Below are 57,671 nucleotides of genomic sequence, written 5' to 3'. Positions count from 1 at the left end.
TAATGCTTTTATACTTCATCCAGACTTGTGGAGAGCTTTGTTTATCTCCAATCGGATTATCATTGGTTGGTAAGCTGGCTCCAAAAAGATTTGCCTCATTACTATATGGTGTTTTCTTTATTTCTAATGCTGCAGGATATGCATTAGCAGGGACATTAGGTTCTATCCTACCTGCAACTGGTGATAAATTTATGACTGCTAAAAAACAAGGTATTGATTTACAGGCTGTCTTAGATAAAAAACATGATGCTTCTCCTAAGGAATTATTTGTTTTGGCACAATATAATCTTGCTAAAGTAGACAAAGAAGCTTTAGATAATGCAGGGATTAAACTTGATAAAGTTATTGAAGCAAACAACAAAACAATCAATGATATCAAGAAAGCAGATAAAAATGCAGAAATAAAGCCTGAACAGCTTTCTTATCCATCAGATACGGAATTAGCAAAGTTAAAATCAGACAATATAATCAAAGTGGAGTACAACAAATTTGCAGGATTTGAAATCCATAACTTATTTGAATTCTTCATGGTGTTCGTTATACTTTGTGGTATTGCTTCTGTAATCCTAGGTTTACTTTCACCTGTCTTAAAGAAAATGATGCATGGTGTAAACTAATTGCATTAACAAAATATGAATAAAACCTCTGCTAAGTCAGAGGTTTTTTTTATTTTCGTATGATGGAAATTTCCGAAGATTCTTTATTCCAATCCGTAAAGGAAATCATTAGACAGTCGCGCGAAAAGATTTTTCGAATAGCGAATTCTACACTACTGCTTAGCTATTGGCAGATTGGAAAACTTATTGTTGAAGATGAACAACAAGGAAAAGAACGTGCTGAATATGGAAAATACACCCTAAAAAATCTTTCTCAGAAACTGACTTTAGAGTTTGGAAAAGGATTTGATGAAAGTAATTTGAGAAATATGCGTTCTTTTTATCAAACTTTTCCAATATGTGACGCGCTGCGTCACGAATTGAGCTGGACCCATTACAGACTATTATTCAAAATAGATAATACTAAGAAAATCAATTATTATATAGATGAAGCCATTCAAAATAACTGGAGCTCAAGAGATTTAAAAAGACAAATCAATTCCCTGGCTTACGAAAGAGTTTTAGAACACAAAAAATTTTCTACTGAGAGTATTCATAGTGTTTTAAAGGATCCTTATATTTTTGAATTTTTGGGGTTAAAAACTGATGAACAGTTTTCAGAAAAAGAAATTGAAACGGCTATCATAGATCATATTCAAAAATTCTTACTGGAATTTGGAAAAGGATTCGCTTTTGTAGCAAGACAGCAACATATCTCTACAGATACCTCTGATTTCTATATTGACCTGGTTTTTTACAATTATATTTTAAAGTGTTTTGTCATTATTGATCTGAAAACTGGAGAACTTTCTCATCAGGATATCGGGCAGATAGATATGTATGTAAGAATGTATGATGATATGAAACGCGGAGAAGGAGATAATCCTACTATTGGAATTTTACTATGTTCTGAAAAGGACGAAACCATTGTAAAATATTCCGTACTTAATGATAAAAATAATTTATTTGCCAGCAAATACCTGCTGTACCTCCCAAAAGAAGAAGAATTAAAACAAATCATTGACCAGGACAGAATCCGTTTTGAACTGGATCAGGAAAATAAAAACCCTTAATTAAAACAATCATATATCGTTATGAGCTTAACTCTTGAAGAAATACAAAATTTTAAAGGAAAGTATCCAAAACAGCTTTGGACCTTATTCACAGTAGAAATGTGGGAACGTTTCTGTTTTTATGGAATGCGAGGAGTCCTTACCATTTTCATGGTAGATCAATTGGGACTATTGGAAGACAAAGCTAATTTACAATATGGAGCTATACAGGCTTTTATCTACGCATTTACATTCATCGGAGGTATTTTTGCGGATAAAATATTAGGTTTCAAAAAGTCTCTTGTTTTTGGAGGTCTTATCATGGCAGTTGGAAATCTTATTATTGCTCTTTCTCCACACGACTTCTTTTATTTTGGAATCACCTGTTCTATTATAGGTACCGGATTTTTCAAACCTAATATATCTTCTATGGTTGGGGAACTTTATAAAGAAGATGATCCGAGAAGAGATGCCGGATATGGACTTTTCTATGCCGGAATCAACATTGGAGGTCTTTTAGGTGGAGCACTCTGTGTTTATCTTGGAAAATATCACTCTTGGTCTTGGTGCTTCCTTGCAGCTGCTATTGTCATGGTTTTAGGTCTGATCACTTTTTTTGCTACCAGAAAAACATTAGGGCCTATTGGTGATTCTCCATTACAATTCATTCCTAAATCTAAGAGAACATTACGTGAGGTATTGGTATATATTGGAGCATTATTAAGCATGCCACTGATCTTCATCATGGTTAAAAATACAAGTTTTACAGATTATTTCATGTATCTTATTGGTATTGCAGCGGTAGGTTATTTTATCATGGAAACTTTAAAACAGACTTCGGCTTACCAAAAGAAACTGATTGCTGCATTCGTATTTATATTCATGTATTTTGTTTTCAATTCTATTTATGAACAAAGTGGTGGATCTCTATCTTTATTTGCAAAAGATAATCTTGTACATAGTTTACTAGGGTTTGGTATGGATCCTAACGTAATTAACAACAGTGCTAATTCTTTCTTTATCATTATTTTCAGTCCACTTATTGGTCTAGCTTGGGTTGGCTTAAACAAAAAGAAACTTGAACCAAACACTATTAATAAATTTGGAATTGGATTTTTATTCCTGGCTGCAGGGTTCTTCTTATTTTATAGTCTAAGATATTTTGCAGGTGCAGATGGAAAGTCTTCACTTAACTTATTTACATTTACATGGCTTGTAATTACTTTCGGAGAATTATGTTTAGGCCCAATCGGTATGTCTATCATTACCAAATTATCTCCTAAAAAAATGTTTGGAATGATGATGGGATTATGGTTCTTAGCAAGTGCATTCGGACAGTTTGCTGCAGGAAAAATTGGAGCCAGCCTATCTGAATCCAACACTGGGAATACCAATATGAGTAAACTACTGGCTTACACAGATGGATATAAAACACTGGGTATTTATGCATTAGTTGCAGGAGTGGTATTAATATTGCTATCTTCACTCGTGAAAAAATTGATGCAGGATGTAAAATAAAAAATAAGTAGTTATGCTTATTTTTACTTAAATATCAAATTATGAAGAAAATTTTAAGCATAGTTCTCTTATTATTATTAAATTTTAGTTTTGCACAAACTAAATGGATGACCATTGAAGAAGCCTTAAAAGCTCAAAAAGAAAATCCAAAAAAAATTCTTATTGATTTTTATGCAGACTGGTGTGGGCCATGTAAAATTATGGATAAGAAAACATACGGACATCCTATACTTTCCCAGATTTTAAATGAGAACTTCTATCCTGTAAAGTTTAATGCAGAAGAAAAAAAGACTATTGAAATTTTTGGAAGAAAATTTTCCAATCCTAATACAGAACAGAAAAAAGGACGAAATTCTTTACATGAATTTACTCAATATATGAATGTAGGTGCTGTCCCAAGTACTGTATTTTTAGATGAACATGGTGACCCCATCACTATTCTTCAGGGAGAATTATCTGCTAAAGAACTGGAACCTTATCTGGAACTTATTTCAAAGGATCTCTTTAAAAAGATCCGTACCAGAGAACAATGGGAAGATTATCAGAAAAAGTTCAAATCTAAAATCAAAGAGTAATCAGCCATTAAGTTTTAAACTTTAATAAGCTATATAAACTAAGACTTTCAATTTTGTTTGGAAGTCTTTTTTATTTTCCCGAAATTCGAACCTTTATTTTTCATACCATATTCGATTCCCGAATCTCAGATAAGAAATGACTTTAGAAACTTCCATAGAATATGTAAAAGGAATAGGTCCGGAAAGAGCCAAACTCATCAAAAGTGTGTTAGGTTTATCCACTGTAGAAGACATGCTTAACTTCTACCCTATACGCTATCTGGATAAAAGTAAACTCTATAAAATTTCTCAGCTTCATGAAGAATCCAGTCAGGAGATACAGTTTAAAGGAAGGATTACCCAAGTTCAGGAAATCCAGACCGGGAAAACCAAAAGATTAACAGCCAAATTTAATGATGAAACAGGCAGTATGGATCTTGTATGGTTTCAGTATTCAAAGTGGCTGAAAGAACAGCTTCCCATTAACCGGGAGGTTTATATTTTCGGGAAAATCAATGTTTTCAATCGCCAGTTTTCCATGCCACATCCTGAGATTGAGGCAGAGGAAAAGAAAGAAGGTGAAACCCGGTTAAAGCCTATTTATCCAAGCTCTGAAAAACTTACAAAAAGAGGGCTCAATCAGAGATTCTTTCAAAACGCTTTAAGAAATATCTGTAAGGAGATCCCGAATCTTATCGAGGAAAATTTCCCGGAATACATGATGAAAACCTTTAAGTTTATGTCAAGACAACATGCTTTTCTGAATGTTCATTTTCCAAAAGATCAGGAACATTTTGATAAAGCAGATTTCAGATTGAAATTTGAAGAATCTTTCTTTTTTCAATTGGGATATGGCTTAAAAAAGCTTCATCACAAAACACAGTCTTATGGTAATCCGTTTCCTATTATAGGCGATCATTTCAATGATTTTTATGAAAATCACCTTCCGTTTGAACTTACTGGTGCTCAAAAAAGGGTATTAAAGGAGATCAGAATGGATATGAAAAGACCGATTCAGATGAACAGGCTTTTACAGGGTGATGTAGGTTCCGGAAAAACAATGGTTGCTTTATTAACCATGCTTATTGCCATGGATAATGGCTTTCAAAGCTGTCTGATGGCACCTACTGAGATTCTTGCCCAACAGCATTATAATGGAATAAAGGATTTGCTGGAAAAAACAGGAATCAACATCCGGTTGTTGACCGGTTCTACCAAAATAAAGGAAAGAAGAATTATTCATGAAGAATTGGAAAATGGTACACTTTCTATTCTTGTAGGAACTCACGCCGTTTTGGAAGACAAGGTTAAATTCAAAAATCTTGGGTTGTCTATTATCGATGAGCAACATCGATTTGGAGTGGCACAACGGGCAAAGCTTTGGGCTAAAAATAAAATTCCGCCTCATATTCTGGTAATGACGGCAACACCTATTCCAAGAACTTTGGCTATGAGTTTTTATTCTGATCTGGATGTTTCTGTCATTGATGAAATGCCTGTTGGAAGAAAGCCAATCATTACAGCCCACAGAAGGGAAAAAGATAGATTGTACGTTTATAATTTCTGTAAAGATGAGATCAAAAAAGGAAGACAAATTTATTTTGTTTACCCATTGATTGAAGAGTCTGAAACCCTGGATTACAAAAATCTGATGGAAGGTTTGGAGCATGTCATGGATTTCTTCTCTGACTATAATGTTACCATGCTGCACGGGAAAATGAAACCGGATGAAAAAGATGCAGCTATGGCTTATTTCGCCTCAGGAAAAGCAGAAATTATGGTAGCCACTACGGTTATTGAAGTAGGGGTAAATGTTCCAAATGCTTCTGTAATGGTTATTGAAAGTTCTGAAAGATTCGGTCTTTCACAGCTGCATCAGCTGAGAGGACGTGTAGGAAGAGGGGCTGAACAGAGCTATTGTATTCTGATGACATCCGATAAGTTATCCAAAGAAAGCAGAACTCGTATCAAAACGATGACCGAAACTAATGACGGTTTTAAAATTTCTGAGGTTGATATGCAACTTCGCGGCCCTGGTGATATTTTAGGAACCCAGCAAAGCGGTGTAGTTGATTTTAAAAGACTGGATCTGGTTAATGATTCTGCTATCATTAAGACCACTAAAAATACTGTTGACAAAATACTTGAAGCTGATCCCCTGCTCACAAGACAAGACAATCTGATTATTAAAAATTACTACATAAAATACTACAAAGGAAAAAATAAATGGAGTAAAATTTCATAAAAAAACCGCAGAAAAAGATTTTCCTGCGGCCCCTTATAAAACTGTTATTTAGAAGAAATTACTTTTGGTCTGCTTAAAAATTTATTTTAATAGCTTATACTTAATATTTTGTGATGTGGTGTGAAAATATCTATATACTATTTGAAGATAAGTCATCACTATTAAAATAAATTTAAAAAAACAAAATGAATTATTTTTCCAACTTGCTTATTATAAAAACTAACTGTGTCTAGGTGGAGATGAGGGAATGAAACGAATAAAAATATCTCCAACTATTTCAAGTTTTCATGATTGTACCGTTTTGTTTAAAGATCTTCTATGCTTTAAAATTGGAAATGAATATAACTCATTTTGTTTACATCGTGATTTATATATTTTACTGTAGAAACAATTACTTCTCATTCATTTATATCTTCATGTATATAATTAAATTTGTGTCACTAAGTTTACATTTACAAATGTCTGAATATTAACCGTCTTCTTTTTTATATTATTTCAGTTATTAGTTATAAAATTTTCACCTTAATGTGAATATTATACAATAAATAACATTCCATTCTCATAAAATAGAAAACTAAAATCTACTGTTTATCATACTTTTAGAATAAAATTATCTTTATTTAGCCCTGAGGTATAATACTGCCAGTTTATTGTAATAACCTCAGTAAGTACCTTTTTTAAAGTTCCGAAATCGGAAGGCTTTCTGATACAAATATTGTTTCCTTTTACAAAGGTTTCTTCAATTTCACTTTCAGAGATTTCTTCTCCATAAATGGCCGTCACCATATTACTGAATTTTGGATTGGTTCTTATCTCATCAATGCATTCCATACTGCCCTTTCCAGGAATACTATATTTAATAAAAACAATCTCGGGAATTACAGCATCATCATTATTGAGATACTTCATCAAATCTTTTCCATTGTTAAAACATTGAACTTTTATAGAGATCTTCAGCTCTTTAAATATATTTTTAAAAAAAATTAAGGTGTTTTCATCGTTATCTGTTACAATTACGTTCAGAAATTCTTTATTCATACTGCATTTTAGGGTTTATTACCATGCTTTGGGCTCTTCTTCTTTTTCCTATGATCTTTTGAAACTGTGAGGGTGTAATTCCTGTCGTATTTTTAAACTGAGTACTTAAATGTGCCACACTGGAATAATTCAGCTTATGGGCAATTTCGGTAAGACTTTGCTTATTTCTTATAATCAGAGCTTTTGCATGCTCTATTTTCTGGAGAATAATAAAATTCTCTATGGAAGTATAAGCAACCTCTGAAAACAGGTTGGAAAGATATCCATAGCTGTGATTCAGTTTTTCAGAAATATAAATGGATGCTTTTACGGGAATAATCTCTTCAGAAAAGACAAGTTCTACAATAGCATCTTTTATTTTCTGCACTAAAGCTGTTTTCTGGCTTTCTATGATTTCAATACCATAATCCCCAAGATTTTTCTTGAAAAGATTGTGCTGTTCCTGTGTAAAAGGTTCATAGAACTCCACCTCACCGAAGTTCAGCAACCGGTATTTCAGTCCGTGCTCCTTCAGCTTTTCGTCCAATACCTTTTTACAAAGGGCATTGAAATCAAATTTAACGTACATTTTCATCCTGGTATATGTAAGCCTATTTTTTTAGTAAATATAATAATTTATTTCAATTAAATGTGAAATAGAAAACATTTTTTTAACATAATATAAATACGCAAAAACTCCTGTATCCGAAAATACAGGAATTTAAACACTAAGGATGAAAAAAATATACTGATAAAAAGCTATGTCAGCTCAAAACCAAGCATATGAATGTATTATTATATAAGTGATTTGGTTCTGAAACAAAGATGATTCAAAAAATGAAATCACCCGTTATAGAATTACAGGATAAAGTTACAAAATTTTAAGTCTAAATAGGGTGAATTAAAAACTCTTAATAAGTAAATTATAAAGTATACGAATTTAAGCGCAAAAAAAAAGATTATGAATAGTAAAACCTTATTTATGAGATAAATCGAAAAATATAAATCAGAGAATTTCATTAGAACACCCTATAATTAATTTACTGTATATTAGATAGTTGAAAGTGAATCAATGAATTATTAACTAAAAAAAATAAAGTTATGTGTCAAAATCATGGAGTAACTTACGTAGAACCAGGGAAAGTAGAAGTCAGAGAAATTGAATATCCTAAACTTGCCCTTGGAAACAGAAAGATGGAACACGGTGTAATTCTGAAGGTCGTTTCCACTAATATTTGTGGTTCCGACCAGCATATGGTTCGTGGAAGAACTACAGCTCCTTCAGGACTTGTACTCGGTCACGAAATTACAGGATTAGTAATTGAAAAAGGAAGAGACGTAGAATTTATTAATATTGGAGATTTGGTTTCAGTTCCTTTTAATATTGCTTGCGGAAGGTGCAGAAACTGTAAAGAAGGAAAAACCGGAATTTGCCTTAATGTGAATCCTGCACGTCCAGGTGCGGCGTATGGATATGTAGATATGGGGGGCTGGATAGGCGGCCAGGCAGATTATGTAATGGTTCCTTATGCTGATTTTAATCTTTTAAAATTCCCTGATAATGAACAGGCTATGGCTTATATTAGAGACCTTACCATGCTTTCTGATATATTCCCTACAGGTTTTCATGGCGCTGTAACAGCAGGCGTTGGACCAGGCTCCACAGTATATATTGCAGGAGCAGGTCCAGTTGGACTAGCTTGTGCGGCAAGTTGTCACCTGCTGGGTGCGGCAGTTGTAATTGTAGGAGATATGATTGAAGAACGTTTAAATCAGGCCAGGAGTTTTGGTTGTGAAACCATCAACCTTAAAGATCCAATTCCTCTTGAAGAACAAATTGCATCAATACTTGGGGTTCCGGAAGTAGATTCCTTTGTAGATTGTGTAGGATTTGAGGCAAGAGGTCATGATGGAAAAGATGAACAACCTGCGATAGTGCTTAATCAAGCTATGGCCATAACCAGAGCCGGAGGTTCCATTGGAATACCGGGACTCTATGTGACTGAAGATCCGGGAGCAAAGGAAGAGGCAGCAAAACAGGGAAGTCTTAAAATCAGAATAGGTTTAGGCTGGGCAAAATCGCATTCATTCCACACAGGACAATGTCCTGTAATGAAGTATCATAGACAGCTGATGAATGCTATTTTATATGATAAAGTAAAAATAGCAAAAGCTGTTAATGTACAGATCATTAGTCTGGCAGATGCTCCGAAAGGTTATACTGAATTTGACAATGGTGCTGCCAAAAAATTTGTAATAGACCCTCATGGACTTATTAATTAATAAACCTTTAAAACACAAGGCTGATTTGTCTGAACCAGCCTTGTGTACTTATATTAGCTTAATAAATTAGACTATGTACTCCATCAGGTAGTCATCCATTACAAATCCATTACCAATATCAAAGATTCCTTCACCATAAACCTTGTAGCCTTGGGATTCGTAGAAATTTTTGGCTGCATTATTTTTATTGACATTAAGGATAATCCTGTTATTTCCGTTCTCAGAAACTTTCTCATTTAGAAACTGAAGGGCGCATTTTCCAAACCCTTTTCCTTTGCTTTCCGGAACCAAATAAATGCGGTGAAGTTTTGTAGTTTTATTTTCATAATTGTGTTCATATCCTATAAACCCTTCGTAAGAATCATTAGTTTCATCTTCAATCAGGTAATAATGATAATTGGAATTCTGCAGCTGACTTTCAATTTCCTGTTCCGAGTACATCTCAGAAAGCATATATTCCATTTGTTCTTCTGAAAGGATCTCCGCATAGGCATTCTTCCATGATCTTCTTGCCAGATCCTGAATGAGAGGAATATCCTTTCCTGTTGCTTTTATTAATTTCATACGTTATGGATTATGATTAAAAAAAGTGAAAAGACTGAACTTTTCACTTTTTTGTATTTATGGTTATTTTTATTAAGCAATTGAAATTCATAAAATCTCAACACTTCCTATTTCCATCTCTTAAATATTGGCCATTTCAGCTTTAATTTTAGCATAAAGTCCTTCAGATGCCTGAACCAAAGGAAGTCTAAGATAATTCTTGATAATTCCTTTTTCCGCTAATACGACCTTAATACCGCAAGGGTTACCTTCTGCAAAGATAAGACGGGTAATGTCAACCAGCTTGTTGTGGATTTCATAAGCCTCTTTTACCTTTCCTTCAAAGGCTAATTGCACCATAGTAGAGAATTCTTTTGGATACCCCTGCCCGATAACAGAAATTACTCCATTTCCACCTGCCAATGTTACAGGAAGCGTGAACTCATCATCTCCTGAAACCAAAGAGAACCCTTCAGGTTTCTTTCTAAGAATATCAAAATACTGTAAAATATTGGGTGCTGCTTCTTTAATCATGAATAGATTCGAAAACTCTTTTGCAAGACGAATCGTAGTATCAGCATCAACATTTTGTCCAGTTCTGGAAGGAACATTATAAATAATAATATTCTTTCCGGTAGCAGCTAAAGCTTTATAATGTTGGTAAAGACCTTCCTGGTTAGGTTTATTATAATATGGAGATACAGAAAGTACGGCTTCAAATGCAGAAAGATCTGCTTCTTCAATCTGTTTCTTGACCTCAAGAGTATTGTTACCGCCTATACCTAAGACCAAAGGAAGACGTTTATTATTCACCTTAATGATATGCTCAATTACCTGTTTCTTCTCTTCATCAGAAAGCGTTGCAGCCTCAGCCGTAGTTCCCAATACTACCAAATAATTGGTTCCGTTCTCAATGTTATATTCAACAAGTTTTGTTAAACTGTCGAAGTCAACGGATAAATCTTCATTAAAGGGTGTTACCAACGCAACACCTACTCCTTTTAAAATGCTCATCTGTTCGAATTATTTTTGCCAAATTTAATCATTTACAATAAGAATTTATAATAAATAATAATGTTTTATTATACATATAGTTATATTTGCATATACTAAAAGATAATATGAAATCGCTATATCTTAAACTGTTTACAAAAACACCGAAATAACCAGCGATTGCATATGACCTTTATAAAAAATAATTTACAGCATATGAAAAATAAATTCTTGTTACTAGGAATTGCTCTGGCATCTCTTACTGCTTGCAAAACGGTTTCTACGCCGCAGCTAGTGAATGTAAAGACCCAGAAGAATATTTCTATTAATAATGAGCTAAAGAATGATGAGGAGTTTGTAAAATTTATTGAACCTTATAAGCAGAAATTGGATAAAGAGATGAACCAAAAAATCTCACACACCAATACAGATCTTACAAAGCAGGGAGATAACAGCAATCTGGGAAATCTTTTAGCAGATTATACCCTTGAGGGAGGCGATGAATGGACGAAGACGCATCTTAAACAAAATGTAGATGCCGCATTAATCAATATTGGAGGAATTCGTACTACAATTGGAAAAGGTGACATTATGCTGAAAAATCTTTTTGAGGTAATGCCTTTTGAAAACGAACTGATTATTGTAAAAATGAAAGGTGCAGATTTACCTGGACTATTTGAATACTATGCAAAAACACAGGTCAATAATCCGGTCTCACATTTATATATTGAAACAAAAAACGGACAGTTAATAAAATCATTAGTTAATGGAAAAGAAATAGATCCGAACAAAGACTACTTTATTGCTACTTCAGACTATTTAGCTTTGGGTGGTGATAATATGAAATTCTTTTCAAAAGGTGAGTCTATCCCTACAGGAGTTAAGCTTAGGGATTTATACATAGATTATTTCAAGAGAAATCCTGAAATTGTTTCTCCTACAGATGTTCGTTTAAATTTTATCGGTAAAAAGTAATGGATAGAAAAAGTTTTTTAAAAGCAATAGGTGGTGGATCTTTGGCAATGGCTTTAGCTCCCAATATGATGATGGCGGAGGAATTAAAAATTCTTGACTTAAAACCCGCTAATAAACTAACCATTCTTCATACTAACGATCAGCATAGCAGAATAGAGCCTTTTGATGCAAGCTACACAAAGAATCCCAATCAGGGAGGTTTTGCAAGAAGAGCCAGCTTAATTCAGCAAATCAGAAATCAGGAAAGTAATGTACTTCTTCTTGATTCCGGAGATATTTTTCAGGGAACCCCTTATTTTAACTTTTTTGGTGGTGAACTGGAATTCAAACTAATGTCCATGATGAAATATGATGCTTCTACCATGGGAAATCATGATTTTGATAACGGGCTTGAAGGATTTTTAAAGGTTCTTCCGAACGCAAAGTTCCCTTTTATCTGTTCAAATTATGATTTTAAGAATACGATTCTGGACGGAAAGACAACTCCTTATAAGATTTTCAACAAAAATGGAATTAAAGTCGGAATCTTTGGAGTCGGAATTCAGTTAGATGGTCTTGTTGGTAAAAAGCAATATGCAGAAACCGTATATTCTAACCCTATTGATGTAGCTCAACATTATTCAGACTTTTTGAAAAAAGACCAAAAATGTGATCTTGTCATTTGCCTTTCACACATAGGATATGATTATAGGGATGAACCAACTAAAGTAAGTGATAAAATTTTAGCTGCCAATACGGAAAATATTGACATCATCCTAGGCGGTCATACTCATACATTCTTACCGGAACCTCAAACATTCACCAACAGACAAGGCAAAAACGTACTTGTTAATCAGGTAGGATGGGCAGGACTTCTTTTAGGTAGAATAGATTTTTATTTTGATTCAAACAAAAACATACAGCATATTTCCTGGAACAACCAGGCAATAGATAGCAGCATAATAGCATAATATGAAAAAACTCTCTCTAATTTCTCTTGGTATTTTAGCCTCCCTGCAGTTTACAAAAGCTCAGGTCATTTCATCTAAAAAATGGGCAGATCTCTTCTCCTATAATAATGTCTTAGCCATGAAGGAAGACAATGGGAAAATAGTAGCTGCCACGGAAAATGGGATATTCTATTATACAATATCAACAGGAGAAATTACGAAATTGTCTAAAGCAAATGGTCTCCATAATATAGGGATAACAGCCTTCGATTATGATCCTAAAAGCAAAACAGCAGTTATTGGTTATGAAAATGGTGCAATAGATGTAGTAACGCCTAATGAGGTTAAATATATTGTTGATATTCCTATCGCTACAGGTTATAACGGAAATAAAAAAATCAATCACATCTCTATTACAGGAGATAGAGCTACCATTTCCGTAGGGTATGGAGTTTCGATATTTAACCTAAAAAAGAAAGAATTTGCGGATACTGTATTTTTTCTAAGCGGAGGATCGTTTGAAGCAAGTAATGAAGCTACTATATTTGGAAATAAGGTATACTCTGTAACCAATACAGGTTTGAAGAGTCATGAAATAAATAATACTTTTCCGGCATATTCTACATGGGTTACAGAGGTTCCCGGTACCTTCAAACATATTGATTCAGAATCGGAGCTAGCATTTTCTTCTGCTACCGCTGCATTCATCTATAATAATGGAGCTCCTATTCAGTTACCTATCAATCTTGGAAATATTCAGGATGTTGTGGTAACAGAAAATAATATTGTAGTCACAGACAGTAGAGTATATACGTTTGGACTTAATGGAACCAACTCTAATGCTACAGATTTTGGAGAGCAATGTAATACCGCTATCATGGCTGGAGGAAAATTATTTGGCGGAACAGTATTATCAGGAATAAAGGATGAAAGTAATCATACTTATAAACCATCCGGACCAGAATTTAATTTTGCCTATAAAATAAATCTATACGATAATAATCAGGTATTGGTTTCCACCGGAGCAAGAGCAGAAAGATATAATACACCAGTATACAACCCTAAAAAACCTGGATTTTACTATTTTAATGGTACAGAATGGATCTATCCTTCTTACTTTAAAACTTTTACAGGAACGCTCAATATATTGGATGCGATCCTTAGTCCTCTTGATAATAATGAAGTCCTTTTTGCCAACTATGCACTAGATGTTCAGGGAATTTATAAAATGAAATATAATGCCTCAAATAAAGATTTTGATTTTGTAAAACGCTATGCAGTACAAGCCACTCCTGCACAAAGACGTGCGGTAGGGCTTACAACTGATACCCAAAACAATATCTTCGCTGTATTTTCATTTAATGATGGAGGTCCTGCTGTAGCTGTATACGATAAGTCTAAAGATGATTTCAATCTAAAAATATCTAATTTTAAAAGTGCATCCGTACAAAAGCCTATCGTTTATCAAAATATGTTATGGGTTCCTTTATCCAGATCAAATGCTTTTTGGGTATATGATTACAAAGATGCCCTCAATTTTTCTGATGATACTGATTATATATTGGTTGAAAAAAACGGATTTCCATCCACTGCTTCAGGAACATTATCTGTAGCTGCCGACAAATCCGGTGACGTATGGATTAGTACAGATAAAGGAGTGAGAGTTTTATCTAATGCGGCTACTGAAATAAAAACTCCTGAGCCTAAGGTTAATCCTATCATCATAGAACAAAATGGTCTTGGGGAAGAACTTTTCAGAGATTCCAGTATTCTTCAGATAGAAGTAGATGGTGGAAATTACAAGTGGGTTTCTGTAGATGGAGGCGGGGTATATTACCTTTCTGCAGATGGTCAAAAGATCATAAAACGCTTTACCATGGAAAATTCACCTCTTCCTACCAATAGCGTTACTGATATAAAAGTAGATAAAAAAACAGGGAAAGTTTATTTCGTGACTTATAATGGTATTGTAACCTATCAAGGGGATATCTCTGATGTAACTTCCAATTTTGGAGATGTAGTTGTTTATCCTAACCCTGTTGTATATTCTAATTTCAAAGGAAAAGTTACAATTAAAGGATTAGCAGAGAAAACCAACATAAGAATCGTTGATGCTGCAGGAAATGTTGTGCATTCTGCGGTAGCAAGAGGAGGTTATTATGAATGGGATCTTAATAACCAGCGTGGAGCCAGAGTGGCATCAGGAATTTATTTTGTACTCATGACCAATGAAGATGGTTCTGATAAAGCGACAGCCAAAATAGGCGTAGTCAATTAATGAATACACAAAACGGTTTTTTACTTTCATTCATCAAATACGGGGAAAATGATGCTGTATTGCATTGTTTTACAGAAGAGGATGGTTTTCAGTCTTATTTTCTGAAGGGAATTTATTCCAGAAAAAATAAAAAGAAAGCCTTCCTGCAACCCTTGAATAAACTAAACTTCTCCATTAGCCCGGTAAGAGGAAATGGAATACCCACCATCTCAAAATTTGAACTGGTAAAAGCTAATGATACTTATGCTGATATCAAGGCAGGCACTGTCATATTCTTTATTTCAGACTTCCTGAATCAGGTTCTAAAACTTGAAAATAAAAACCTTAATATTTTCTTCAGTATTGAAAGGTTTATTACTGAACTGGAACAACAAAACTATCAGTGTCATTTGTTATTTCTGCTTGTTATCCTAAAAGTACAGGGAGTTGCTCCCTTAATGGGAGAAGGAAACTTTTTAGATCCGGAAACAGGAACTTTTTCTACACTTTCGGCCCATCAGTTATTCAATGAAGAAATTTCCATGATTTGGAAAAACGTTCTCTGTGCTGAAAATCTTTATAGTGTAAAAATACATTCTTCTCAAAGAAAAGATTTTCTGGACAGCCTTTTGGTATATTACCATTATCATATCACAGATTTTAAAACCCCAGCATCATTGGAAGTGATACAGCAGATATTTGAATAGTTTTTAAAAGGCAAAGAAAGTTGATTGGCAAAGTGTAAAAAGCAAATTCAGTATACCTATTTACATATTTTTCCTTTTCACAGTCTCATCCATATGAATATTCTTCACTATTTCAACTTCCTCAACCTAATTTATTTTTTTCTTCAATATCCTCCGGCATTTCCGTTTCAGATTCAGCAATCTCTTTCTTAGTAAACCTTGGCTGTAGTATTTTTGCAATAAGACCTGTCCAGCCTGTTTGATGAGAGGCTCCTACTCCACGTCCGTTATCACCATGAAAATATTCGTAAAATAAAATGTAATCTTTAAAATCAGGATCGGTTTGAAATCTTTCATACTGACCATTTACGGGACGTTTTCCATCATTATCTTTTAAAAAAATCTTTGCTAACCGTTTATTTAATGAATCTGCTATCTGATCCAAACTCGAATAATTTCCACTTCCAGTAGGATATTCAACTAAGAAATCAGGGCTGTAATAGAAGAAAAACCGCTGTAGACTATCAATAATCAAAAAATTGATTGGAAACCAAATTGGTCCTCGCCAGTTGCTGTTCCCTCCAAACAATCCGCTGTCGCTTTCTGCAGGAGTATATTTTACACTATAATCAGTTTCATTGAGATTCAGCGTGTAAGGGTTTTTCTCATATTCTTTTGAAAGAGCTCTTACCCCATATTCGCTTAGAAATTCGTCAGGGTTCAACATTCTCGCAAGCAATCTTTTTAACCGATGTCCTCGCAACAAAGATAAAAGGTGTTTGGAGTCCTGACCTTTCACTTCCCATCTTGAAACCAATGCAGCCAGCTCTGGTTTATTATCTAATACCCATTTCATTCTTTTCTTGAAATTGGGAAGGTTTTCAATCATCTCATCATCTATTACCTCAACGGCAAACATGGGAATTAATCCTACAATGGTTCTTAACCGTAAATACATATGAGTTCCGTCACTGGATGCAATAGCATCATAGAAAAACTCATCTTCTTCATCCCAAAGGCTAAAGTTCTCATCTCCCATATTGTCCAGTGAATTGGCAATGGCTAGGAAGTGTTCAAAAAACTTCATTGCCATTTCTTCATATACATTATTGTATTGAGCTAATTCCAACGCAATCCGCATCATATTTAAAGCGAACATGGCCATCCAGCTTGTTCCATCTGATTGTTCCAACTGTTCTCCATTGGGTAAAGTAGTATTTCTATCAAAAACACCAATATTATCAAGTCCTAAAAATCCACCTTCAAAAATATTATTGCCATTGATGTCTTTTTTATTTACCCACCAAGTAAAGTTCATCAATAATTTTTGGAAAGCACTTTCTAAAAATTCAAGATCAGGCTTATCTCTTATATATTCATCGATCTTAAATACCCTGAAAACAGCCCATGCATGTACCGGAGGATTTACATCACTAAAGTTCCATTCATAAGCCGGAAGCTGTCCGTTAGGGTGCATATACCATTCAAATAAAAAAAGTTTCAGCTGATGCTTAGCGAAATCCGGATCAATCAATGAAAAACTGATGGTATGAAATGCCAGATCCCAGGTAGCATACCAAGGATATTCCCATTTATCCGGCATGGAAATAATATGTTCATTATTAAGATGCTTCCAGTCATAATTCCTTATTCTTTCACGGGATTTGGGTGGGGGCATCTCTGCAGGATCACCCTTCAGCCATTTTTCAACATTGTAGTGGTAAAACATTTTGTTCCAAAGCATACCGGCAAAAGCCTGCCTTTGTACCAATTTCTCATCCTCTGATTGAATTCCTTTCTGAACTTCAGCATAAAATTCATCTGACTCTTTGTGCCTTGCTTCAAAAATAGATTCAAAATCACTGAACGGATCTTTTAATTCCTTATCCGAAAGCCGGAATTCATATACTCTGGATTCTTTAGCTTTAATACATTCATCAAGAAAAAATGAAGCTTTTGTGCCTGTATTTTTAGGATTAACCGCTTGGGAGTTTCCGGTTAGAACAAAATCATTAATTCCATCCTTACAATATCTTGATTCATTGGAAGATTGATAAAGCCTTTTATTATTGGTTTCATTATTACAAAACAATACTTTTAAAGATTGTCTTGCGTATAAATTCTTTACTTCAAGATCCTCATGATTTATTTTGATGTGATTCGCTTCTTCAGCAGACAATTCAGGTTTATAATCATTGTATCCCCAGTTCCAAGTGTTTCTGAACCAGATTGTAGGCAAAATGATAAGGTCTGCATCTTTCTCAGCTTTATTAATAATCGTTACCCTAATAAGAATATCACTCTGGCTTTCTTTAGCGTACTCAATAAAAATATCAAAGTATTCATTATGTTCAAGAATTCCGGTATCGATTAATTCGTATTCGGGCTCCTCTTTACTTCTTTCGGCATTCGTTTTAATCAAGTCATCATAAGGAAAAGGATTTTGAGGATATTTATACAACATCTTCATATAAGAATGGGTAGGTGTGGAATCCAGATAATAAAAATATTCCTTTACGTCTTCCCCATGATTTCCCTGCCCATTAGTAAGACCAAAAAAACGTTCCTTTACCATTCTATCCTTTTTATTCCAGAACCCAACGGAAAATACAAGCTTCTGAAGATCATCACATATTCCACAGATGCCTTCCTCACCCCATCGGTAGGTCTTGGCCTCTGCCGTGTCATGATTAGTATAATTCCAGGCATCTCCATTTTCACTGTAATCCTCACGAACAAGTCCCCATTCACGGTTACTTACGTAGGGTCCCCATTTTTTCCATGAGATATCTGAAACTCTCTGTTTTTCTGACATAAGCGTTAATTAAGAGTAATAAATAATATAATGGTAAACTATCACGTACTCATGATAACAATTCCCTAACTTTAAATCTTGAATGAGAAACTCTACCCGCCTGTAGAGAAACTCTCAAACGTAGTCATTCCACCATCAACGAAAATACTGGTTCCGGTAATGTAATCAGCAAGATCACTGACTAGGAATGCCGCCAGATTTCCTATATCCTGTGGTTGTCCGATTCTATTGTATGGAATAAGTGTGAGCAGTGAATTAAGTGCTTCCGGTGTACTCCATGCATTTTGATTAATAGGGGTTTGTATGGCGCCGGGACAGATGGAATTAACACGGATTTTATCCGCACCATATTCTTGTGCCAAAGTTTGCATCAGCATTCTGATAGCCCCTTTACTGGATGCATAGTTGGCATGCCCTGCCCAAGGAATAATTTCATGTACAGAACTGATATGGATGATCTTTCCACAGGCTATAGAACGGGACAAATCTATTCCACGGCGAAGAAATTCTTTAATGGCTTCCCTTGCACAAAGAAACTGACCTGTAAGGTTAACGCCTATTACAGCGTTCCATTGTTCTAAAGTCATTTCAGTAAACTTAGCATCCCTCTGGATTCCGGCATTGTTTATCAAAATATCTACAGTTCCAAATTCTGAAACTACATCCTGAAACATTCTGATTACCTGTTCTTCCTGTGAAACATCGCATTGATAGGTAATTCCCTTTCCTCCTGCATCTGTTATTTCTTTTAATATTGATTTTGCCTCGCCCTGAGACCTTGGCGAAGAATGATTAACAATAACAATGGCGCCTGCTGAAGCCAATGATTTTGCAATGCCAGAACCTATCCCACTGGAAGCTCCTGTAACTATTGCTACCTGATTATGAAGTGATATTTCCATATTTGTATATTGATGTTACTCAAAGTTATGGAAACAAATCAGCAGTAAGAAGATTATAATTTTAAAATTTTATTAAAGTTTTTTATGCATGAGATATTGAGGCCCACTTCTTCCGATTCTGGTTTTACCATCATCAATATATCCAGCTTTAAGATAAATATGATATGCAGAATCATTTTGCTGGTTAACAGCCAAAACAATTTCATCACATTGCTTAAAGTTTTTCTTTACAAAATCGTCTACCTGCATCATGGCAATTTTTCCGATTCCCCTACCCTGCATTTCAGGGTTTACAGATAAGGATCTTATTAACACAGAATTTTCATTATCTGTAAGTTCTAATTTATCTATTCCAAAATCAAGGACAAAAAATCCTGCCGGAACATTTTGTTCCAGGATCGTAATAGGAAATGCTTTATTATCATCCCTTTCTCTAATTCTTTGTAAAGCCTGGCTGGCAGAAGCCGTGAAACGCAACTGATTTTCATCTAACCCATAGCTAACCCCGGAAAGATGTTCTTCTGGTCTAAAAAATTCTAGTTTTATCATAATTTAGTGATGATAAATATCTTCATACATTACTCCTGCCCGTATTTCCACTGGAAGTTTATTTTCTTCAGGAACAATAGGACAGTTATAATCGTAGGCATTATAAGCGCAAAAAGGATGATAAGACTGGTTAAAATCCAGAACAATAGTATTTCCCTGTGGGATTTTCAGATCCATATATTTTCCACCGCCATACGTTTCTTTCTCATTGGTAGCATCACGAAACGGCAGGAAAAGATAATCTTTGTACTTATCTTGTTTAATAAGATCCAGACTCTGGTATAGCGTTAATGTATAGGGTTTTCCGTCCAGTTCAAACGTTGCTTTTCCATATTCTTTATAAGACTTTGTTTTGCCTGAAGATGTTGGCAGTTCAAAAGGTTGTGCATCTTTAGTTCTGATAAACTTTGCTGTTACGCGATATTTCAGGTCAAAAGGGAAAAATGGATGTCCTTTAAAATTCTTAAAATTATCCCCACGTAGAGGCGTCTCCTTTGGATCAAGATATTCTTTATTAAGATCTTGTTGAAATTTTTTAATCTCTATTATCTCTTTTGAAACTTTTTTTTGAGAAAAGACTACCAAAGGTAAAAGCAAAAAGATGAGTATATATCTTCTCATGAATTTTAAATTATAAGTAAAACTATGAATTTTTCAGCGTATGAAAAGTTAAAACTATGCTAAAAAAATATAATCTGTTTTAAATAGAATAAGCCATTCTTGTTTTAGCATACTTTTTGACCTTAAATGCCCATGGACAGAAAGAAATTCATCAAAGTGAGCGTACTGGCGATTTCAGGTTTTTATTTTCTACAATCAGATCTTTTTCAGGCAGCAGAACGAAGAGCCAATAGGACAAAAGAAACTGTAGATGCTCCTATTATTATCATTGGAAGTGGATATGGAGGTGCTGTTTCTGCTTTACGTCTGTGTGAAGCCGGAAAAAAAGTTGTTCTGTTGGAAATGGGCCTTAACTGGGAAAAATCAGGAATTCCATTCTCTAATCTTTTGAAACCAGGGAAAAGTGCGGCATGGTTGAAAAAGAAAAGTATTGCTCCTTTCATGAATCTATTCTCTCTGACTCCTTTTACAGGAACTCTGGACCGACTGGATTTTGAACATCTAAATATTTGGGTAGGAAGAGGAGTAGGCGGAGGGTCACTTGTTAATGGAGGAATGGCCGTAACTCCTAAAGAAAGCTATTTCAGAGAGGTTTTTCCTAATCTTGATGCCGAAAGATTTTACACTCATTATTTTCCGTTGGTACAGCAAGAACTTAAAGTAAATGTTATTAATGAACAGTTTCTAAAAGAGTGTCCCTATTATAAATTCACAAGAGTAGGTGAAGAAGAAGCCCACAAAGCTGGGTTCAAAACAATGCGGGTACCTAATGTTTATGATTTTAAATATATGGAAAAAGAATTCCGGAATGAAGTTCCCCGTTCTGCTCTCAATACAGAAGTAATCTATGGAAATAACCATGGTAAAAACAGTTTAGATAAAACCTATCTAAAAAAGGCCTTAGAAACTGGAAATCTGGAAATATTGGACCTTCATTGTGTGAATCACATTAAACTTAATGATGATAAAAGTTATACACTCAATGTACAGCAAATTGATACCTCCGGAAGTATTGTTGCAGACAAGCTTTTTAATTGTAAAAAGCTGATCCTTTCGGCAGGAACTATGGGAACCTTACAACTACTGTTGCATTCTAATGCGGTTAATAATTTTCCTGCTCATGAACAAATCGGGAAGAACTGGGGAAACAACGGTAATTTTATGACCGGAAGAAACTGGGTAAAACCATTGTCAGGAGGAACAGGCGCTAAGCAGTCAACAATTCCGGTGGGTGGAATTGATAACTGGGACGATAAAGAACATCCTTTTTTCACAGAAATTGCTCCTTTACCTATGGGAATGGATGTGGCTACAGCATTATATCTGCTCATCAACAGAGTCGATAAAAAAGGAGAAGTTGGTTATGATAAAATCACTCAGAAAATTAGTTTGAACTGGAATGAAAGTCATACAGCCAAAATGAGGGAAAACGCCAAATATTTTATCCGGAAAATGAATAAAGCGAATGGAGGAACCAGAAGTCATTTCCTGTTCAATAATGGTTTTGGAGCAGATATTTGTTATCATCCCCTTGGTGGATGTGTATTAGGAGAAGCTACCAATGAATTTGGAAAGCTAAAGAATCATGAAAACCTGTATGTGCTTGATGGATCTTTGATTCCCGGTACTATTGGAGTTAATCCGTTTGTAACGATTACAGCTATTGCTGAATATTGTATTGAAAATCTGATCCGTCAGAATGAATTTGCTTAAGGCAGCGTTTTTACTTCTGTAAGATATTTACGGATATCTGTTTCATGCTCAAAAGGATATTCAAAATTCAGTTCTTCTGCTAAAGCAGTTCCCAGTTCGTGAACAACATCAGCAAAGGCAAACAGAGCGATCCAGTTTTCCTCAATATCGCTTCCTGAAAAAGTAGCTTCTACTCTATTCCACTGTTCTGCAGAAAGATATTTTTTAAAAAGCCTTCCGTGTTTATTGGTGGTTATATTATTCCAGTCATGAAAACTTGCAATATACCATTCGGTTAAAGGTACCAGATAATCTGTTCTCAATATATCTTCAGACATGAATTTAGCATAAAAAATATCACCCCGCTTAAGGCATTTCGCCACATAAGTAGTATCCCACCAGAAATCATTCAGTAGCTGCTTAAATTTCTTTTCCGTGGGTTGATGAATCATAATGGATTGATGGGTTGGAGCCTTCAGATCCTTTGTAAGACCATCTTTATCAATCAAAACCTTATACCCTACATCCCAATCATCAGGAAGTTTTTCTTCTTTCACCTCTTCGGAAAATTCTGATACCTGGTAAAGTTTAAAATCTACTTTTACATGGTCTTTATACAAAACCATCTTCATAGCATGTTTTCCATCAAAGACTGTATCATCTTCTTCAATCATGGAAATTGGCTCTCCGAAAAGACTGATCCATTCATTATTGTCTTCGTAAGCTTTTCTGCTTTGAAAAATCAACTCTACATCAAGATCACTAAAATCATCTACCGGAGCATAGGGATTGACCAATGAACTGGTTAACAGAACAGCACGGATATCAAGATTATTTTCTGCCCAGTGAATAATTTGCTCCAGCTTTTTTTCCCTTATCTTCATGCTAATAAGATTCTGATATTTTTACCCGATAGACATCGGAAGAATTCCTTTTAATAGATTCTACAAAGAAGCCACCTTCTTCAGGAATAACTTCCTTAAGATCAAAACTTTTACAATCTTTTGGTAAACCTGAAAAGATTAAAGTAAACCAAAAATCCTGCATAAAGGGAACAGGTGTCCAATAAGGAGAAATTGAAATATTCTCCGCATGAATCATTTTACTTCTATGCTCAGACTGGTTATCAAAAAGGTAGGTGGAATGCCAGATCCTGATTAAATTCCCTAAAAATGGGGATGCAGGAAAGCAACAGTGTACAATCACCTGTTTCTCTTCTTCTATTTTTGTCTGGAGAGATTCCAGGAGTTCTTTTGCAATAACCGGCTTTATAACGATTTCTTCCACCTTTTTATGAGTAATAAGTGATGAGCAATGAATAATGCTGTTGGTAATGCTTATTATTCATTGCTCATTATTAATTTTTAGTATTCTAATTCAAGCTTTTCTTTGGTATACTCCCTTACTTTTTCAGTAAGTTCAGGGTGTTCAGCCAGCTTTTGTCCGTATGATGGAACCATTTCAAGCAACTTATCTTTCCACTCTCCGTGAAGTTTCTCAGGGAAGCATTTCTCAAGAACATTAAGCATTGCCTGTACTGCTGTAGATGCGCCCGGTGAAGCACCCAGTAAAGAAGCAATGGTTCCACTTTTATTTACTACCACTTCAGTTCCGAACTCCAGTTTACCACCTAACTTATCATCTTTCTTAATGATTTGAACTCTTTGACCGGCTACTTTCAATTCCCAATCCTCTTCTTTAGCATCTTTGATAAATTCTCTTAAATGCTGCATTCTTTGAGACTTGGTCATCGCAACCTGCTGAATAAGGTATTTCGTTAAAGGAAGATTATGCCACCACGCACCAAACAGAGATCTTAAGTTTTTAGTATTAACACTTTCCGGTAAATCAAGATAGCTTCCTTCTTTCAGGAATTTTGTTGAAAACCCTGCGAAAGGTCCGAAAAGAAGAGCTTTTTCTCCATCAATAATTCTAAGATCAAGGTGTGGAACAGACATAGGGGGAGCATCTACGGTTGCCTGAGTATAAACTTTAGCCTGGTGCTTCTCTACCAATTCCTGGTTATGGGTTACCAGCCATTGCCCTGAAACCGGGAAACCTCCATATCCTTCACTTTCTTTAATATCTGAACTATCCAATAATGGAAGGGCATATCCTCCGGCACCAATGAATACAAAATCAGCATTTACTTCTTGTTTGTGATTATGGATTCTGTCCTTCACCTTCATTCCCCACTTCCCGTCTTCTCTTGGATCAATATCCTTCACTTCATGGTATAAGAATACTTCCACATTGGAATCTTCCAACAGGTGCCTGCCCATTTTTCTAGTTAATGTCCCGAAGTTGACATCTGTACCCATATCCATTTTGGTTGCAGCCATTATTTCAGATTTGTTTCTCTTACTCATGACCAATGGGATCCATTCTCTCAACTTATCATGATCTGTAGAAAACTCCATTCCTGAGAAAAGAACTGATTCTGACATTTTATCATGACGCTTTTTAAGATATTCAGCATCTTTTTCTCCAAATACCAGACTCATGTGTGGACATGAATTGATGAAATCTTTTGGATCTTGAATATATCCTTTCGCTAATAAATAAGACCAGAACTGTTTTGAAATTTCAAATTGCTCTGCGATACTTTCAGCTTTCTTGATTTCAATACTACCATCCGGATTTTCCGGCGTATAATTTAGCTCACAAAATGCGGAGTGCCCTGTTCCGGCGTTGTTCCAAGCTGCTGTACTTTCTTTGGCAAACCTTCCTAATCTTTCGAAGATGGCAATTTCAAGTGTTGGATCAAATTCATGAAGCAGCGTTGCTAAGGTAGCGCTCATGATTCCGCCCCCTATCAGTACAACGTCGTATTTAGGTTTCGGTGTTCTGCTTGTAAGCGATTGTGACATAATTTTAAATTTTAGTTCAAATTTCGGGAAAACTTTTAAAAAGAGAAACGCGTTTAACGATTTTAACACGTTATTTTTTGTTCTGAGAGCACTTCTGAATTATGCAAGGCGATATGATGGAAAGTATCAATAAAGTAACATTGAAATGATGAATTATAAATCATGTTTTTTATTAAATTAACATTAAATTTTGACTCATATAATTCACCAAAAAGTAAGTAATTATCACATTTCCTTCCCTCATCTATTTTATATTAATTTAAGTTCATTAAAGTTTGCAATACAAAATACTTTAATCATAATAGTTTATGTACATATAATTTTTCAAAAATAAGTGAATATAAATTGAAAACAATCAAATAAAAATCACTTTTGATTGATAAAACAACAATTTAAACACTTTAAACATATAATAAAATCATAAATTAATCATTTTTTATACGTATCTTTCAATTGATTTAATACATATTCCATGAGTATTTAATTAAAATTATTTCGTAAACATATAAAAGATGAAAATTGTTAACTTCGTAAGTACATTTTTCGCTACATTGGCCTTTGCCCAAAGCGGAAGTGTAGGAATCAACACGTCCAAACCGGACCCTAGTGCAATTCTGCATATCGAAAATTTCAATGGAGTTTCTGCAACAGCCACTGCAACAGTATCAGGTGGAGCTGTAAACGGAATTACCATAACCAACGGTGGAAGTGGGTACATTACAGCCCCTACCATTAACTTTTATGGTGGCGGCCCCATTGTAAACGGGGGTACTAAAGCACGGGCTACGGCTAATATCTCTAATGGAGCCATAACCAGTATCACCATTAATAATGGAGGAAGCGGTTATACTAGTGCTCCCACATTAGTTATCTCAGGAGGAAGTAAAGGATTGCTATTTCCTAACCTCAATATTACTAATCTCAACAGCACAACTTCTCCTGTAGCATCTCCCGCTAATGCCCTTATTGGTTTTAATGGAGGAAGTAATGCTAATAATAAAGCATTACATATCTTTAACGGAACTATCAACCAATGGCAAAGTACTATTGATGCTGAAAACACCCCTAAGGTTGCTTATCTGGATTTCACAGGAAACCTCTCTGCATTGGATAATGCTGTTGCCGGCGCTAACACTCAATTATTAGTTAATCCTCCGGCGGTATCTGGTGTATCTAACATCAATGGTTTCAAAGTAGTTCAAAATCCTAGTTCAGGAGGATATTCTCTGGTTCTCCCTCAAGGAAACTATCTGGTAGAAGTGAATCTTAATCTAAATTCGCCCCAGGAAAGCCCTTCCGGCCAAGGAGGTACAGCTCCTCTTTCAGGAAGTAGTTATTATCTGATGGGGTATTTTATAGATTTCACCAACGATCTGTATAATAATACAAGTAATACGTTCGTATCAGGAGCTAATACAAGAAAGGAAGTTCCCATTGTTTCTAAAGTAAATACCAATCATTTAGCAACATGGTCCTATTATTACAGTGTTCCCGTGAATGCCAATGCTAATCTCATTGGAGGGTTAAGGTTACGATTGGGAAGAATGCAGAACAGTACGTTTTATGATCTTGTCAACGTGATTCCAACCGGATCTTACATTAAAATATCACAACTTTAAAAACAAAACACATGAAAAAAGGTTATATTCTCCTATTATTTATTTTAACACAAATAATATATGCGCAAGTAGGAATTGGGAAATCTACTATTAATAGTTCAGCTGTATTGGAAGTATCTGAATCTACCAATAAAGGAGTTCTTCTTCCCAGAGTTGACATCATAGACATATTGAACAATATTACTCCTGTTCCAAATCCTACAGAAGGTCTTGTTGTATATAATAAAGGGAATTCTATCAGCCCTGGGCTTTATATATGGAAAAACAACCGATGGACTCAGATCGCTGACACTTACAATCTGGTAAGTTATATGATGCTTCAACGTACTACAGATTATGCAATATTGGGAAACTTGGCTAACGGTACTTTTAAAAACTTCACCGATGCTGCTTTTACAGTTGTTTCAAATGATATTGGAGCATCTTACAACACAACGTCAGGAGTCATTACACTTCCTGGAAATAGTGGCTATCTGGTCAACGTATGCCTTAATATAAGAACAGCATTGGAAAGCAGTACTGCCGGAATCGGAGGTACCCCTGTACATTTACACCAATATCTTGTAAAGCTTGTAGATCCCGTTTCGGGAACTCAATATGGAAAAACAATAAGCATCAATGCACAATCAATTGCGAGTAATAAAACACATACGTTAAATATGAGCTTTTCTTTTGTATCTACCTCAGCAACCCCCATTACATTAGTTCCTTCTATTGCCCATGATGCAGGAGGGACTTATCAGCAGGGAGCAGGAGGAACAACTCCCAATAACGGAGAAATTATTATCACCAACGCTAAATTTGACATTCAAAGATCAGCCCTTAATCAATAACTACTATTACAATGAAAAACTATATTTATCTTGCTTGTATAGCTATAATACTGTTTAGTACGAGCGTGAAAGCGCAAGTTGGTATTAATACAACCAATCCCAGCGCAAGCAGTGTCCTAGACATTAATTCATCCACCAAAGGAGTACTCTTCCCTCAATATGATCTTACGGTACTCAATAGTACATCAACACCTATTGCTAATCCAGCGGATGGTCTGATGATTTATAATAAAGGAGGAGCCTCTACTTTTCCTAAAGGATATTATGTATGGATCAGAGATCAATGGCAACGTTTTATACTTGCCGGAACAGAGCCTCAATCTATGTCATTAATCATCAATTCAGGCATTTTAGTTCCTACCGGAAGTACAAATAATACACTTACCAACTTCACCGTAGCTGCAAATAAAATTACGGGTGCTTCACTAGGATCTGATACTTCTACCATTACGTTACCAGCTGGAACTTATATCCTTCGATATTCTGTAGACTCTAGTAATGCCAATAACAATAATGGAACAACCAATACACAATACCTGTCTCAAAACTTCACATGCACACGATCATATATGATCAATGCAGTAACAGGTACCAATATTACGGAAACCAACAGAATGTGTCAATTATCAAGCTCTTTTACTTTTTTCCAGGGAAGTTATTTTTTAACGTTGGCGGCACCAACCACTATTCGTCAAAAATTTGAATTTGATACAGGCAACGGATTTACAGCCAGCAATCTGAATGTACGTTCATCATTGGCTCTTGTTATTACTAAAATGAGCCAATAAAAAAGACTTAAGTAAACGACTACTTAAGTCTTCAATATAAGTGTTAAAACAAGGTTCCAATTATAGAACCTTGTTTTTTAATTTAGTTTTGCTGTCAGTTTTTTAAACTGTTTTTCGGCATTTTTACCTTCATAAAGAATGGCATATACCGTATCAATAATCGGCAATTTCAGATTTTTCTGTTTTGAAGTCTTGTAAATGGATTGTGCGGCATAATATCCTTCCGCGACCATGTTCATAGACTGGATTGCTGATTTCACAGTATATCCTTTTCCGATAAGGTTTCCAAGGTTTCTGTTTCTTGAGAACAATGAGTAAGCGGTTACCAGAAGATCTCCCAGGTAAGCACTTTCGTTTACATCTCTAGGTGCTTCATAGATTGCTTCTAAGAAGATTTCCATTTCACGGATCGCATTAGATACAAAAACGGCAGTGAAGTTATCTCCATATCCTAATCCGCTTGCAATTCCTGCTCCGATAGCAAAAATGTTTTTAAGAATGGCACTGTACTCATTTCCAAGAATATCTTTACTGGTTTGTACCTTAATAAAATCTGAACTGAAAATTCCTTCCAGCTTTTCTGCTGTTTCATCTTCTACGGTAGCAATGGTAAGGTAAGAAAGCCTTTCCATCGCAACCTCTTCTGCATGACAAGGTCCTGCAATGACCGCCTGGTTTCTGAAACCGATCTTAAATTCATCACGCAGGTAATGGGCTACCACATCATTTACTTTAGGAATAATCCCCTTGATTGCAGAAACAAAGATTTTATCTGAATAATCACAAGTCATCTTATCCAAAGTATCTGACAGGTAAATGGAAGGTGTTGCCAAAACAATGACATCACACGCAGAAACCAGTTCATTAATATCTGTGGTCAGTTTTAAACTCTTCAGATTAAAATGAGCAGCAGTAAGATAAGTCGGGTTATGTCCTCGAAGCTCAATAGCTCCTTTTACAAACTCACTCCTTACACACCAATGCACCACTTTGCAATTTTCAACAAGCATTTTTACGATAGCAGTTGCAAAACTTCCGCTTCCTACTACTCCTACAGAAACATCCTTTTTAGTCTTTTTTGGATTCGAAGATTCTGAAATAATTTTCTTTTTAGCCATAATTGGAATGTGAACTGCAAATATATTAAACAAAGATTTAACAGAATACTTTAAGGCATGATAAAAACCATTTTCTGAAAAAAATAATGCTTCAACACAATTAAATATACAATTAAGCGTTAGATACAGAAAAAACTGAATTTTAACTAAAAATAACCAACAAAACTTATTTTTAATTAAATTTGCAGCTGAAAACCGTTTTAAATATTCTAAGAGAAGAAATATGAAAAAATTTCTAAACAGCAAGAAGAACGTAAACATTCTCCTGGGAGGACTTTTACTAGTAGTTTTTGCACAAGGTATCTTCATTGCCAAACTTTTCTCAGAGAAGGATGACAAGACCTACGCAGTAAACCTTGTAAAAATAAACACTGAAAAAGACAGTGTAGATTATCTGAAAATGAAAACTGATCTTACGCTGGTAGATCAGACCGTTGCCCAACTGAATTCTTTCCTGAAGTCTAAAGACATTTCAAATGAAAAGCTAATGATGCTTAATCAGGACAGTATTGCCAATTCTATTTATCTTTCCAAACAGGCTAACCGATACAGCCAATACCTGATGAACCTACAGAAAAAACTGATGGAGGTTCCATTAGGAATGCCTACAGATGGATATATTTCATCTAATTTCGGGATCAGAAAAAATCCTATTCCATTTAGAACTGTTTTTGCTTCGGTAAAATCGAGTGCTCCTACAGAAGCTAAACCTGTTGCGGCGGCACCAAAGCCGGAAGCTAAAGCCGAACCTGTAGAAAAAATCGTTGAATTAACAGACAGTTATGGAAATAAAAGAGAAGTTAAAGTGATGGTGACTCCAAAAGCAGCTCCTGTAGCTTCTGCACCGGCTGCTTCAACTCCTGCTACAAAAGCTGTTGCAGGAACAACTACTTCTAAAGCAGCTCCTATGGAAAGAAATAATCCTCCAGCTGAAGCGGACCAGATGCAATTCCATAAAGGACTGGATATTGCCGTTGCATTCGGTTCTGATGTAAGAGCCGCCGCCGCGGGAACCGTTATTTTCTCCGGGCAGAAAGGTGGTTATGGGAATTGTGTCATTGTTTCTCATGGAAACGGACTGGCTACTCTTTATGGACATTTATCACAGCTTGTTTCTAAAGTGAATGATAAAGTAAAAGTAGGTCAGGTGATTGCTAAATCAGGGAACTCCGGACGTTCTACAGGACCTCATCTTCATTATGAAGTACATAAAAACAATACTCCGGTAAATCCGAAGTTGTTTATGAATCTATAAAAGAAAGCTGTCTCTAATGAGGCAGCTTTTTTTGGCTCTAAAAGATAAATAATGTGTAGTAGTATTGCTGATCTTGCAGGCTTCACAGGTTTTTCAAGGATTACATTAGTTTTTCCCTTATAAATCTGTGAAATCAGCGAGAAATTATTTTAGAATCTTAAGCGTTCCTTTTGGATGAGTAAAGGTACCATCTGGTCCTGCAATATTGGAATACACTATATTTTTATTGTAATCCTGAATATGGGTTACATTGAATCCCAAATGAGGCTCATGCCAGTACACCATAAAAATATTCTTTGCTACTTCTACTGCTGTATACTCTACAGTATCTGTACTGTTTTTTGAGCTTCCGGCAGTTCCGGTGAATGTCATTGTTTTGTTGTCTTTAAAATCCAGAAGGAATTTTACAGCTCCAAAATCAACTTCTACTTTCTTACCGATAGCTGGATATGGTGATTTTAAATCCCAATCCATTTCACCTAAGAAAACTTTCACCCCCATTTCCAATTCATCTTTTCCTGGAAGATTTGGATATTTCTTTACCATAAAATCTACAATAGCCGCTGTAGTTTTATTTTCTGTAACCGCTTTCTTATAATTTTCAAGGTAAGTTTTAACGAAATCCAAAGATGCAGGAGATACAGACTGTTTGGCAAAATGTGACGGAATTACCTGTTCAGGTTTCAAAGATTTCATAGCATCAATCTGCTCAATCCACTGGTCAATAGCTTTTACATTCTGAGTATCTGCCATCCAAAGATGAGAATCTACAGAAACCGAAATTCCTCCTGCAACAGTTTTAATAGATGGAATCCAAAGAAAGCTGTGAGCAGGATCTTCAGGATTCTGTCTGATTTCAATTGTATTTCCTTCAAGATCTGGAATGGAAGTCACTGCTTCCGGAACAATAATTTCTGAAGGAGCATCTGCTTTTAATTGCGGTTTCCAAACTGCCAGTTTATCATCCTTTGAAGCGGAAATAAGATAAGCCGTCTGTGCTGTAGAAATAACTTTTACGTTGGGAAAAGCTTTTTTAATGACATCTAATCCAAAATAAAAATCCGGGTCACTATGAGAAATAAAAACGGTTTTCAGGTTTTTTCCCGTTGCTTTTATTTCTTTTACTAACTGTTCTGCGTATTGCTTTTGAAACTGAGCGTCAATAAGCATAGCATCTTTATCACCGTAAATAATGGTAGAAGTAATTGGAAATATTGCCTTGGTTCCGGGATTATAGACTTTAACTTTCAGATTCCCTGCAAATATGCTGATGAAACCTAAAATAGTCACTAATGATAATAGCTTTCTTTTTAACATTTTGTTCTTTTTAGATTAATAGGCTGCTGTGAAGCGTTCACGGATATGGTTATTCTGTTCCAGTTCATCCACTAAAGCTACGGCTACATCTTCTACTGAAAGACGGCTTCTTCCTTCTGCATCAAAAACAGGTGTTTCTAAAGATGTTCTGTATTGGCCCGTTCTTGATCCTACATTAGCCTGATTCATTTCCACTGCAGGACTGAAGAATGTCCAATCTAAGGTATTATTTCCCTTGATTTTGTTTAAATAATCTCTTGCAGCAGTTGCTCCCGGTTTGTAAGCATCCGGAAAATCCGGTGTATCTACGATCTGAACATTATCCGGTGTGTAAAGGCTTCCTGCTCCACCTACTACAATCAGTCTTTTTACTCCTGATTCTTCTACTGCTTTTTCAATATTTTCAGAACCATTCAAAAAGTCATTGTAAAGATTTGGGTTGGTCCACCCTGCATTAAAAGCACTGATTACAGCATCGCTTCCTTTTAAAGCTTCTGCCAATTCTGATACATTGTTTACATCAACACTTTTTGCCGTTACATTTTCCTGTGTTTTTACTTTAGACGCATCTCTTACTAAAGCTTCTACTGCATATCCTCTGTCTGATAATTCTGTTACGATGTGTGCTCCTACAAATCCGGTTGCACCAATTACTGCTACTTTTTTCATAATGTTTTATGTTTAATTAAATTGTAATGAATTTTGTTACATTTATAGATAAAAAATTTTTATTCGAACTGTTCTGCGAATTCCTGCAAAGATTTATCTCCTAAAAATTGACTTACCAACTGATCTGTTTCTTCAAACAGTGTATTTAAATGATTGTTAATTTCTTTTCCAACACTACAGGCAGGATTAGGGTTCTGATTTTTCTTTCCTAATACTTCTGTATTCTTTACTGATCTGTAAATCTCAGAAATCGTAATATTTTCAGCATCTTTAGCCAAATGGCTTCCTCCTTCTTTCCCTTGTCTGCTGATAATTAAACCTGCTTCTCTCAAGACGCTGATTTCTTTACGTACAATAACCGGGTTTACATTGATACTACCCGCAATCCAATCAGAAGTGAGCCACTCCTGAGGACTTTTCGCCAATAAGGTCATGATATGTATTGCCGTAGCAAATCTTGTATTGTTCATTGTAATTACATTGCAAAGATAGACAAATTTTAATTGTAACAAAATATATTACAGTTAAATTTTTCTTAAAGGATTAATTTATCCAGATCCAGCAGTAAATAATTAATGTTTTGATTGATTGTTCGGGTAGCCGATTGCATCTGATTGAGCATCGCAGCCCGGTTATGAAGGTCATCTGCTCTATAATATCCACCATCACTGAAAATAACGGATTGATCTGCGGCCGCTTTATTATCATCGAACTGATAATGAAGCCATCTTTCTTTCATGTTTCCGATAATGGAACGTTCTTCTCTATTGGAAAATTTCTTTTCGGTATACATATACCAGATAAATGGTGGAAAGTTTGGCGATTCCAATTTACCTTTCCAAATATCTCTCAAAAGGTTTCTCTGATGAATAAATTCTACCTTTTTCCCTTTCGGATTAAGCGTTGCTAAACCAAAACCTGCTCCCAGCACCCCACCTCCAATATCAATAGCATTGCTCCAGCCTTGATCTCCAACAATTCCTCCGGCAATAGAGGCAGCTGCACCTGTAATGATAGAATATAGAATCAATTTATTATTTCTGGAAGAATTAAGATTATCCACATAATTGCCTATCTGCGCTACTCTTTCGCCTTCGCAATCGAATTCTGCAGCTACCGCATCCAATTCAGTAAGGGCAATGGTGATTTTACTATTGATTTTTGTCTTTAACTGTAAAACTTTAACCTGAGAAGCCAAGGATGAATCTTTTTTAAGGTCCATAATCTGATGAACTTCATCCAGATTATCCAAAGCATTTAAAATTAAAATACTCTGGTCAGAAAACATTTCTTTCAGCTCTTTATTGGCTTCTAAAATAGAATCCGAATTGTGGGAAGGGACTTTATTACTATAGTTATATTTAAAAGGAGCTTTACAATAACTATCCTTCAGAGTAAGTATATTCTGTTGAATAGTCTGATTCTTCCTGGAAACACAAGAAGTCAGCAGACCGAAAACGATAAAGAGGGAAAACAGCTTTTTCATTCAAACCAATTTTTGTGCAATAGCTGAATCATTGTGAGAAATCATCAATACGAATATAGTACAAATAAAAAAAATTACCTGAAATCAGGTAATCTTTTAATTTATTTTTAAGCCGGATTATTTAATCCCCAATAATTCCACTTCGAAAACAAGGGTACTGTTTGGTCCGATTTCTTTGCTGATCTCCTGATCTCCGTACGCTAAATGCGGTGGAATAATCAGCCTCCACTTACTTCCTACTGGCATTAGCTGAAGCGCTTCTGTCCATCCGGAAATCACTCTATTCAAAGGAAAAGATGCTGGAGTTCCTCTTTTTACAGAACTATCGAAAACTTTACCGGAAATGGTAGTTCCATGATAGTGGCATTTTACAGTAGATTTTGGTCCTGGCTTTGCCCCATCTCCTTCTGTAATAATTTCATATTGTAAGCCGCTTGGTAATTGAACAACGCTCTCTCTCTTACCATACTCTTCCATATATTCTTTCCCGTCATTAAGATTCTTTTCGGCTAATTCTTTTTTACGCTTAAATAACAAATCTGCTACTCCCATATTATAATTTTTTACAAAGATAAGGCTTTTTGGAGTTGAAAGATGGAAGCTGAGAGGTGGAAGTTCAAACTTTAAGTATGTGAGCCGGCATCAATTCGTATTATCAACTTTATTAAACAGGCGTTCATAAAAATACTTTAATCATTGATATTCAATTATTTAAAAGTATATCTATAAAAATTATATAGTTTCGCTACCGCCCTCTTCCAGCATTCGCCCTTTCTCATTCATAAAATTCAAATAATTGTAATAATTCCTTAACACAAATTCCGAAACTTGGCGTTATAATTGGATTTAAAAACTAAATGCCAAATCCGATATTATATAATAAGAAGTTTGATGAGCTTAATGAAGAGGAAAAAAAACTTCTGGAAATCAATAAAAAATCGATTGCTGATTTTGTTGAGCAGTCCTCTTCTATAAGTGACGTCAATTATGCTACCAGAAATGCCCATGCGAAAACATATGCTGTTGCTAAGGGAATTTTTTGGGTGGATCCCAATATTCCGGAATTTCTCAAACCTTTTTTTGATAAAGAGAAATTTAATTTGTTTGTAAGGCTTTCCAATGCACAATTGAAAATTACAAATTCTAAAAGGGATATTCCAGCTTATGGCTTTGCAGTGCAAATCAGGGATGAGAATAATAATCTGCTTTCCAATTATCCATTGGTAAACTTTCCATTGTTCCCAGTTAATTCAGTTTCAACATTTCTAAAACTATTTACTGCCGTCAATCTTTCTTATATCAAAAAGTGGAGCAGTTTATTTTCAATTATAACACAAGCCATTAAAGTTATTCCATCTGTTTTTACAGGTTCATTTATCAGAAATACATTAAAGCTATTCAGTAAGAGAAATGATTTTATTCTCTCTTTTGATTATCATTCTGTAGGGGCTTACCGCCTGGGAGATTATATGATGAAAATAAAGCTCAGTCCTAAGTCTGTTAATAAAAATATGGACAAGAAACAAAACATGAAAAAGGCTTTAAAGAATTATTTTCAGAGGAATGATTTTACCGCCGATGTTTTGATTCAGCTGTGCTGTGATCTGAAAGACCAACCCATCAACAAATTGAATGTAGAATGGAAAAATTCGCCCTACATCAAGATTGGTGAAGTTAAAATAGAAAAGAATTCTTTACTGGATCCCCGAGATTGTAGTAATGAACTTCTTTCATTTAATCCGTTTGAAAGTAAGATGATCTTTCAACCCGTAGGAAAAATTCAAAAATTAAGGGATAGTGCTTATAAAGTATCTGTTCAGACCAGAAGAAAGATCAATACCCTTTTGCATGGGAAGAAAAGTGAGTTGTAATTATTCAGAAATGTATATAAGTATTTTCTTTAGCACCACTATTTAAACTATCAACATGTTCATCAACAAAAAAAGACTATTATTACAGTCTTTTTTTATTATTTCTATTACTTAGATGCTTTAAAATCTAGATGCTTTCATTTTACTTTTCGGGCTTTGCTACTCTCAATTGATGATCCATCCTTTTTGAGATAAACTATAAATTTCAATAAAGATGAAAAACTTCATTCATATAAAACATACAAAATATTCTAATAGCTATTTTTAATTGTTGATATACTTATAAGTGCTCGTTCCCAAAACCTTTCCAGTAACACCATCTAATTTGATGATTTCGACAAGATTTGATTTTTTTAAATGCTCAATTTCCCATACCGGCTTATCATTCTCTATTTTTCTTGAAATCTCATTGTGCCAGCCTGTACTTTGTAATATGGGGCCCTTATCTATTTTTATTCCATGTGTTTCACAAAATTTCAGAATATTTTCAAATGTAAATTTATATGGTTTATCATGATCTATTTCTTTAATCAAATTTCCATTTTCATCAAACTCGTACCAGATACCTTTTTTAAAATTACCCCAAACGTTTAAAGCTATTCCTTTATATTTTATATTACCGGATGGGTAATAATCCTTAAATATTTTAAAGTATGAGTCATATGGAGTCTCATAGTATGCTGCACCTGCTTTCACCTTGACCATTTCTATATATGTGCCATTTTTTAAAGTTATAAAAACAGTATTTGATATATTTTTTTTTAAGCTATTGTATTTAATGGTATCAAATCTTTCAAATTTATTGTCTATTTCTGGAATCATAAGTGCGTTATTTTGTGCTTTACAGGAAGTCATCATTAAAATCAATAAAAAAATATACTTTTTCATAAATTATTTATTTTAGAATTTGTTTTTTCCCACTGCCATTTCCATAGGCTGTATCTAGGATTGCTGTTGATATGAGAATAATCCATGATATTTTCTGTTTCACCGTATATATAGGTATATTCTGCATTGGGATCTGCTACATTATTGGTAAAACTGTGCGGGACGCCTTTAGTATGCAAAAATTCATGGGCTGCAGTTTCATCGCTTTTTCTTGGAAAAAGAATGACAAAATCATCATGGGCATACCCATTCAGACCTTTATATATGTTTGACTTATCTTTACAACCACCACTTTCTCCCAGATAGAAAGCCACAAAATACTTACTGTATTTATACTCATTTTCTTTTTTGCTTTTAAGATCTTCTTTTAACTTTCCGTTAAGATAGAGAACCAGATTTAAATATCCATCAGCATGAATGAGAGGAATCTGATTTTCATCATCATAATAGGCCAATATTCTGTTTTTATCTACATATTTTCCTCCGTGTTGCAAATTTGAATCAGAGGATAAATCTAACGAATAAGTTTGTACTTCCGTTTCAATTAATGCATGTCGAAGATATTTTTCAAATAATTGTTTTTGACCTGAAGAACTTCCAGACAGTTTTCCATTAATATTAGTATCAACATCAACTAATAAAACTTTAGCTTTCTTCCTCTTCGAAGCATCATTTGCCCAGACTTTTAATTTTCCAGCCAGCTGTTTTACTTCTTTTCCTTCTTCATTCTTAGATACAGCATACACTTCTATACTCTGGTCAGTGTTGAATTCCTTCAGACATTCTATGTTTACATAGTCCTTCAGATCATGCTTTCCTATAGATTTTGTAGCGATTTCCATTGGATATATTTTAAAATGGGGATTCTCCTTAAATCTTAAGGTCTGTGGCTCTTGGTCCACTTCCACAATAAGACTTAACAAAGCTTTCGTATTGTTAAAACCAGAAGCTTTAAGATTCCCAGATTCATCCTTGATACGGGTGGGATACAATGAAAGCCATGAGCAGAAATAATCCTCAGCATTGCCATCTGCTTTTTTCCTCCAAGGGATGCTGTATACCCCATATTCATTCCTGAGCCTGGCAAACATAGAGGAAGATACTTTAAAATCCCCCTCATATTCATTAATATCAGTTTCCAATATTGTCAAAGCTTTTTCTTTTTTATTCTTCTTTTTCTTATACTGGTCGGCTGCCAAGTCTTTATAATGTTTATCCCCAAAATTAGTAGTTTCCCCAAGCCTCATCCAATCAAATCCGTAATCCTCACCTTTCCAATTGTTTTTTGGCCTGAACTGTACAAAACATTTTGCAGTTAAATCTATAGCTGGTGCATATTTGGGTATTCCGTAACTAACCCCTCCTTTTACTCCTATTTCTGTAATTGAATTCCCTGCAGTAGTGATAATGTTTTCATTGGAATACATGCTGTGTCCTTCCTGAGAAATCTTGGTATAGCTCCCTTTTACAATTCTCGTTCTGCTCATGGTATAGAAATTAGAGGTTATTGTTTCTTTCTATAGTATCATAAGCAATGAGGAGCCTGAACGGCTCTGAATTTAAGATGTGTTTTTTCATAAAGTGTGTTTTTTAAATCAATAACTCTCTAAATTTAGAAATATTATTTTATTAGAAGATGTTTTTTTTCATAAATATCTAAAAGTGTAGTAATTCTACGGCTATTATTTATAGTTGTATTACTCCTATTAAATTAAAAATGCCACGGATACACTTATAATTTGTGCATTCGTGGCAAGGAAAACCTTTGAATCTCTACTCTCGGTTTTATTCCTTTATCTAAATTTACGTTCCTCTTCTTTTATAGCAAGATCATTGATGCTGGCATATCTTTTAGCCATCAAGCCATTCTCATCAAACTCCCAGTTCTCATTTCCATAAGCTCTAAACCAATTTCCTTCCTTAGTCTGATATTCATATTCAAAACGAACCGCAATACGGTTTTCAGTGTGTGCCCAATATTCTTTCTTAAGTTTATAATTGAGTTCTTTTTCCCATTTCTTCTGAAGAAATACAATAATCTCTTCTCTTCCATTGACAAATGTATCTCTGTTTCTCCATTCGCTGTCTATTGTATAAGCTTTGGAAACTTTTTCAGGATCCTGACTGTTCCAGGCATCTTCTGCCATTTGAATTTTTTGCTTTGCCGTTTCAAGAGTGAAAGGCGGAAGCGGATGTTTTTGTTCCATTGTTTAAGGGATTAATTGGGTGACTATTTTTTTTGATTTCTCTATCAGCTCATTCGATTTATAAAGCTGGCTTTCTATAATGCTGCTTTCAAAAAGCATATAAATATGATCAGAAAGATCATCGTCTTTCAATAATTCCAGAAAGTAATTTCTAAGATCAGCTTTATGGGACTGGATCACGTTTAGAATTTTAATATTATCTGTGGGGATTTCTGATAAAATGTTCAGAAAGCTGCAACCTCTGAAATTTTCTTTTTTGTTCATATAGATCAGAAAATCAAAAGCATTCATAATCTTTGAATAAAGATCTTCTGACTGGGCAGAAAAAGTATGAAGCTCATGGAACCAATATTCGTGTCTTACATTGAGGAATTCTACACATAAGTCTTCCTTTGATTTAAAATGAAGGTAAAAGCTTGCTTTAGCCACCTCAGATTCTGAAATAATCTGATTGATTCCTGTTGAATTATATCCTTGCTTTGCAAACAAATTGAAAGTGGTTGCGATAATTCTTTCCCTTGGAGATTTCATATTGCTTTCTTTTATAGAACAAATGTATGAAAAAAAACAACAGACAGACAGATCTGTCTATTTTATTTTTAAAAAAAAGAAAGAATGTTGAAACACGAAAGACACAAAGTTATCTGCTTACATTATGCTTTAAGGCGCAAGAATTTCTTTACATCTTGTATTTTCCAATAAAAAAAACCTCTGGAATTTAATTCCAGAGGTTTTTTTTATATTTTTTTGTATGTTATTTTTTTTCTAATTCTTCTTTTTTATCCTCCTCTTTTTCAGGGAAGATAACAGATAGAAGAACAGAAATCACCAATACTCCACCTACAATTCCTAATGAAATTGGGGAAGGGATATGAATCCATGGTGCAATAAGCATCTTAACTCCGATGAATGAAAGGATAATTGCCAATCCGTACGGAAGCTTGCTGAACATGTGGATAAAGTTGGCCAATAGGAAATATAATGATCTAAGACCTAAAATAGCAAAGATATTTGATGTGTACAGGATAAACGGGTCATTTGAAATGGCAAAGATCGCCGGAATGGAATCTACTGCGAAAAGAACGTCCGTAAATTCAATTACACCTACAACCACTAATAGTGGTGTAGCCATTTTAATCCCATTCTGAATCGTGAAGAACTTATCCCCATCATAATTATCAGAAACTTTCCAAAAGCTTTTGATTAGTCTTGCTCCTGCTGTATTACTATAGTCTTCATCATCATCATCTCCTCCGTCACCCCATGATTTGATTCCCGCATATACAAGGAATAAACCGAATAAGGTCATTACAACATTAATTTTTACTGCTTCTCCGAAAATGTTCATTTCAGGAAGATATGTAAGGTTAATCAGGCCAACTCCCGCAAAGATAAATATCGCTCTGAAGATCAATGCTCCGATAATTCCCCAGAAAAGCACTTTATGGTGAAGGAATTTCGGAACTTTAAAGAATCCGAAAACAAGGATAAATACGAATAAGTTATCTACAGAAAGGGCTTTTTCAATCCAATAAGCCGCCTGATACTGGGTAAACTTTTCTACTGCCAGGGCATGACTTTCAGGGGTACCGTCTGTATTGAAAACCCAATACACAACGCCCGAGAATATCATAGACAGTGAGATCCATACAATAGACCAGATGGTAGCTTCTTTGGAAGAAACTTCATGGCTTTTTTTGTTGAAAACTCCTAAATCCAGGAGTAACATGATAACGACTGTTACCGCAAATCCCCACACCAAGCCAGGGTGCAGATCTAAAATACTTTGATGTTCCACTTGAGTTATGTTATTATATGATAAAAGCAATAGATGTACAGAGTACAAATATTGCTATTTTATTTCACTTTTATGTATAAACGATTATAAATAATTCATCTGTACGGTTTGGATCGTCTGCTCCAGTTTTCTATCTGCTGTAGGATCTCCAATCGCATTGAATTTCCACTCTCCATTTCTTCTGTAGAAAACACCCATTACCATAGCAACATGTCCTTTGAAAGAAGCATCATTCGCAATATCATATTTAGCAAAAACCTCCTTTACGTTCGTTGGAGTTCCTTCATAAATACGGATAGAAGCAAAAGGAATAGTTCCAAAATCCTGGCCTCTGTAGCTGTTTAATACCATTGCTACGTGATCTACATTAGAATCAAGGTTACTGAAATCAACAGTAATTACTTCGTTATCTAAACCATCGTCTCCATCTACGTCACCAGTAAGGTCGTCTCCACTGTGTCTTACAGATCCATTTTTAGATTTCAGGTTTCCGAAATAGATCACTTCCGTTACATTTTTATTGGAATCATATAAAATACAGCTTCCGTCTAAGTCTACTGCCTCTTTTTTAGTTCCGAAAAATCCTTTTTTTTCAATTGCTCCCCAGTTGATTCCTACACAAGCCTGGGAAAGTTCAGCTCCGTTTTCTTTTTTAAGGTTGATTCTCTGACCTTTTTGTAAGTTGATAGCCATCTTTTTATGTTTAGTTGTTATTTACATTTTTTGCGAAAAGCCAATACGCTTAACCGCTTGTTTCAAATTTCGTATTATTGATTATTCAGGTTTAGATTAAGCATCGCCCGCAGAATATTTGTTTCTTCATCGAAATCAAATATCTTGCTCATAATGTCTATATTTTCTAAATTTTTGATATAATCTTTCAAGACTCCTTCTACCTCTGGAGGTAAATTGCGTTTTCTTTCATTCATTGTATTTTCCAGCTGTTCGTTTTTATTCTTAAGCTGATCTATAATGGTACTCTGATTAGACTGGTTTTCAGAAGTGTCAAGCTTATCCAAATCCTTATCGAAAAGATAAAGCTTTTTATCATCTACACTGAAAATAAAATAATCATCAGACTGAAAGATCTTGAAAAGTTCATATTCATGAGTTCCGATCACATAGCCACAGACAAAACGGACTTTAAATCCTTGTATGTTCAACCTTCCCAACAGTTTTCTTTCAATAGAATAATCTTTATACTGATAGGCGGGAAAAGATTCGGCTTTCAGCAGAGATTCATCTGCCTCTAACCTGTAAAATTCCTTTGCATATTTTTTATGAAAGTAGAGAACATTTTCCCAATTGGCTGTAAAGATATCTTCCGTAAGGTCTTTATACAGAGCTTTCATATGTTGTGAAAATATACCACTGTACATTTTCCTATCGGTCTGAAAACTATCTGCCTGTCTTTCTTCAAAACCTGAAATATATTTTTTGTTGATGTCAATTTCATTAAGGACCGCCAGCATATCATTTTCCTTCTGTCTTTTTATTTTGGTCAAAAGCTCAATGAGACTGTCGGTATACTGTAAGTGGAAAAGCTCAAGTTTATTGTAATCAAGGGCCGTATTTTCCTGGAACAGATTGTGGATAATATCGGTTTTGATGTAAATGGATATTATATCAATATGTTCAAAAAAATTAGCCAGAAGTTTAAGTCTTGTTAACCTTCTTTTGCTCTGTGACAATATGGTTGCTGCATCTTCCCCCACCGTAGTACCCTATAAATTAACCTCTGACATTCGCTTTTAATTCGTGCTCTAATGTCTGAAGATCCTGATCCAGCTTTCTTCTGTTATCAGCTCCCTGTTTCTGAATCTGTTTCACTTCATTTAATGTGTTGATCAGCATTGAAGTTGTTTCTTTCAATGTTTCTACAGAGACAATAGTTTGTTCATTGGCTCTTGCCACGTTAATTGAGTTCTGACCAAGACGCTCTGCATTCTTTCTTAAAATCTCTTCTGTAGTAGAAGATACTTTCTGCTGGATTTCAATATTCTGCTGCTGTCTGTACATCGCAACGGCAAGTGAAAGCTGGTTTTTCCATACAGGAAGTGTAGTGGTAAGAATAGTCTGCGCTTTTTCTGCAATAGAAACGTTGTTATTCTGAACCAGTCTGATCTGTGGAAGTGACTGCATCATAATTACACGTACCACCTTAAGATCAGCCATTCTGCGGTCTAATCTTGCAATAAAGTCTCTCTTATCGGCAATCTGATAATCCTGGAAACTCTCAGGGCTTGCCTCCATCTGAGCTAATTCTACAGCAGCTCTTTCCATTCTGATATTTCCTGCAATCACAAGGTCCTCAATTTGCTTGATAGAGTTTACATTGCTTTCAAAAATAGTCTGAAGCACTGCATTATCCTTTGTAGAAGTGATGATTCCTGCATTTACTTTATAAGAGATCTGCTCAATATTATTGATGATCTTGTCATATTTTGTAAACAAATTTTCTACCTGAGTGATTACCTTCTTCATGAATGGCAATTTGCTCAGGAAACTTTTTACTTTATTTCCGTTCAGTTCCTCTACATCTACATAGTTCAGCTCTACCAAAAGGTCATTGATCAATCCACCAACTTCTCCTGAGTTAGATCTTCTTACATTCCCTAAGAAACTATCACTCTGATTGGTTAATGTTTTCTGAAGTTCAGCTCCGAAATTTACAATAGATCCCGGATTAGCTTCATCAATAGAGTTCGCTAAAACTTCATATTTCTGGCGTTCTTCTGACTGTAACTGAGTCAAATTTACATTTCCTTCTCTGTCTACCAATACTGCTGGCGCTGCATTTTGAACAGGCTGAGCCGGTGTTGGAGGAACCATTGGAGTAGGTTCAAATGTTCTAAGAGGTTCAATTGATCCTAGTGGATCTATCGGTTGATTTTCTTGATTGTCCATAATTACTTCTGATAAATTGATACAAATTTTTCAAGGCCGTCTCTCTGTCCTGCTCCTACTGCCTCAAATTTCCATTCTCCGTTTCTGTTATAGATTCTTCCGAACTCTACTGCTGTTTCGATTGAGAAATCTTCGTCCAATTCATATTTTAAGATTTCTTCATTCGTATCTGTATTGAAAATTCTGATGAAAGAATTTCTTACCTGCCCAAAGTTTTGTCTTCTTGAATCTGCATCGTGGATGGTTACTACAACCGTAATTTCCTTTACTGCATTATCAATTTTCGTAAGATCAATCTTGATCTGTTCATCATCACCAGCACCTTCTCCTGTAAGGTTATCTCCAGTGTGGACTACAGCTTTATCCGGAGATTCCAGGTTGTTATAGAAAATAAAGTGATTATCTGAAACTAGTTTTTTATCATCTCCCAGCAAAAATAAAGAAGCGTCAAGGTCAAATGCTGTTCCTGTAGAAGTATTATTGAGATCCCATCCTAAACCTACAGTGAATTTAGGGGCGTTAATATTTTCTCTTTGTCCTTTTTGTAAGTTAATAGCCATAATATAATTCCGTTTGTGTTAAAGTATTGATGTTATTTTTATATTCTTTTATTAAATGATAATTGTTACTGATGGCAAGTTCCACCAAGAGATCCATTTGCTCCTTTTTTACTTTAGACGTAAGATAATCAAAATTACTTGAATCTAAGCCTAAAATATATTTCACAATCCTGGTATTAAACTGAAAGCTGGACTTATTCATTACTTCCGCAATATGTTTTACGTTTTTCACTGCGTAATAATTGAAAAAATTCTCAATTTGAGGATCGAGATCAAAGTTCATCAGCTCAGCATAATACAGGAACATGAAATCTGCCTCCACCTCATATTCATTCAGGATTCTGTTCACAGTATATTCGTGACTCCCTGTAATTTTTATATCGTCTATAAAAATACAAAGTTTTCCTCTTAAAAAATCTTTATCAATGTAATAAGTATCATTGGCTATCAGATTTTTACGATCCTCAAAATTAAGGTTCCCATAATCTGTGATATACGTATGATTTCTGTTGATTTTAGATAAAATACTTGATTTTTTTTCCTTTTGAAACAGATAATAGTCCAAATGTTTTTTAAAGTAAAAGCATAAAAAATTGGAAGCTGTAGGAATGGCCATATAAGGACTTGGAAGCACTACAATTTCTTTATCTGTATTTAAAAGGTGTTTATTTTCGGAAATAAATCCGTCGAATAATTCTTTTGCAAATTTTTCAGCATACGACTTATCGCCATACTTGAAATAACTGTATTCTGCGGGTGAGAAAGTGAACTCATCCGCTGAATGAATGTGGTGTAAGCTGTATCTTGTGTTCATGTTTATGGTTAGTGTTTTAGTAAATGTGCGCTGAACCCGAAGTCAGTTGCTCCTTTATAATCGGCAACAGGGTTGTCTCCGATATGCAGAATCTGGTTTAATGGAAGATCTTGATTTTTAATGTTATTCTTTACTTCCTGAAAAATAAGCGGGTTCGGTTTAGAACAGTTGATTTCATCAGAATAAATATGAAAATCAATATACTGATCCAGATTTTCATGAATCAGGAACTTTCTCATCGTTTTTCCTTTGATAAATCCCGTATTGCTCAGAATATTGATAGTTTTCCCTTGATTTTTAATATCATCAAAAAAATCATGAATATTTTCAAAAATGATAACAGGTTTATATTCCAGGAACAGATTTTCACTTTCTACATAAAACTTATTTAGTTTTTCTTTATTTAAAAGCTTTACATCTACATTCAAAGCTCCTAAAATCATCAGATATATCTCAAAAGTATCTATATTTCCTCCTGTAATTTCATTAATTGTATTGCAAAGATCATCGTAATATTTTACAGTTTTGGCAACTTCGTCAATCGGTTTATCTATATTAAAAAACGAGGAGAACAGCTCAACTCTTTTTGTTTTAAATTCAGGATGAGATTTGATTAAGGTAAGCCACAGGTCAAATGAAAAATGACAGTGGTTATGAATGTCGATATCTGTTTTCAATATGTTTTAAGTTAAAAGTTTTATTTAGCTACTTGAAAAAGATTTAAAATTTATTAATCATCGAAAGTGTTTAATTTTCTATTCTTCCCAAAGATAAAATTTTTATCATAAATGCATTACTTTACGTCTCTGTTTTAAGATATTTTATGATTTGAAGAAATTCATAAAGCTCAATATGAACTGAATGAAGAGCTGTTTAATCTTTAGTTTTAAAAAATATTTATAAAAATTCTTTGGATATGAAAAAAAAATTATAATTTCGCAATCGATTAAAAATCAACAATGTCAACAAAAATGATAAATATTATAACTTTAAGTAACCCTGTCAGAGCTGTGTTCTTTGGCAGCACTGAATATTTATCTGAATAGTTCTATAGATCTTTATTACTAAAAATATAAAAGACCTGTCTATTCGGATAGGTCTTTTTTGCTGCCCCTATTTTCAGCCTTTAACCATTCAGAAAATTCTGCTGTCTGTTAAAGTGAGCCTCGAAAATAATACTCTACGTAAGATTCATTTCAATTATACGGGTTTGATCCATTCATCAATCCGGAGTCTTCGTTGTGCTCATGTTTCCGGCTCTCTTTTTCAACAGAGAATTAAAAATCAACAATTTAAATCAAACAAAATGAAAAATAACACAAGAAATATAGGGATTATAGCGCACGTTGATGCAGGAAAAACAACTTTATCAGAAAGGCTTCTTTATTATACAGGGCTTATTCATAAAATTGGAAATGTGGATGATGGAAACACCACCATGGATAAAGATATTCAGGAAAAAAACAGAGGAATAACTATTTCATCTGCTGCAGTTTCAACGCAGTGGAAAAAGGATAATAAAGTGTATATCATCAACATTATTGATACACCCGGACACATTGACTTTGCCGTAGAAGTAGAACGTTCATTAAGGGTTTTGGACAGTGTAGTTGCTGTTTTCTGTGCTTCATCAGGGGTACAGCCACAAACTGAAAATGTATGGTTTCAGGCAGAAAAACACGGGACTTCAAAGATCTGTTTCATCAATAAAATGGACAGAATCGGTGCTAATTTCTTTGCTGTTCTTGATGAGATCAGAACCAAGCTGAACGCCGTTCCACTTGCTCTTCAGATCCCCATCGGAGCTGAAGACAGTTTTGAAGGGGTGATTGATCTGATTCAGCAGAAAGCTTTATACTGGATGGATGAAAATGGAGAAACCATTATCGAGAAAGAAATTCCGGCAGACTATCAGAATGAAGCTGATGAATACAGAATGAAGCTACAGGAAACACTTGCCGAATATCATGAGGGTTTCTTTGACGTTTTTATGAATAATCAATCTGAAATAGATTCTGAGATGATGATTAAAGCGATACAGGAAGTATGCCGGTCTGGAGCTGCTGTACCAGTTCTATGTGGCTCTGCATTTAAGAATAAAGGGATTCAGCCGCTTCTGGACGCTGTGGTAACTTACCTTCCTGCTCCTGACCAGCTTGCCCATATTCAAGGAAAAGATCCACAAACGGAAGGAGGTATCGAACTTGGAAGAAATGAAGAAGAATCTTTCTCCGGGCTAGTCTTCAAAGTGATTATAGATAAGCATATCGGAAGACTTGCCATGCTTCGTATTTATTCAGGCAAGATTAAATCCGGAGATACGGTACTGAATGTAAGAACCGGTGAAAGTTTCAGGATTTCCAGAATTCTAAAGATGCAGTCGGATAAAACATTATCCGTTGAAGAAGGTAGAGCGGGTGATATTGTTGCTTTAACTGGAATAAAGGATGCTAAAACCGGAGATTCTTTATCTTCTGTGGAAAAACCTGTATTATTGGAAGCGATTACCATTCCTGCTCCTGTCATCAGAGTTTCGATTGAACCTAAAACCAACGGTGATGAGAAAAACTTCGGATTGGTACTGGCGAAAATTCAGGAAGAAGATCCTTCTTTGGTGATTGAAAGAGATAAACAAACCGGTGAGACTTTATTGAGTGGGCTTGGTGAGCTTCATCTTGAAGTTACTTTGGAAAAGATCCGTCTGAACCATGGTATAGAAATCAACCAGGGACAGCCTAAAGTTTCCTACAGAGAGATCTTAACTGAAACAAAGATCCACAGGGAAAAGCTTTCAAAACAAAATGGCGGAAGCGGACAATTCGCAGACATCAGTTTTGAAATCGGACCGAGAAATGATAATGAACATGGATTGGAATTCGTTAATATGATTAAAGGAGGCGTTATTCCGGGAGAATTTATTCCTTCTGTTGAAAAAGGGTTTAGAGATGCTATGGAGCAGGGACCTCTAAAAGGGTATCCTCTGGAAAGTATGAAAATCAACCTGCTAGACGGATCTTTCCATGCTCAGGATTCTGCAGCAATGGATTTTGAAATTGCAGCAAGGGACGGCTTCAAGGCTGCTGCAGGAAAATGTAGACCTAGGCTTCTGGAACCGATTATGCAGGTTGAAATTCAGAGTATTGAAGAATATACCGGAGCGATCACTGCAGATCTCAACAGAAGAAGAGGAATGATTACTTCCATTGATGAAAAATCAGGAAGGAAGATTTTTGCAGCCGAGGTTCCATTAGCTTCTACTTTCGGATATATTTCCGATCTCAGAACACTGGCCAGCGGAAGAGCTTCCATCAGCATGAAATTATCTCACTATGCTTTAGTGCCTGATTTCATTGCAAATATATTAATGACCTAAACAAGCAAGGACTGTAGATTTTTCTTACAGTCCTTGTCTGGTTATAAACACTAATTATTTTTTATTGATAGTAATGACCTATCAATTTTTCACAAACATTTCAATATTCACAATTGGTTTCCTTCTTACTTTTCCGGCATTACCTTATATGTAGGATCTTCCTGAATATTAACTTCTACTACAGCTTCAGCATTTTTCAGCATTTTGCGACAGTCTTCACTAAGGTGACGAAGGAATACTGTTTTCCCTTGTTGCTTGTATCGTTTTGATAATTTATCTACAGCATCTATTGCACTCATATCTACAATACGGCTTTCTTTAAAGTCTACTACTACTTCATTGGGATCATTGATTGGATCGAACTTGTCTGCAAATGCAGTCGCTGAACCAAAAAACAACGGTCCAAATATTTCATAATGCCTGACGCCATTTTCATCCGTATATTTTCTGGCACGGATTCTTTTGGCATTGTCCCAGGCAAAAACCAGGGCAGAAATAATCACTCCTACTAAAACTGCCAATGCAAGATTATGCAGTAGTACAGTAATTAAAGCCACTGTAATTCCTACCAATATATCTGACTTCGGCATTTTATTGACAATCCGTATAGAAACCCATTGAAAAGTACTGATCGCCACCATCATCATTACACCTACTAATGCTGCCATTGGAATTTTTTCAATGATAGGCGCTCCAAATAGAATAATCAATAAGATCATGATGGAAGCAATAATTCCTGACAGTCGTGCTCTGGATCCTGCGTTAAGATTCACTAATGTCTGGGCAACCATAGCACAGCCACCCATTCCACCGAAAAATCCGTTGGTAATATTAGCTAATCCCTGCGCTACCGATTCTTTATTGGCATTTCCTTTGGAATTGGTAATCTCATCCACCATAGATAAAGTCAGCAATGATTCAATAAGACCAACCCCAGCCATAATTAATGCATAAGGAAAAATAATCTGTAACGTTTCCAGAGAAAATGGAATTTGTGGAATATGGAAACTTGGAAGGCTTCCGCTGATATGGGCAATATCTGCTACTGTTTTCGTTGGGATATTGAATCCAAGAACTATAGCAAATACAACAATAATGCCTACCAACGATGCAGGAACAGCTTTTGTAATCTTAGGAAAGAAATAGACAACGGCGATGGTGAGTGCCGTTAAACCTCCCATGATGTATAAAGGTGTTCCCTGAAGCCAGTTTACCACTCCATTGGTATCTGTAATTTTAAACTGTTCAATCTGGGCCATAAAAATAATAATGGCCAGCCCGTTCAGAAATCCATACATAACGGGTTGTGGAATAAGCCTGACAAATTTCCCCAGTTTAAATACTCCAACAAGCATCTGAAGAATTCCGGCAAGAGCTACTGTAGCGAAAAGATATTCTATTCCGTGAGATTTTATAAGTGCAATCAGAACAACAATCGTAGCTCCTGCTCCTCCTGAAACCATTCCTGGACGGCCACCTAAAACAGCTGTTACAATTCCCATAAGGCATGCTGCATACAATCCTGTAAGTGGTGAAAGCCCCGCGAGAATAGCAAATGAAAGCGATTCGGGAATCATGGTCATGGCTACGGTAAAGCCTGCCAGTAACTCATTTTTATAATTTATTTTTTTCGAAAAATCGAATAAACTGATAGTATTTTTCATTGAAGTACAAAGGTATATACTTGCTTAAGGGTATACAATTTTTCTTTCCAACTTTTATTCATTTTTTTTATTCTTTAAATAATTCACACATATGTTCAAATAATATGTTAATTTTAATTAAAATTTCTTCATAAACATACTTTTTTATACTTCTACCTGTCTTCGCTTTTAATTTTTGTTTAAATTTGAAAGCAATTAAGCAGATTATTTGGTACTAAACAAGATATTCTAAACATAAAAAATTGGTTGTCAACACATACAACCATTCAACACACAAGCTTAACGTAAATAAAATTGCATGAAAGAACTTTAGTAGGTCATATATTATTTACGCAAATGGTAGAAAAAAGAAGTTTGAAAAAAGAAGAAGAGCGGTTACCCATTGGAAATAATGCATATACCTAAAAGTAAAATACTTTTTAAGATTAAGCTGTCCTGATCTATTTCCAAAAGACTTTATAAGGTATTCAAAGTTTTTTTGAATGATATCCGCTATACTCTGATTTCAATATTAAGTGAATTACATTCTGTAATGTATTATAATATATATAACCTATTTTATATTTTCTTATGCATAAGTTTAATAAATAGATAATATTAAATAAAAATGTTATATAAAGAGATCCATATTGGAAAGTTTATTAAGGAGAGGGTTGATGAAAATGAAATAACAATGGAGAGGATATGTAAATTCCTGGACAGAGATGAAGATGCCATAGAACGAATGTACAACAACAAATCAATAGACACGGATCTTCTTCTGAGATGGAGTAAATTATTGGAATATGATTTTTTCAGACTTTACAGTTCGCACTTAATTTTATATGCTCCTCCGGCAGCTGCCAATAAAAATCAACAAAAATCTGACAAGATTCCTTATTTCAGAAAAAATATTTATACTCAGGAAATTAAGGAATTCATTATGAAAAGAATTCTTTCAGGAGATATGACCCAGAGCGAGGTGATTAAGGAGTATTCTATTCCAAAAAGTACACTTCACAGATGGCTTCAGAAAAGTGATATTAATGGATAAACTGATAATAGATGCGTCCCAATTATAAAAAGATATACCAGGACATGCTTAAGATGGAATATCCTGAAAAGCTAAAGGATCCCAAAATAAAAGAGCTTCTCGGAAAACTGGATACGAGTGAAGATGTATTGAAGTTCAATGACAGGCTTTTCAAACCTTCCAGGGAAAGTCAGAAAAACAATCAGAAGCTTAAGACTTATGACAAAAAAACAATGCTTAAACTTCTTGAATATCAAAAGAAGCACGGGCATTCTACCAGTTATATGTCTAAAAAATATAAGATCAGCAGAACAACTCTTTCAAAATGGAAACTGATGTTTGAAGAAGAGGTGGATCATGCCATGAAAAAAGCCAATAAATAACTTATCGGCTTCTCTTTTTTATCATAAAACAAGGCAACAGGCAAATAGTGATGTCGTGCTCTACCAGCTGAGCTACTCTTCCTATGTTTTGGAGTAGAAGAGACGGGATTCGAACCCGTGACACCGTCGTGATGAATGAAGTAGCACTATTCTACGACACTTGTTTTCTTTTGAAAAAAGAGGCAAAAAGATAAAAAGACTTCCAGATCATTTTCACAATCTGTTCTGGAATCGAACCAAATTAAACCGAAGTAAGTCTTTTCTACGGCACTCTTTTAGTGATAAATAGCAAGGCAATCAGCTAAACAGACTCATATTAACAGCGTACTCTCTTTACACTATCTGCTTCCGCAGAACAGGACTTGCACCTGTACCTCTGTTACCCCACGAAGTAATTCTGTTTTACGGCACTTGCTGGTAGTTATCAATTCATGGTTATTAGTTTATGTTACAAATTTATAGGGTTACTGCGCATTCTTTTTACGCAGCCCATTTTTTTATGAAAACCAAGCAACAAATCATAAGAGTAATTAATGTTTCAATTGGGAGTTGACGATGAAACTCTTACTAACGGCATTGGTTTGTTTTTACCGGGTAATTTGACAAAAGACACGGTCAGTTTGGAATTGAAGTAAGTCTTTCTTACGACACCGGTATTATGAACACGGCACAGGTATTCTTTACGTATACATTCTTTTTGCACAGTATATTTTTTTATTCAATACCCGACATGTGCTTTGAAATTTTTTCCGCATTATTAATGTTCATCTTTTTCAAAATATCTAAAATTCTATTTTTAAAACGGATTTGATGCTGTATAACTTTTTCCAATTCATTTGTAAATTCGGATTCTTCAACTTCAAATCTTATTCTTACATTTTCTATAGTAGTGAAATTGGTTTCTGTATAGTCTGAAAAACTAATAATTCCGTTTTCTCTTTTATATAAAACCCAGGGATACCCGATCCACATTTCTGCCCATCCGGCAGATTGATGATCTGCAACTTTCTGCCAATTTTCTACATTTTCAATATCTCCGCAACAACTTGGCTGAATAAGAACTTCATCTTCTTTTTTTAATACGATTCCGCCATCAAAAGATAAGACAAACCCGTTTTCATCAGGGTCATCAAATTCTACTTCACTCAGTTTTGCAGCTACAATGATGTGTAAACTTTCATCATCAATAGTTTTAATATCTACCAGGTTGGAACCTTTTTGAATTTCATTAAAATTGAAGGTAAGCCGGGAAGCTGTTTCTTTCCATTTCAAAAACAATTCTTCTGAGTCAGGATAATCAGCAATTTGGAGTAATTCAAAATCTTCTTTGGAATATTTTAACGGATTAATTTCTATGGTGTTAATAAGCTCTATCATAATCTATCTCTTCATTTACTAGCCCCGATTGCAGCGGCATCCTTTTTCTGAATTGACCTAAGAAAGGCGAAAAAGATATAGCGGAAAGCGGGAATAAGCTCCTAAATATACTAATGATTTATAACATCCTCCCGTTAATAATAAACTTATCATTACTCATTTTTTCAAAAGTGTATTCCATTCTTACATTTCAACGAAAAGCAGTGCCTTTTACAACACTACTTTTTCAATCATTTCAATAGCAGATTTTTGATCTTCCAAGGCGTTCAATACATCGAAAATCTTGTCTGACCAGCCTGCAATAAGATATACATCATTTCTTTTGACATCAATGGGTGGTCTTCCATATCCTGCCAAATCAAACATATAAAGTTTAGCCTCAGGAGCTATCGTCTTATACTTGTTCCATGTATCTTCAAAAGAGTCTCCTCTTCCACTGCTATCCCACATTTGAGTATCAGTGAACAGCATTACTTTATCCACGATTTCTTTTCTTTTGATCAGATCTTCGATAACCAGATAACCATTCGTTGAATATCCTACTTCACCTTCTCGTTTGTAGAAGGCATCTACATTGTTAAGAATACCTTGTTTTGGCATCGCAACGCGCAGCCATCGATCACCGAAGATTCCTGTAGTCACATTTTGACACTTCGACTGCAAAATCATAGACATCAATAAACCGATATCATACAGTAAAATTTTACTCTTAGGAGAAACTGATTTCTGCATAGAACCAGAAACATCCGCTGCAATCACTACCGAGGTATTGAAACCGAAACCTTTGATATTTTGGGCACTTGCCACTAAAGCTTCTTCCAGTGCACTCCAAACAGAAGACAGATAAGGAGAATCTACCTTTTTCAATTCTCTGTATGCTGCCAGGAAACGGAAAGGCAATTGTTTTGAGTTGCCCACTGCTCTTTCATCTGACAGATAACTACACACTTTACTCATGGCTTCAGGAGATACTCCGGCTTCAAGGATATTTCTCAGGTTTCGTAAGGTGGCCATATATCCCAGTTTATTACTGAAGATCAGTTCTTCCCATTTATTTTTGAAAGCCTGTTTTCTTTCTTCCTCATCTGTAAATTTTCTCTGTCCCAATACTGAAAGTTCAACTTCCCACGTATAAGGAGTATCCAGAATGTCATATACAATCTTGTTGAAAATGGTCTGCTGGTTCTCATCTTTTGCTTTTGGGTGAACCAGAAAGAGGGCATCTTTCAAGGTTACGGCTCCTTTTCTATTGTATTTGGCGAATTGATATTCATCAAATTTATTGAAGGATTTCGCCAGACCTTTCTGAACCTGTTTGGATAACCTGTTCAATTTCTTGGTTTCCGTTCTTTCATTAGCAAGCTGATAATACGCTAACATTTCCGTGATCTCATCAGCTCTCTGAACAACACCCTCTACGGTTCTGCTCACCAGACCGGTACCGGTAGCCTCCTTCGCCAATTCTGTAGCCAAAACCAAAGGAATGGAACGCAAATGCATATCTTTTCTTGCATAAACAGCCAGTTTCGCTACAAATTCAGGATCGTTTTTCTGAATCAGAGATTGTATTCTCTCTAGTCTGTCATTTCCTTTTTCATAGGTAATATCTGACAGTCCTGTTGTAACCACAGCACTATACAATTCTTCTGCAGGCGTCATCACATAAGCTTTTGCACCTTCGTGGTTGGTTACCACTATTTTTTCTTTTTTTAGAAAGTTAAATTTCATGAGTTACTGTTTTTATTGGTAAACATTGGAAAGACTATTGCTTCCTCTCTGATTTCTGATGCAAAGTAAAAACAGTATTGCGCAATCTTTTTGCGTAGATTATTTCTTTCAAAATTTTTTGTTTTTTTCAAATCGATGGGTAAGAAAATCCTTAAAGCTCTCACAGCTTTTGCGGATGACGCCAATCTTTTAGGTTTGTGTTGATGCTTAGGTTTTGGCTAAAGCCTATGAAATTTAGATTTTTTAATTGACCGGGCTATAGCTCGCCTCTATTGATGTTGATATCCTTATAGATAATAGATGTTTAATGGCAATACTTTTTACTTACTCATCAATAACTTCCTTCTATCATTCGTTTTCATGAAAGAAATCGTTATTATCAGGCTTTTCAGCATGTGTTTCCTAGCTTTGTCCGTATTAAAATTAAAGCTATGATTAAAGGATTATATGAAACCCATGTTCAGGTAAGTGATTTGGAAAGTGCCATTCAGTTTTATACCGAAGTATTAGGTTTGAGATTAGCTCACAGAGATGAAACAAGACCTATCGCCTTTTTATGGATCGGGGAAGAGAAGGAATTTATGCTTGGATTGTGGGAGCAGAAAGAAAATCTTCAGACAAGACATTTCGCATTTACAAGTACAAAAGAAGATATCTTGAATTATTCTGTAAAGTTCTTAGAAAACAAACAGTTAAAACCTTATAATTTCCTGAAAAATGGAAGTAAAGAGCCTATGGTATTTGCATGGATGCCTGCCCTGGCCATCTATTTTAATGATCCGGACGGTAATCAACTGGAATTTATTTCAATTCTTGAAGGTGATGGGAAGCCTGAATTGGGAGTTCTTTCTTATGAAGAATGGATAGAACATATGCAAAGTTGATTCTTTATATAGCCCCGAATTCACGAATGTAAAAAAGTCATGAATTCGGGGCAAAATATTAGGGTTGTAGTATGTTTTGGCTTTTATGCCTAACCATCATACAAAAAATATTTTGTGACTACTCAAATATATCTGCTGTTAGTTATTCACAAGCTTCTTTACTGCCAGAACATGTTTACAAGGCCCCCTTTCGCCCTGGTATTTGCTAAACCATTCACAGGTACAACGTTCTTTATCTTCTTCAAGAATTACGGTATGATGTACTCCTGTACCTTCTACCCTGGCTTCTGTTCTTTCTTTAGTGTTGTTTAAAATCTCCACTTTTCCATCTTCAATCAACTTTTCAGCATTTTTCATGCGGGGATTCAGTCCTAGAATACGATTCAGTTTAAAAGGTAATCTGCGATAAAAAAATTCATTTTCATCCAAGTCATATCCTAACAATCCCATGGCTGCCAATCTTCCTGTGAGATTTTCTGTTTTACTCAAGCCAAGATTTTCTTCCAACGCCAAAATTGTTGCACTGAACGATTGATTGGCATAGGCATATTTATCTAATGCATCAATCCATTCATCAGAAACCTCAGCAGCCAAACTGTTCAATACCGCTCCTTCCCCGGAAAACCCACGCCAGCTTTCTCTTGATAAGGAAAAACTAAATCTTATATTTCCCATATAAAGCTGCCAGGTTGTAGATTGCATATTGGGATGTGAGAAGACCTTCATACAATCAATATAGGGTAACAAAGGTTCTAATAAACGAAGCCTGTGAAGTCCTCCAATACAAACAGTATCAGTAGATTTTACAGGAGAAAACATAGGTTTATTTCCTCTTACAATAAGATAATAATCTGATTTCACCACACCTTTTGGCATTCCCCTAAACAATTGCTGGGTCTGAATCTTATTAAAAGTATGCTGTTTTTCTGATTCAGAAAGATAAATCTGAACAGTTCCGAGACCTTTGATCCATTTTACCGGTAAAGGAACCTTTCTTTCTACGATCTTTTTTTCTTCCTTGTAAAGCCCTACTTCCTTTTCTCCTACGGAAAGCATCACTTTTTCGTTGGGACGAATACTTCCCAAAGCAGTTATCATAGGTTGATTAAAGTCTACGTTGGTTGTTCCGTTTTCCAGAAACTCTCCATCTAAACCATCGGGGAGAACATCTACACGGGCATACACTCCGGCACAGTGGGAAAAGCCCTCGAAACGCAGCCTTTCATTTCCGGCAGTCACAATAGGGTCTTTCAAAAGTGCCATCTGAAATGGTGACAAACTGAAACTTGATTTCACAATATTGGAAAGTGTAATCAGACAACGGGCTAATATAAAAGGCTGACCTACATTTCCCCAGAAAAAACAAGGAACATCGGTCTTTTTCTGGATCTCGCTATATTGGGCAAGAAACAGTTCTTCAAGAGCATCTTTCTTTACGAAGGAGGATGACCTTGAATAGTTATAAGTAAGCATATCTTCCATAAATTTATTTTTTTAGAAGATGATTGCAGATTTTCTTCAGGCTCGAGTTTTCTTTCCAGTCGCTAAGTTTTTCAATTACTTTTTTATCGGCTTCCGACTGATTTAAAGCCAATACTTCATGATACACCTCCAACAATTTCTTCAGATTGGTCACAGGCTTATCCATCTGAAGCAGGATGCTGGAAATTAATTCTTCCAGTGCAATATTATGATTTTTACTCACATTCACCATCTGATGTTGGATAAGATCTGTAAATCTTTTTATAGGAGCCCACTCAAGTTTCTCATGGGTACCGATCACTTTTCCTAATCGGGCATTATCTATCATCTTATGGGAGACCTGTTCCAGCCAGATTTCAGCAGCTGTTCCACGGATCGTTTTATCCCCATCCAGGAAAATAGTTCCCAAAAACAGATATCCCATCTCATCCAAAGGCTTTTTAATCTGATAAAGAGCCTGTGCTGTATTCAAGACCATGCTTCTTTCATAAACTTCAGCAATACCAGAATAAAAAAGACAACTTTTAATTACTTTTGCCAA

53 protein-coding genes (2 of these 53 only partly in view) are annotated in these 57,671 nt (G+C 35.2%); 20 read left to right on the top strand and 33 right to left on the bottom strand.

Annotation, left to right across the window (positions count from 1 at the left end; all coding sequences use genetic code 11):
- From EL260_RS05235 to recG, 5 genes are all read left to right on the top strand, one after another.
- A protein-coding gene (locus EL260_RS05235; protein WP_228445324.1) for a peptide MFS transporter crosses the window boundary here: on the top strand, positions 1-617 show its end. It extends 1,318 nt beyond the left edge of the window; 617 of the gene's 1,935 nt are visible here — the last part of the coding sequence; the start codon falls outside the window, past its left edge; it ends in the stop codon at positions 615-617.
- A gap of 59 nt (positions 618-676) precedes the next feature.
- On the top strand, positions 677-1,669 hold the full coding sequence (locus tag EL260_RS05230; RefSeq protein WP_123859161.1) for a PDDEXK nuclease domain-containing protein: 993 nt from the start codon (positions 677-679) through the stop codon (positions 1,667-1,669).
- A gap of 21 nt (positions 1,670-1,690) precedes the next feature.
- A complete protein-coding gene (locus EL260_RS05225; RefSeq protein ID WP_123859160.1) occupies positions 1,691-3,166 on the top strand; it encodes a peptide MFS transporter in 1,476 nt (491 codons plus the stop codon).
- A gap of 41 nt (positions 3,167-3,207) precedes the next feature.
- Positions 3,208-3,741, top strand: coding sequence for a thioredoxin family protein (locus EL260_RS05220; protein WP_123859159.1), 534 nt, complete (start codon positions 3,208-3,210; stop codon positions 3,739-3,741).
- A 136-nt stretch (positions 3,742-3,877) separates the two neighbouring features.
- Complete coding sequence (gene recG, locus EL260_RS05215) at positions 3,878-5,965, top strand: ATP-dependent DNA helicase RecG (RefSeq protein WP_123859158.1); 2,088 nt, start codon at positions 3,878-3,880, stop codon at positions 5,963-5,965.
- 591 nt (positions 5,966-6,556) lie between these two features.
- Here recG and EL260_RS05210 read toward each other — a convergent pair.
- Both EL260_RS05210 and EL260_RS05205 read right to left on the bottom strand, forming a co-directional pair.
- Complete coding sequence (locus EL260_RS05210) at positions 6,557-7,003, bottom strand: response regulator (protein ID WP_123859157.1); 447 nt, start codon at positions 7,001-7,003, stop codon at positions 6,557-6,559.
- Positions 6,996-7,577, bottom strand: coding sequence for a helix-turn-helix domain-containing protein (locus tag EL260_RS05205; protein ID WP_123859156.1), 582 nt, complete (start codon positions 7,575-7,577; stop codon positions 6,996-6,998). The genes EL260_RS05210 and EL260_RS05205 overlap by 8 nt, the downstream gene beginning before the upstream one ends.
- A gap of 506 nt (positions 7,578-8,083) precedes the next feature.
- Here EL260_RS05205 and fdhA point away from each other — a divergent pair.
- Entirely contained in the window at positions 8,084-9,265 is a 1,182-nt protein-coding gene (gene fdhA / locus EL260_RS05200) for a formaldehyde dehydrogenase, glutathione-independent (RefSeq protein ID WP_123859155.1), read from the top strand.
- Positions 9,266-9,331: 66 nt separating this feature from the next.
- Here fdhA and EL260_RS05195 read toward each other — a convergent pair whose 3' ends face one another.
- Positions 9,332-9,829, bottom strand: a complete 498-nt coding sequence (locus EL260_RS05195) for a GNAT family N-acetyltransferase (protein WP_123859154.1) — start codon at positions 9,827-9,829, stop codon at positions 9,332-9,334.
- 120 nt (positions 9,830-9,949) lie between these two features.
- Entirely contained in the window at positions 9,950-10,822 is an 873-nt protein-coding gene (gene dapA / locus EL260_RS05190) for a 4-hydroxy-tetrahydrodipicolinate synthase (protein ID WP_123859153.1), read from the bottom strand.
- 195 nt (positions 10,823-11,017) lie between these two features.
- On the opposite strand from dapA, the gene EL260_RS05185 reads away from it, so the two are divergent.
- From EL260_RS05185 to recO, 4 genes are read left to right on the top strand one after another with little or no spacing between them, the layout of a single operon-like run.
- The gene (locus EL260_RS05185) at positions 11,018-11,776 is read left to right on the top strand and encodes a 5'-nucleotidase C-terminal domain-containing protein (protein ID WP_123859152.1); all 759 of its coding nucleotides are present in this window, start codon (positions 11,018-11,020) and stop codon (positions 11,774-11,776) included.
- Entirely contained in the window at positions 11,776-12,726 is a 951-nt protein-coding gene (locus EL260_RS05180; RefSeq protein WP_123859151.1) for a bifunctional metallophosphatase/5'-nucleotidase, read from the top strand. The genes EL260_RS05185 and EL260_RS05180 overlap by 1 nt, the downstream gene beginning before the upstream one ends.
- Position 12,727: 1 nt before the next feature.
- Positions 12,728-14,983, top strand: coding sequence for a type IX secretion system anionic LPS delivery protein PorZ (porZ, locus tag EL260_RS05175; RefSeq protein ID WP_185145895.1), 2,256 nt, complete (start codon positions 12,728-12,730; stop codon positions 14,981-14,983).
- Positions 14,983-15,669 (top strand): DNA repair protein RecO, encoded by a 687-nt coding sequence (gene recO / locus EL260_RS05170; protein WP_123859150.1) that lies wholly within the window; start codon positions 14,983-14,985, stop codon positions 15,667-15,669. Before porZ ends, recO begins: the two co-directional genes overlap by 1 nt.
- A gap of 121 nt (positions 15,670-15,790) precedes the next feature.
- Here recO and EL260_RS05165 read toward each other — a convergent pair whose 3' ends face one another.
- The 4 genes from EL260_RS05165 to EL260_RS05150 all read right to left on the bottom strand — a co-directional run bounded on the left by EL260_RS05165 (position 15,791) and on the right by EL260_RS05150 (position 20,535).
- Positions 15,791-18,463: an MGH1-like glycoside hydrolase domain-containing protein gene (locus tag EL260_RS05165; RefSeq protein ID WP_123859149.1), complete on the bottom strand. Its 2,673-nt coding sequence runs from the start codon at positions 18,461-18,463 to the stop codon at positions 15,791-15,793.
- 92 nt (positions 18,464-18,555) lie between these two features.
- Positions 18,556-19,365, bottom strand: a complete 810-nt coding sequence (locus EL260_RS05160) for a glucose 1-dehydrogenase (protein WP_123859148.1) — start codon at positions 19,363-19,365, stop codon at positions 18,556-18,558.
- Between the two features lie 72 nt (positions 19,366-19,437).
- Complete coding sequence (locus EL260_RS05155) at positions 19,438-19,914, bottom strand: GNAT family N-acetyltransferase (protein ID WP_123859147.1); 477 nt, start codon at positions 19,912-19,914, stop codon at positions 19,438-19,440.
- Between the two features lie 3 nt (positions 19,915-19,917).
- Positions 19,918-20,535 carry a DUF1684 domain-containing protein gene (locus EL260_RS05150; protein WP_123859146.1) on the bottom strand — a complete coding sequence of 206 codons (618 nt, stop codon included), beginning with the start codon at positions 20,533-20,535 and terminating at the stop codon, positions 19,918-19,920.
- Positions 20,536-20,667: 132 nt separating this feature from the next.
- On the opposite strand from EL260_RS05150, the gene EL260_RS05145 reads away from it, so the two are divergent.
- A complete protein-coding gene (locus EL260_RS05145) occupies positions 20,668-22,248 on the top strand; it encodes a GMC family oxidoreductase N-terminal domain-containing protein (protein ID WP_123859145.1) in 1,581 nt (526 codons plus the stop codon).
- Here EL260_RS05145 and EL260_RS05140 read toward each other — a convergent pair.
- The 3 genes from EL260_RS05140 to mqo form a co-directional block, all read right to left on the bottom strand.
- Positions 22,245-23,111, bottom strand: a complete 867-nt coding sequence (locus tag EL260_RS05140; protein WP_123859144.1) for an AadS family aminoglycoside 6-adenylyltransferase — start codon at positions 23,109-23,111, stop codon at positions 22,245-22,247. The two genes, EL260_RS05145 and EL260_RS05140, sit on opposite strands and share 4 nt — an antisense overlap.
- 1 nt (position 23,112) lies before the next feature.
- Positions 23,113-23,514, bottom strand: a complete 402-nt coding sequence (locus EL260_RS05135; protein ID WP_045493119.1) for a hypothetical protein — start codon at positions 23,512-23,514, stop codon at positions 23,113-23,115.
- Positions 23,515-23,591: 77 nt separating this feature from the next.
- Positions 23,592-25,097 carry a malate dehydrogenase (quinone) gene (gene mqo, locus EL260_RS05130; protein ID WP_123859143.1) on the bottom strand — a complete coding sequence of 502 codons (1,506 nt, stop codon included), beginning with the start codon at positions 25,095-25,097 and terminating at the stop codon, positions 23,592-23,594.
- Between the two features lie 512 nt (positions 25,098-25,609).
- On the opposite strand from mqo, the gene EL260_RS05125 reads away from it, so the two are divergent.
- Genes EL260_RS05125 through EL260_RS05115 form a run of 3 tightly spaced genes read left to right on the top strand, consistent with a single transcriptional unit; the run spans position 25,610 to position 28,337 of the window.
- Positions 25,610-26,716 carry a hypothetical protein gene (locus tag EL260_RS05125; protein ID WP_123859142.1) on the top strand — a complete coding sequence of 369 codons (1,107 nt, stop codon included), beginning with the start codon at positions 25,610-25,612 and terminating at the stop codon, positions 26,714-26,716.
- Positions 26,717-26,727: 11 nt separating this feature from the next.
- Positions 26,728-27,549, top strand: coding sequence for a hypothetical protein (locus tag EL260_RS05120; RefSeq protein ID WP_123859141.1), 822 nt, complete (start codon positions 26,728-26,730; stop codon positions 27,547-27,549).
- A gap of 11 nt (positions 27,550-27,560) precedes the next feature.
- Positions 27,561-28,337 carry a hypothetical protein gene (locus tag EL260_RS05115; RefSeq protein ID WP_123859140.1) on the top strand — a complete coding sequence of 259 codons (777 nt, stop codon included), beginning with the start codon at positions 27,561-27,563 and terminating at the stop codon, positions 28,335-28,337.
- A 77-nt stretch (positions 28,338-28,414) separates the two neighbouring features.
- Here the strand turns inward: EL260_RS05115 and EL260_RS05110 are convergent, their stop codons facing one another.
- Positions 28,415-29,455: an NAD(P)H-dependent glycerol-3-phosphate dehydrogenase gene (locus EL260_RS05110; RefSeq protein ID WP_066691828.1), complete on the bottom strand. Its 1,041-nt coding sequence runs from the start codon at positions 29,453-29,455 to the stop codon at positions 28,415-28,417.
- Positions 29,456-29,678: 223 nt separating this feature from the next.
- Here EL260_RS05110 and EL260_RS05105 point away from each other — a divergent pair, with 223 nt between their 5' ends.
- Complete coding sequence (locus EL260_RS05105; protein ID WP_123859139.1) at positions 29,679-30,710, top strand: M23 family metallopeptidase; 1,032 nt, start codon at positions 29,679-29,681, stop codon at positions 30,708-30,710.
- Positions 30,711-30,854: 144 nt separating this feature from the next.
- Here EL260_RS05105 and EL260_RS05100 read toward each other — a convergent pair whose 3' ends face one another.
- The 5 genes from EL260_RS05100 to EL260_RS05080 all read right to left on the bottom strand — a co-directional run bounded on the left by EL260_RS05100 (position 30,855) and on the right by EL260_RS05080 (position 34,734).
- Complete coding sequence (locus EL260_RS05100; protein ID WP_123859138.1) at positions 30,855-32,027, bottom strand: MBL fold metallo-hydrolase; 1,173 nt, start codon at positions 32,025-32,027, stop codon at positions 30,855-30,857.
- Positions 32,028-32,042: 15 nt separating this feature from the next.
- The gene (locus tag EL260_RS05095; protein ID WP_123859137.1) at positions 32,043-32,696 is read right to left on the bottom strand and encodes an NAD(P)-dependent oxidoreductase; all 654 of its coding nucleotides are present in this window, start codon (positions 32,694-32,696) and stop codon (positions 32,043-32,045) included.
- A 59-nt stretch (positions 32,697-32,755) separates the two neighbouring features.
- Entirely contained in the window at positions 32,756-33,166 is a 411-nt protein-coding gene (locus tag EL260_RS05090) for an Rrf2 family transcriptional regulator (protein ID WP_123859136.1), read from the bottom strand.
- A gap of 65 nt (positions 33,167-33,231) precedes the next feature.
- The gene (locus tag EL260_RS05085; protein ID WP_123859135.1) at positions 33,232-34,182 is read right to left on the bottom strand and encodes a hypothetical protein; all 951 of its coding nucleotides are present in this window, start codon (positions 34,180-34,182) and stop codon (positions 33,232-33,234) included.
- A 117-nt stretch (positions 34,183-34,299) separates the two neighbouring features.
- The gene (locus EL260_RS05080; protein WP_123859134.1) at positions 34,300-34,734 is read right to left on the bottom strand and encodes an FKBP-type peptidyl-prolyl cis-trans isomerase; all 435 of its coding nucleotides are present in this window, start codon (positions 34,732-34,734) and stop codon (positions 34,300-34,302) included.
- Between the two features lie 305 nt (positions 34,735-35,039).
- On the opposite strand from EL260_RS05080, the gene EL260_RS05075 reads away from it, so the two are divergent.
- Positions 35,040-36,053 carry a catalase family protein gene (locus EL260_RS05075; protein WP_123859133.1) on the top strand — a complete coding sequence of 338 codons (1,014 nt, stop codon included), beginning with the start codon at positions 35,040-35,042 and terminating at the stop codon, positions 36,051-36,053.
- A gap of 264 nt (positions 36,054-36,317) precedes the next feature.
- Here the strand turns inward: EL260_RS05075 and EL260_RS05070 are convergent, their stop codons facing one another.
- From EL260_RS05070 to EL260_RS05020, 11 genes are all read right to left on the bottom strand, one after another.
- Positions 36,318-36,941 (bottom strand): hypothetical protein, encoded by a 624-nt coding sequence (locus EL260_RS05070; RefSeq protein ID WP_123859132.1) that lies wholly within the window; start codon positions 36,939-36,941, stop codon positions 36,318-36,320.
- Positions 36,938-38,428 carry a zinc metalloprotease gene (locus EL260_RS05065; RefSeq protein ID WP_123859131.1) on the bottom strand — a complete coding sequence of 497 codons (1,491 nt, stop codon included), beginning with the start codon at positions 38,426-38,428 and terminating at the stop codon, positions 36,938-36,940. The genes EL260_RS05070 and EL260_RS05065 overlap by 4 nt, the downstream gene beginning before the upstream one ends.
- A 306-nt stretch (positions 38,429-38,734) precedes the next feature.
- Positions 38,735-39,148 (bottom strand): nuclear transport factor 2 family protein, encoded by a 414-nt coding sequence (locus tag EL260_RS05060; protein ID WP_123859130.1) that lies wholly within the window; start codon positions 39,146-39,148, stop codon positions 38,735-38,737.
- 3 nt (positions 39,149-39,151) lie between these two features.
- On the bottom strand, positions 39,152-39,679 hold the full coding sequence (locus EL260_RS05055) for a TetR/AcrR family transcriptional regulator (RefSeq protein ID WP_123859129.1): 528 nt from the start codon (positions 39,677-39,679) through the stop codon (positions 39,152-39,154).
- Positions 39,680-39,902: 223 nt separating this feature from the next.
- The gene (locus tag EL260_RS05050) at positions 39,903-40,946 is read right to left on the bottom strand and encodes a TerC/Alx family metal homeostasis membrane protein (RefSeq protein ID WP_123859128.1); all 1,044 of its coding nucleotides are present in this window, start codon (positions 40,944-40,946) and stop codon (positions 39,903-39,905) included.
- An 84-nt stretch (positions 40,947-41,030) separates the two neighbouring features.
- Positions 41,031-41,639: a TerD family protein gene (locus EL260_RS05045; protein ID WP_123859127.1), complete on the bottom strand. Its 609-nt coding sequence runs from the start codon at positions 41,637-41,639 to the stop codon at positions 41,031-41,033.
- Positions 41,640-41,713: 74 nt separating this feature from the next.
- Positions 41,714-42,661, bottom strand: a complete 948-nt coding sequence (locus EL260_RS05040; protein ID WP_123859126.1) for a hypothetical protein — start codon at positions 42,659-42,661, stop codon at positions 41,714-41,716.
- A gap of 16 nt (positions 42,662-42,677) precedes the next feature.
- A complete protein-coding gene (locus EL260_RS05035; RefSeq protein WP_185145894.1) occupies positions 42,678-43,853 on the bottom strand; it encodes a toxic anion resistance protein in 1,176 nt (391 codons plus the stop codon).
- Positions 43,854-43,855: 2 nt separating this feature from the next.
- On the bottom strand, positions 43,856-44,413 hold the full coding sequence (locus tag EL260_RS05030) for a TerD family protein (protein ID WP_123859125.1): 558 nt from the start codon (positions 44,411-44,413) through the stop codon (positions 43,856-43,858).
- Positions 44,403-45,227 carry a phosphoribosyltransferase family protein gene (locus tag EL260_RS05025; protein WP_123859124.1) on the bottom strand — a complete coding sequence of 275 codons (825 nt, stop codon included), beginning with the start codon at positions 45,225-45,227 and terminating at the stop codon, positions 44,403-44,405. Before EL260_RS05025 ends, EL260_RS05030 begins: the two co-directional genes overlap by 11 nt.
- An 8-nt stretch (positions 45,228-45,235) precedes the next feature.
- On the bottom strand, positions 45,236-45,904 hold the full coding sequence (locus tag EL260_RS05020; protein ID WP_123859123.1) for an HAD family hydrolase: 669 nt from the start codon (positions 45,902-45,904) through the stop codon (positions 45,236-45,238).
- A 629-nt stretch (positions 45,905-46,533) separates the two neighbouring features.
- Here EL260_RS05020 and fusA point away from each other — a divergent pair.
- Positions 46,534-48,600 carry an elongation factor G gene (fusA, locus tag EL260_RS05015; protein ID WP_123859122.1) on the top strand — a complete coding sequence of 689 codons (2,067 nt, stop codon included), beginning with the start codon at positions 46,534-46,536 and terminating at the stop codon, positions 48,598-48,600.
- 125 nt (positions 48,601-48,725) lie between these two features.
- Here fusA and EL260_RS05010 read toward each other — a convergent pair whose 3' ends face one another.
- Positions 48,726-50,264 (bottom strand): SulP family inorganic anion transporter, encoded by a 1,539-nt coding sequence (locus tag EL260_RS05010; protein WP_123859121.1) that lies wholly within the window; start codon positions 50,262-50,264, stop codon positions 48,726-48,728.
- Between the two features lie 607 nt (positions 50,265-50,871).
- On the opposite strand from EL260_RS05010, the gene EL260_RS05005 reads away from it, so the two are divergent.
- Together EL260_RS05005 and EL260_RS05000 are read left to right on the top strand one after the other, a co-directional pair.
- The gene (locus tag EL260_RS05005; RefSeq protein WP_123859120.1) at positions 50,872-51,297 is read left to right on the top strand and encodes a transposase; all 426 of its coding nucleotides are present in this window, start codon (positions 50,872-50,874) and stop codon (positions 51,295-51,297) included.
- Between the two features lie 44 nt (positions 51,298-51,341).
- Positions 51,342-51,659, top strand: coding sequence for a helix-turn-helix domain-containing protein (locus EL260_RS05000; protein WP_228445322.1), 318 nt, complete (start codon positions 51,342-51,344; stop codon positions 51,657-51,659).
- A 714-nt stretch (positions 51,660-52,373) separates the two neighbouring features.
- Here EL260_RS05000 and EL260_RS04995 read toward each other — a convergent pair.
- Together EL260_RS04995 and EL260_RS04990 are read right to left on the bottom strand one after the other, a co-directional pair.
- On the bottom strand, positions 52,374-53,036 hold the full coding sequence (locus EL260_RS04995; protein WP_123859118.1) for a hypothetical protein: 663 nt from the start codon (positions 53,034-53,036) through the stop codon (positions 52,374-52,376).
- Between the two features lie 210 nt (positions 53,037-53,246).
- The gene (locus EL260_RS04990; protein ID WP_123859117.1) at positions 53,247-54,764 is read right to left on the bottom strand and encodes a TROVE domain-containing protein; all 1,518 of its coding nucleotides are present in this window, start codon (positions 54,762-54,764) and stop codon (positions 53,247-53,249) included.
- A 431-nt stretch (positions 54,765-55,195) separates the two neighbouring features.
- Between EL260_RS04990 and EL260_RS04985 the strand changes: the two genes are divergently transcribed.
- Positions 55,196-55,648: a VOC family protein gene (locus EL260_RS04985; protein ID WP_123859116.1), complete on the top strand. Its 453-nt coding sequence runs from the start codon at positions 55,196-55,198 to the stop codon at positions 55,646-55,648.
- A 138-nt stretch (positions 55,649-55,786) separates the two neighbouring features.
- On the opposite strand, the gene EL260_RS04980 is transcribed toward EL260_RS04985, so the two are convergent.
- Together EL260_RS04980 and EL260_RS04975 are read right to left on the bottom strand one after the other, a co-directional pair.
- The gene (locus EL260_RS04980) at positions 55,787-57,130 is read right to left on the bottom strand and encodes an SWIM zinc finger family protein (protein ID WP_123859115.1); all 1,344 of its coding nucleotides are present in this window, start codon (positions 57,128-57,130) and stop codon (positions 55,787-55,789) included.
- A gap of 4 nt (positions 57,131-57,134) precedes the next feature.
- A protein-coding gene (locus EL260_RS04975; protein ID WP_123859114.1) for a DUF6493 family protein crosses the window boundary here: on the bottom strand, positions 57,135-57,671 show its final stretch. It continues 2,160 nt past the right edge of the window; only the last 537 of its 2,697 coding nucleotides appear in the window; its start codon lies off the right edge, out of view; its stop codon occupies positions 57,135-57,137.

Origin of the sequence: Chryseobacterium nakagawai (assembly GCF_900637665.1) — a bacterium.
GTDB lineage: Bacteria > Bacteroidota > Bacteroidia > Flavobacteriales > Weeksellaceae > Chryseobacterium > Chryseobacterium nakagawai.
This window is presented reverse-complemented; position numbering and strand designations above follow the sequence as displayed.

Bases quoted from the DNA above. Each gene is read 5' to 3' on its own strand.
- EL260_RS05230 (WP_123859161.1), top strand. From the start codon at position 677: ATGATGGAAATTTCCGAAGATTCTTTATTCCAATCCGTAAAGGAAATC.
- EL260_RS05225 (WP_123859160.1), top strand. From the start codon at position 1,691: ATGAGCTTAACTCTTGAAGAAATACAAAATTTTAAAGGAAAGTATCCA.
- EL260_RS05220 (WP_123859159.1), top strand. From the start codon at position 3,208: ATGAAGAAAATTTTAAGCATAGTTCTCTTATTATTATTAAATTTTAGT.
- recG (WP_123859158.1), top strand. From the start codon at position 3,878: ATGACTTTAGAAACTTCCATAGAATATGTAAAAGGAATAGGTCCGGAA.
- EL260_RS05210 (WP_123859157.1), bottom strand. From the start codon at position 7,003: ATGAATAAAGAATTTCTGAACGTAATTGTAACAGATAACGATGAAAAC.
- EL260_RS05205 (WP_123859156.1), bottom strand. From the start codon at position 7,577: ATGAAAATGTACGTTAAATTTGATTTCAATGCCCTTTGTAAAAAGGTA.
- fdhA (WP_123859155.1), top strand. From the start codon at position 8,084: ATGTGTCAAAATCATGGAGTAACTTACGTAGAACCAGGGAAAGTAGAA.
- EL260_RS05195 (WP_123859154.1), bottom strand. From the start codon at position 9,829: ATGAAATTAATAAAAGCAACAGGAAAGGATATTCCTCTCATTCAGGAT.
- dapA (WP_123859153.1), bottom strand. From the start codon at position 10,822: ATGAGCATTTTAAAAGGAGTAGGTGTTGCGTTGGTAACACCCTTTAAT.
- EL260_RS05185 (WP_123859152.1), top strand. From the start codon at position 11,018: ATGAAAAATAAATTCTTGTTACTAGGAATTGCTCTGGCATCTCTTACT.
- EL260_RS05180 (WP_123859151.1), top strand. From the start codon at position 11,776: ATGGATAGAAAAAGTTTTTTAAAAGCAATAGGTGGTGGATCTTTGGCA.
- porZ (WP_185145895.1), top strand. From the start codon at position 12,728: ATGAAAAAACTCTCTCTAATTTCTCTTGGTATTTTAGCCTCCCTGCAG.
- recO (WP_123859150.1), top strand. From the start codon at position 14,983: ATGAATACACAAAACGGTTTTTTACTTTCATTCATCAAATACGGGGAA.
- EL260_RS05165 (WP_123859149.1), bottom strand. From the start codon at position 18,463: ATGTCAGAAAAACAGAGAGTTTCAGATATCTCATGGAAAAAATGGGGA.
- EL260_RS05160 (WP_123859148.1), bottom strand. From the start codon at position 19,365: ATGGAAATATCACTTCATAATCAGGTAGCAATAGTTACAGGAGCTTCC.
- EL260_RS05155 (WP_123859147.1), bottom strand. From the start codon at position 19,914: ATGATAAAACTAGAATTTTTTAGACCAGAAGAACATCTTTCCGGGGTT.
- EL260_RS05150 (WP_123859146.1), bottom strand. From the start codon at position 20,535: ATGAGAAGATATATACTCATCTTTTTGCTTTTACCTTTGGTAGTCTTT.
- EL260_RS05145 (WP_123859145.1), top strand. From the start codon at position 20,668: ATGGACAGAAAGAAATTCATCAAAGTGAGCGTACTGGCGATTTCAGGT.
- EL260_RS05140 (WP_123859144.1), bottom strand. From the start codon at position 23,111: ATGAAGATAAGGGAAAAAAAGCTGGAGCAAATTATTCACTGGGCAGAA.
- mqo (WP_123859143.1), bottom strand. From the start codon at position 25,097: ATGTCACAATCGCTTACAAGCAGAACACCGAAACCTAAATACGACGTT.
- EL260_RS05125 (WP_123859142.1), top strand. From the start codon at position 25,610: ATGAAAATTGTTAACTTCGTAAGTACATTTTTCGCTACATTGGCCTTT.
- EL260_RS05120 (WP_123859141.1), top strand. From the start codon at position 26,728: ATGAAAAAAGGTTATATTCTCCTATTATTTATTTTAACACAAATAATA.
- EL260_RS05115 (WP_123859140.1), top strand. From the start codon at position 27,561: ATGAAAAACTATATTTATCTTGCTTGTATAGCTATAATACTGTTTAGT.
- EL260_RS05110 (WP_066691828.1), bottom strand. From the start codon at position 29,455: ATGGCTAAAAAGAAAATTATTTCAGAATCTTCGAATCCAAAAAAGACT.
- EL260_RS05105 (WP_123859139.1), top strand. From the start codon at position 29,679: ATGAAAAAATTTCTAAACAGCAAGAAGAACGTAAACATTCTCCTGGGA.
- EL260_RS05100 (WP_123859138.1), bottom strand. From the start codon at position 32,027: ATGTTAAAAAGAAAGCTATTATCATTAGTGACTATTTTAGGTTTCATC.
- EL260_RS05095 (WP_123859137.1), bottom strand. From the start codon at position 32,696: ATGAAAAAAGTAGCAGTAATTGGTGCAACCGGATTTGTAGGAGCACAC.
- EL260_RS05090 (WP_123859136.1), bottom strand. From the start codon at position 33,166: ATGAACAATACAAGATTTGCTACGGCAATACATATCATGACCTTATTG.
- EL260_RS05085 (WP_123859135.1), bottom strand. From the start codon at position 34,182: ATGAAAAAGCTGTTTTCCCTCTTTATCGTTTTCGGTCTGCTGACTTCT.
- EL260_RS05080 (WP_123859134.1), bottom strand. From the start codon at position 34,734: ATGGGAGTAGCAGATTTGTTATTTAAGCGTAAAAAAGAATTAGCCGAA.
- EL260_RS05075 (WP_123859133.1), top strand. From the start codon at position 35,040: ATGCCAAATCCGATATTATATAATAAGAAGTTTGATGAGCTTAATGAA.
- EL260_RS05070 (WP_123859132.1), bottom strand. From the start codon at position 36,941: ATGAAAAAGTATATTTTTTTATTGATTTTAATGATGACTTCCTGTAAA.
- EL260_RS05065 (WP_123859131.1), bottom strand. From the start codon at position 38,428: ATGAGCAGAACGAGAATTGTAAAAGGGAGCTATACCAAGATTTCTCAG.
- EL260_RS05060 (WP_123859130.1), bottom strand. From the start codon at position 39,148: ATGGAACAAAAACATCCGCTTCCGCCTTTCACTCTTGAAACGGCAAAG.
- EL260_RS05055 (WP_123859129.1), bottom strand. From the start codon at position 39,679: ATGAAATCTCCAAGGGAAAGAATTATCGCAACCACTTTCAATTTGTTT.
- EL260_RS05045 (WP_123859127.1), bottom strand. From the start codon at position 41,639: ATGGCTATCAACTTACAAAAAGGTCAGAGAATCAACCTTAAAAAAGAA.
- EL260_RS05035 (WP_185145894.1), bottom strand. From the start codon at position 43,853: ATGGACAATCAAGAAAATCAACCGATAGATCCACTAGGATCAATTGAA.
- EL260_RS05030 (WP_123859125.1), bottom strand. From the start codon at position 44,413: ATGGCTATTAACTTACAAAAAGGACAAAGAGAAAATATTAACGCCCCT.
- EL260_RS05025 (WP_123859124.1), bottom strand. From the start codon at position 45,227: ATGAACACAAGATACAGCTTACACCACATTCATTCAGCGGATGAGTTC.
- fusA (WP_123859122.1), top strand. From the start codon at position 46,534: ATGAAAAATAACACAAGAAATATAGGGATTATAGCGCACGTTGATGCA.
- EL260_RS05010 (WP_123859121.1), bottom strand. From the start codon at position 50,264: ATGAAAAATACTATCAGTTTATTCGATTTTTCGAAAAAAATAAATTAT.
- EL260_RS05005 (WP_123859120.1), top strand. From the start codon at position 50,872: ATGTTATATAAAGAGATCCATATTGGAAAGTTTATTAAGGAGAGGGTT.
- EL260_RS05000 (WP_228445322.1), top strand. From the start codon at position 51,342: ATGCTTAAGATGGAATATCCTGAAAAGCTAAAGGATCCCAAAATAAAA.
- EL260_RS04995 (WP_123859118.1), bottom strand. From the start codon at position 53,036: ATGATAGAGCTTATTAACACCATAGAAATTAATCCGTTAAAATATTCC.
- EL260_RS04990 (WP_123859117.1), bottom strand. From the start codon at position 54,764: ATGAAATTTAACTTTCTAAAAAAAGAAAAAATAGTGGTAACCAACCAC.
- EL260_RS04985 (WP_123859116.1), top strand. From the start codon at position 55,196: ATGATTAAAGGATTATATGAAACCCATGTTCAGGTAAGTGATTTGGAA.
- EL260_RS04980 (WP_123859115.1), bottom strand. From the start codon at position 57,130: ATGGAAGATATGCTTACTTATAACTATTCAAGGTCATCCTCCTTCGTA.